General features: G+C 73.2%; 47 protein-coding genes and 2 tRNA genes (1 of these 49 cut by a window edge). 23 read left to right on the top strand and 26 right to left on the bottom strand.

Annotation, left to right across the window (positions count from 1 at the left end; genetic code table 11):
• Positions 1–243 precede the first annotated feature (243 nt).
• Complete coding sequence (locus tag ACZ4UX_RS24610; protein ID WP_465708248.1) at positions 244–1104, top strand: SDR family oxidoreductase; 861 nt, start codon at positions 244–246, stop codon at positions 1102–1104.
• 152 nt (positions 1105–1256) lie between these two features.
• The gene (gene rarD / locus ACZ4UX_RS24605) at positions 1257–2330 is read left to right on the top strand and encodes an EamA family transporter RarD (protein WP_465708247.1); all 1074 of its coding nucleotides are present in this window, start codon (positions 1257–1259) and stop codon (positions 2328–2330) included.
• Between the two features lie 47 nt (positions 2331–2377).
• On the opposite strand, the gene ACZ4UX_RS24600 is transcribed toward rarD, so the two are convergent.
• From ACZ4UX_RS24600 to ACZ4UX_RS24590, 3 genes are read right to left on the bottom strand one after another with little or no spacing between them, the layout of a single operon-like run.
• Positions 2378–3328: an ABC transporter permease gene (locus ACZ4UX_RS24600; RefSeq protein WP_465708246.1), complete on the bottom strand. Its 951-nt coding sequence runs from the start codon at positions 3326–3328 to the stop codon at positions 2378–2380.
• Positions 3315–4451 carry an ABC transporter ATP-binding protein gene (locus ACZ4UX_RS24595; RefSeq protein WP_465708245.1) on the bottom strand — a complete coding sequence of 379 codons (1137 nt, stop codon included), beginning with the start codon at positions 4449–4451 and terminating at the stop codon, positions 3315–3317. Before ACZ4UX_RS24595 ends, ACZ4UX_RS24600 begins: the two co-directional genes overlap by 14 nt.
• Positions 4451–5695: a LolA family protein gene (locus ACZ4UX_RS24590; protein WP_465708244.1), complete on the bottom strand. Its 1245-nt coding sequence runs from the start codon at positions 5693–5695 to the stop codon at positions 4451–4453. The genes ACZ4UX_RS24595 and ACZ4UX_RS24590 overlap by 1 nt, the downstream gene beginning before the upstream one ends.
• A gap of 179 nt (positions 5696–5874) precedes the next feature.
• Between ACZ4UX_RS24590 and ACZ4UX_RS24585 the strand changes: the two genes are divergently transcribed.
• Both ACZ4UX_RS24585 and ACZ4UX_RS24580 read left to right on the top strand, forming a co-directional pair.
• Positions 5875–8481 carry a bifunctional FO biosynthesis protein CofGH gene (locus ACZ4UX_RS24585; RefSeq protein ID WP_465708243.1) on the top strand — a complete coding sequence of 869 codons (2607 nt, stop codon included), beginning with the start codon at positions 5875–5877 and terminating at the stop codon, positions 8479–8481.
• A gap of 276 nt (positions 8482–8757) precedes the next feature.
• On the top strand, positions 8758–9873 hold the full coding sequence (locus ACZ4UX_RS24580) for an ADP-ribosylglycohydrolase family protein (RefSeq protein WP_329489264.1): 1116 nt from the start codon (positions 8758–8760) through the stop codon (positions 9871–9873).
• A gap of 156 nt (positions 9874–10029) precedes the next feature.
• On the opposite strand, the gene ACZ4UX_RS24575 is transcribed toward ACZ4UX_RS24580, so the two are convergent.
• The 3 genes from ACZ4UX_RS24575 to ACZ4UX_RS24565 form a co-directional block, all read right to left on the bottom strand.
• Complete coding sequence (locus ACZ4UX_RS24575) at positions 10030–10239, bottom strand: DUF397 domain-containing protein (protein ID WP_329489265.1); 210 nt, start codon at positions 10237–10239, stop codon at positions 10030–10032.
• Positions 10236–11099, bottom strand: coding sequence for a helix-turn-helix domain-containing protein (locus tag ACZ4UX_RS24570; protein ID WP_329489266.1), 864 nt, complete (start codon positions 11097–11099; stop codon positions 10236–10238). Before ACZ4UX_RS24570 ends, ACZ4UX_RS24575 begins: the two co-directional genes overlap by 4 nt.
• 464 nt (positions 11100–11563) lie before the next feature.
• On the bottom strand, positions 11564–12319 hold the full coding sequence (locus tag ACZ4UX_RS24565) for a GOLPH3/VPS74 family protein (RefSeq protein WP_329489267.1): 756 nt from the start codon (positions 12317–12319) through the stop codon (positions 11564–11566).
• Positions 12320–12992: 673 nt separating this feature from the next.
• Between ACZ4UX_RS24565 and ACZ4UX_RS24560 the strand changes: the two genes are divergently transcribed.
• A complete protein-coding gene (locus ACZ4UX_RS24560) occupies positions 12993–14990 on the top strand; it encodes a D-alanyl-D-alanine carboxypeptidase (RefSeq protein WP_465708242.1) in 1998 nt (665 codons plus the stop codon).
• 80 nt (positions 14991–15070) lie between these two features.
• Here the strand turns inward: ACZ4UX_RS24560 and ACZ4UX_RS24555 are convergent, their stop codons facing one another.
• Both ACZ4UX_RS24555 and ACZ4UX_RS24550 read right to left on the bottom strand, forming a co-directional pair.
• The gene (locus ACZ4UX_RS24555) at positions 15071–16039 is read right to left on the bottom strand and encodes a YhjD/YihY/BrkB family envelope integrity protein (protein WP_465708241.1); all 969 of its coding nucleotides are present in this window, start codon (positions 16037–16039) and stop codon (positions 15071–15073) included.
• Positions 16040–16198: 159 nt separating this feature from the next.
• Positions 16199–17740 carry a glycosyltransferase family 39 protein gene (locus ACZ4UX_RS24550; RefSeq protein WP_465708240.1) on the bottom strand — a complete coding sequence of 514 codons (1542 nt, stop codon included), beginning with the start codon at positions 17738–17740 and terminating at the stop codon, positions 16199–16201.
• Positions 17741–18052: 312 nt separating this feature from the next.
• Here ACZ4UX_RS24550 and ACZ4UX_RS24545 point away from each other — a divergent pair.
• Positions 18053–18125: transfer RNA gene (locus ACZ4UX_RS24545), tRNA-Arg, on the top strand.
• A gap of 76 nt (positions 18126–18201) precedes the next feature.
• Here ACZ4UX_RS24545 and ACZ4UX_RS24540 read toward each other — a convergent pair.
• The 5 genes from ACZ4UX_RS24540 to ACZ4UX_RS24520 form a co-directional block, all read right to left on the bottom strand.
• On the bottom strand, positions 18202–19368 hold the full coding sequence (locus ACZ4UX_RS24540; protein WP_465708239.1) for a tyrosine-type recombinase/integrase: 1167 nt from the start codon (positions 19366–19368) through the stop codon (positions 18202–18204).
• Positions 19368–19574 (bottom strand): excisionase family DNA-binding protein, encoded by a 207-nt coding sequence (locus tag ACZ4UX_RS24535; RefSeq protein ID WP_465708238.1) that lies wholly within the window; start codon positions 19572–19574, stop codon positions 19368–19370. The genes ACZ4UX_RS24540 and ACZ4UX_RS24535 overlap by 1 nt, the downstream gene beginning before the upstream one ends.
• On the bottom strand, positions 19559–20989 hold the full coding sequence (gene repSA / locus ACZ4UX_RS24530) for a replication initiator protein RepSA (RefSeq protein WP_465708237.1): 1431 nt from the start codon (positions 20987–20989) through the stop codon (positions 19559–19561). The genes ACZ4UX_RS24535 and repSA overlap by 16 nt, the downstream gene beginning before the upstream one ends.
• Positions 20986–21414: a hypothetical protein gene (locus tag ACZ4UX_RS24525; protein ID WP_465708236.1), complete on the bottom strand. Its 429-nt coding sequence runs from the start codon at positions 21412–21414 to the stop codon at positions 20986–20988. The genes repSA and ACZ4UX_RS24525 overlap by 4 nt, the downstream gene beginning before the upstream one ends.
• 323 nt (positions 21415–21737) lie before the next feature.
• Entirely contained in the window at positions 21738–22517 is a 780-nt protein-coding gene (locus ACZ4UX_RS24520; protein WP_465708235.1) for a GntR family transcriptional regulator, read from the bottom strand.
• 17 nt (positions 22518–22534) lie between these two features.
• Here ACZ4UX_RS24520 and ACZ4UX_RS24515 point away from each other — a divergent pair, with 17 nt between their 5' ends.
• Entirely contained in the window at positions 22535–23005 is a 471-nt protein-coding gene (locus tag ACZ4UX_RS24515) for an NUDIX hydrolase (RefSeq protein WP_465708234.1), read from the top strand.
• A gap of 458 nt (positions 23006–23463) precedes the next feature.
• Here the strand turns inward: ACZ4UX_RS24515 and ACZ4UX_RS24510 are convergent, their stop codons facing one another.
• The 3 genes from ACZ4UX_RS24510 to ACZ4UX_RS24500 form a co-directional block, all read right to left on the bottom strand.
• Entirely contained in the window at positions 23464–23997 is a 534-nt protein-coding gene (locus ACZ4UX_RS24510; RefSeq protein WP_465708233.1) for a hypothetical protein, read from the bottom strand.
• 455 nt (positions 23998–24452) lie between these two features.
• Positions 24453–25337, bottom strand: coding sequence for a carbon-nitrogen hydrolase family protein (locus tag ACZ4UX_RS24505; RefSeq protein WP_465708232.1), 885 nt, complete (start codon positions 25335–25337; stop codon positions 24453–24455).
• 54 nt (positions 25338–25391) lie between these two features.
• Positions 25392–26252, bottom strand: a complete 861-nt coding sequence (locus tag ACZ4UX_RS24500; RefSeq protein WP_465708231.1) for a phosphatase PAP2 family protein — start codon at positions 26250–26252, stop codon at positions 25392–25394.
• 557 nt (positions 26253–26809) lie between these two features.
• On the opposite strand from ACZ4UX_RS24500, the gene ACZ4UX_RS24495 reads away from it, so the two are divergent.
• Positions 26810–27781, top strand: coding sequence for a sigma-70 family RNA polymerase sigma factor (locus tag ACZ4UX_RS24495; RefSeq protein ID WP_329489273.1), 972 nt, complete (start codon positions 26810–26812; stop codon positions 27779–27781).
• A 124-nt stretch (positions 27782–27905) separates the two neighbouring features.
• A complete protein-coding gene (locus tag ACZ4UX_RS24490) occupies positions 27906–28175 on the top strand; it encodes a hypothetical protein (protein WP_465708230.1) in 270 nt (89 codons plus the stop codon).
• 10 nt (positions 28176–28185) lie between these two features.
• Here the strand turns inward: ACZ4UX_RS24490 and mscL are convergent, their stop codons facing one another.
• From mscL to ACZ4UX_RS24470, 4 genes are all read right to left on the bottom strand, one after another.
• Positions 28186–28605 carry a large conductance mechanosensitive channel protein MscL gene (gene mscL / locus ACZ4UX_RS24485; RefSeq protein WP_465708229.1) on the bottom strand — a complete coding sequence of 140 codons (420 nt, stop codon included), beginning with the start codon at positions 28603–28605 and terminating at the stop codon, positions 28186–28188.
• A 572-nt stretch (positions 28606–29177) separates the two neighbouring features.
• Positions 29178–29516, bottom strand: coding sequence for an FmdB family zinc ribbon protein (locus ACZ4UX_RS24480; protein ID WP_352290629.1), 339 nt, complete (start codon positions 29514–29516; stop codon positions 29178–29180).
• Positions 29517–29748: 232 nt separating this feature from the next.
• Positions 29749–31026 carry an MFS transporter gene (locus ACZ4UX_RS24475; protein ID WP_465708254.1) on the bottom strand — a complete coding sequence of 426 codons (1278 nt, stop codon included), beginning with the start codon at positions 31024–31026 and terminating at the stop codon, positions 29749–29751.
• A 436-nt stretch (positions 31027–31462) separates the two neighbouring features.
• Entirely contained in the window at positions 31463–32950 is a 1488-nt protein-coding gene (locus ACZ4UX_RS24470) for a potassium/proton antiporter (RefSeq protein ID WP_359836657.1), read from the bottom strand.
• A 304-nt stretch (positions 32951–33254) separates the two neighbouring features.
• Here ACZ4UX_RS24470 and ACZ4UX_RS24465 point away from each other — a divergent pair, with 304 nt between their 5' ends.
• Entirely contained in the window at positions 33255–35966 is a 2712-nt protein-coding gene (locus tag ACZ4UX_RS24465) for a penicillin acylase family protein (protein ID WP_465708228.1), read from the top strand.
• Positions 35967–36038: 72 nt separating this feature from the next.
• Here the strand turns inward: ACZ4UX_RS24465 and ACZ4UX_RS24460 are convergent, their stop codons facing one another.
• Complete coding sequence (locus ACZ4UX_RS24460; RefSeq protein ID WP_465708227.1) at positions 36039–36614, bottom strand: 5-formyltetrahydrofolate cyclo-ligase; 576 nt, start codon at positions 36612–36614, stop codon at positions 36039–36041.
• A gap of 60 nt (positions 36615–36674) precedes the next feature.
• On the opposite strand from ACZ4UX_RS24460, the gene ACZ4UX_RS24455 reads away from it, so the two are divergent.
• The 8 genes from ACZ4UX_RS24455 (at position 36675) to ACZ4UX_RS24420 (ending at position 43108) form a co-directional block, all read left to right on the top strand.
• Positions 36675–37544 carry a GGDEF domain-containing protein gene (locus ACZ4UX_RS24455; protein ID WP_396488747.1) on the top strand — a complete coding sequence of 290 codons (870 nt, stop codon included), beginning with the start codon at positions 36675–36677 and terminating at the stop codon, positions 37542–37544.
• Between the two features lie 51 nt (positions 37545–37595).
• Positions 37596–38516 (top strand): UTP--glucose-1-phosphate uridylyltransferase GalU, encoded by a 921-nt coding sequence (gene galU / locus ACZ4UX_RS24450; protein WP_329489280.1) that lies wholly within the window; start codon positions 37596–37598, stop codon positions 38514–38516.
• Positions 38517–38542: 26 nt separating this feature from the next.
• On the top strand, positions 38543–39889 hold the full coding sequence (gene glp / locus ACZ4UX_RS24445) for a molybdotransferase-like divisome protein Glp (RefSeq protein WP_465708226.1): 1347 nt from the start codon (positions 38543–38545) through the stop codon (positions 39887–39889).
• Between the two features lie 173 nt (positions 39890–40062).
• Positions 40063–40503, top strand: a complete 441-nt coding sequence (gene moaC / locus ACZ4UX_RS24440; RefSeq protein ID WP_380382281.1) for a cyclic pyranopterin monophosphate synthase MoaC — start codon at positions 40063–40065, stop codon at positions 40501–40503.
• Between the two features lie 41 nt (positions 40504–40544).
• A complete protein-coding gene (locus ACZ4UX_RS24435) occupies positions 40545–41048 on the top strand; it encodes a MogA/MoaB family molybdenum cofactor biosynthesis protein (protein WP_465708253.1) in 504 nt (167 codons plus the stop codon).
• Complete coding sequence (locus ACZ4UX_RS24430) at positions 41045–41671, top strand: GNAT family N-acetyltransferase (RefSeq protein WP_329492222.1); 627 nt, start codon at positions 41045–41047, stop codon at positions 41669–41671. Before ACZ4UX_RS24435 ends, ACZ4UX_RS24430 begins: the two co-directional genes overlap by 4 nt.
• Before the next feature lie 150 nt (positions 41672–41821).
• The gene (gene sepX, locus ACZ4UX_RS24425; RefSeq protein WP_465708225.1) at positions 41822–42943 is read left to right on the top strand and encodes a divisome protein SepX/GlpR; all 1122 of its coding nucleotides are present in this window, start codon (positions 41822–41824) and stop codon (positions 42941–42943) included.
• Positions 42944–43034: 91 nt separating this feature from the next.
• Positions 43035–43108 (top strand) — tRNA-Ala (locus ACZ4UX_RS24420).
• Between the two features lie 120 nt (positions 43109–43228).
• Here ACZ4UX_RS24420 and ACZ4UX_RS24415 read toward each other — a convergent pair.
• The 3 genes from ACZ4UX_RS24415 to ACZ4UX_RS24405 all read right to left on the bottom strand — a co-directional run bounded on the left by ACZ4UX_RS24415 (position 43229) and on the right by ACZ4UX_RS24405 (position 45973).
• A complete protein-coding gene (locus ACZ4UX_RS24415; RefSeq protein ID WP_465708224.1) occupies positions 43229–43678 on the bottom strand; it encodes a universal stress protein in 450 nt (149 codons plus the stop codon).
• Between the two features lie 94 nt (positions 43679–43772).
• Positions 43773–44651, bottom strand: a complete 879-nt coding sequence (locus tag ACZ4UX_RS24410) for a peptidase (protein ID WP_465708223.1) — start codon at positions 44649–44651, stop codon at positions 43773–43775.
• Positions 44652–44653: 2 nt separating this feature from the next.
• The gene (locus ACZ4UX_RS24405; RefSeq protein ID WP_329489286.1) at positions 44654–45973 is read right to left on the bottom strand and encodes a VWA domain-containing protein; all 1320 of its coding nucleotides are present in this window, start codon (positions 45971–45973) and stop codon (positions 44654–44656) included.
• A 337-nt stretch (positions 45974–46310) separates the two neighbouring features.
• Here ACZ4UX_RS24405 and ACZ4UX_RS24400 point away from each other — a divergent pair, with 337 nt between their 5' ends.
• The 5 genes from ACZ4UX_RS24400 (at position 46311) to ACZ4UX_RS24380 (ending at position 53111) form a co-directional block, all read left to right on the top strand.
• Positions 46311–46835 (top strand): DUF1269 domain-containing protein, encoded by a 525-nt coding sequence (locus ACZ4UX_RS24400; RefSeq protein WP_352290640.1) that lies wholly within the window; start codon positions 46311–46313, stop codon positions 46833–46835.
• A 133-nt stretch (positions 46836–46968) separates the two neighbouring features.
• The gene (locus tag ACZ4UX_RS24395) at positions 46969–48300 is read left to right on the top strand and encodes an FtsW/RodA/SpoVE family cell cycle protein (RefSeq protein WP_329489288.1); all 1332 of its coding nucleotides are present in this window, start codon (positions 46969–46971) and stop codon (positions 48298–48300) included.
• On the top strand, positions 48300–49808 hold the full coding sequence (locus ACZ4UX_RS24390; RefSeq protein WP_465708222.1) for a penicillin-binding transpeptidase domain-containing protein: 1509 nt from the start codon (positions 48300–48302) through the stop codon (positions 49806–49808). The genes ACZ4UX_RS24395 and ACZ4UX_RS24390 overlap by 1 nt, the downstream gene beginning before the upstream one ends.
• 267 nt (positions 49809–50075) lie before the next feature.
• Positions 50076–51569, top strand: a complete 1494-nt coding sequence (locus tag ACZ4UX_RS24385; RefSeq protein ID WP_465708221.1) for an amino acid permease — start codon at positions 50076–50078, stop codon at positions 51567–51569.
• A gap of 132 nt (positions 51570–51701) precedes the next feature.
• A complete protein-coding gene (locus ACZ4UX_RS24380; protein WP_465708220.1) occupies positions 51702–53111 on the top strand; it encodes a glycosyltransferase 87 family protein in 1410 nt (469 codons plus the stop codon).
• Positions 53112–53135: 24 nt separating this feature from the next.
• Here ACZ4UX_RS24380 and ACZ4UX_RS24375 read toward each other — a convergent pair whose 3' ends face one another.
• Together ACZ4UX_RS24375 and ACZ4UX_RS24370 are read right to left on the bottom strand one after the other, a co-directional pair.
• Positions 53136–54902 carry a penicillin-binding transpeptidase domain-containing protein gene (locus tag ACZ4UX_RS24375; protein ID WP_465708219.1) on the bottom strand — a complete coding sequence of 589 codons (1767 nt, stop codon included), beginning with the start codon at positions 54900–54902 and terminating at the stop codon, positions 53136–53138.
• Positions 54903–55073: 171 nt separating this feature from the next.
• A protein-coding gene (locus ACZ4UX_RS24370; RefSeq protein ID WP_465708218.1) for a dolichyl-phosphate-mannose--protein mannosyltransferase crosses the window boundary here: on the bottom strand, positions 55074–56486 show its 3' portion. It continues 408 nt past the right edge of the window; the window shows 1413 of its 1821 coding nt (coding positions 409–1821); its start codon lies beyond the right edge, outside the window — the gene reads right to left on this strand; the stop codon is at positions 55074–55076.

Raw genomic sequence — 56486 nt, 5'->3', positions numbered from 1 at the left:
GGCCGTGCCGTCGAGGGGGTGGCGGCGTCGGAAGCGGCGGGGGCAGCAGGGGCGGCGCCCTGGGTCATTACCTGCATGTCATTACCTGCATGTCAGTACCCTACTTTGAAGTGCGTACTTTCGAGAAGTAAGTGCCCCTCCTAGGGTGAGTGTCGAGGCCGAGATGAATCGGCCGTCCGACCGCGAGTTCAACGGGCAACGGCCCGAACCGAACCGACCTGACCCGACCCAGGGAGCAGCAACATGTACGTCGTCACCGGTGCCACCGGACAGCTCGGCCGGCTGGTCGTCGAGGGCCTGCTGGCCGAGGTCCCCGCCGGCGAGGTGGCGGTGGTCGTCCGCTCCGCCGAGAAGGCCGCCGACCTCGCCGCCCGCGGCGTGACCGTCCGGGCGGCCGACTACGACCGTCCGGAGAGCCTGGCGGGCTGCTTCGCGGCCGGTGACCGGGTGCTGTTCATCTCGGGCAGCGAGGTCGGCCGCCGCATCCCGCAGCACACCGCCGTGATCGAGGCGGCGCGCGCCGCCGGCGTCGCGCTGCTCGCGTACACCAGTGCGCCCGGCGTGGCCACCTTCGGGCTGGCGGACGAGCACAAGGCCACCGAGGCGGCGATCCGGGAGTCCGGGCTGCCCTTCTCGTTCCTCCGCAACGGCTGGTACACCGAGAACTACCTGGGTGACGCCGCCGGCACGGTGGCGCGCGGCGTGGTGATCGGCAGCGCCGGGCAGGGCCGGGTGGCCACCGCCCCGCGTGCGGACTACGCCGCCGCGGCGGTCGCGGTGCTGCTCGGCGAGGGGGACGAGGGCGGTCACTCGGACACCGTGTACGAGCTCAGCGGTGACGTCGCATGGAGCCTGCCGGAGCTGGCCGCCGAGCTGGCGCGGGTCTCGGGGCGGCCCGTCGAGCACCGCGAGGTGACCCCGGCCGAGCACCGCGCGGTCCTGGTCGGCGCGGGCCTGCCGGAGGGTTTCGCCGACGTCCTGGTGGACGTGGACGCCGGTATCGCGCGCGGCGAACTGGCCGGCACCCCGGGTGACCTGGCCCGGCTGATCGGCCGTCCGACCGTCCCGCTGGCGGAGAGCGTGCGCACGGCGCTGGGCGCCTGACGCACCGGACGCCGCCCGGGTCGACCGCGAAACCGCAGGTCGGTCGGGCGCCGTCTCATGTCATGAGCAAAATGCGAATACGGAGATGACAGCCGGCCCCCGCGCCCGCTACCGTCGGCACGACATTGGTGCGCGCGGAGGGCAGGCCGTCGATGGCGGAGACAACCCAGCAGGAGGCCGGCCGGGGCCTTTGGTACGGCCTGGCGGCGTACGGGATGTGGGGGCTCTTCCCGTTGTTCTGGCCGCTGCTGGAGCCGGCCGCCGCCGACGACATCCTCGCCAACCGGATGGTCTGGTCACTGGTCGCCGTCGTCGTACTGCTGCTCGCCCAGCGGCACTGGGGCTGGATACGCCCGCTGCTGCGCCAGCCCCGCCGGCTCGCCATGCTGGGCGGGGCCGCCGCCGTGATCTCGGTCAACTGGGGCGTCTACATCTGGGGGGTCAACGCCGGTCACGTCGTCGAGACCAGCCTCGGCTACTTCATCAACCCGCTGGTCACCATCGCCTTCGGCGTGGTGGTGCTCAAGGAGCGGCTGCGGCCCGCGCAGTGGGCGGCCGTCGGCATCGGCGCCCTCGCCGTAGCGGTACTGACCGTCGGCTACGGACGGCTGCCCTGGATCGCGCTGACCCTGGCCTTCTCCTTCGGGACGTACGGGCTGCTCAAGAAGACGGTCGGGCTGAGCGGGCTGGAGAGCCTGGCCGCCGAGAGCGCCTTCATGTTCCCGTTCGCCCTCGGGTACCTGGTCTACCTGGGACTCGTCGGCCGTGGCACCTTCGGGCACACCGTGGCGGGGTCGTTCGGCTGGGGGCACTCCGGGCTGCTGATGCTCAGCGGGGTGATCACCGCGATCCCGCTGCTCTGCTTCGGCGCGGCGGCGGTTCGGGTGCCGCTCACGGTGCTCGGGCTGCTGCAGTACCTGGCGCCGCTGTTCCAGTTCCTGATCGGTGTCACGGTGTTCCACGAGTCCATGCCGCCCGCCCGCTGGGCCGGCTTCTCGCTGGTCTGGGCCGCGCTGGCGCTGCTGACCTGGGACGCGCTGCGCCGGGTGCGGAGCGATCGGGCGGAGCGGGCCGCCGCCCTGGCCCGGTCGGCCGCCGCCGTCCCGGCCGACGCCCTGGGCCCGGCCGACGCCCCGGCCACCACGTCCAGCCCGGCCGACGCCCCGACCGCCCCGGCCACCGCACCCACCCCGCCCCTCGACGCGGCCTCGGCGCCCACCCGCTGACGGGCGCGCGCAGGGCCGGCGGGGCGGCCCCGGCCCCCGCCGGCCCGCTACGCGGTGATGTCCCGGCTGGTGAAGCGCGACCACGCGGCCGAGCCGAAGACGGCGACGTACGCGGCCTGCAGCCCGAGGTTCTCCAGCACGCCGTCCCAGTACATGGGTTCGCGCAGCAGGTCCCCGAAGCTCAGCCAGTGGTGGGTGAAGAGGAACGGCTGGATCGCGTGCAGCTGGGGGAAGCTGTCGAGGATCTGGACGGTGATCACCAGGCTGACGGTGGCGGCCATCGCCGCGATGCCGCTGCCGGTGAGCGTCGAGATGAAGAGCCCGATCGCGACCAGTCCGGACAGCGAGGCGGCCACGACCAGCGCCACCAGCACCGCCCGCAGCAGCGCCGGGCCGAGGCCGATGGTCTCCCCGGAAATCAGCGTGACCTCCCCGAGCGGGAACAGCGCGGCGCCGGTGGCGAGCGCCGCCAGTGCGACCGTCGCCGTCGCCGCCAGGCAGAACGCCAGACCGGCCGTGAACTTGGCGGCCAGCAGCCTGGTCCGCCCGGCCGGCGCGACCAGCAGGTAGCGCAGGGTGCCGCCGGCCGCCTCGCCGGCCACCGAGTCGCCGGCGACCACCCCGACCGTCATCGGCAGGAAGATCGGCAGGGCCACCGCGAGCGAGGTGAAGACCAGGAAGAGGCCGTTCTGCGTCACCTGCGCGATGAAGGCCGGGCCCCCGCCGCCCTGCGACCCGTCGGTCTCGATCCTGACCACCACACCGATCAGGACCGGCAGCACCGCGAGGATCCCCAGCAGCACGATCGTCCGCATCCGGCGGAAGGTCAGCAGCAACTCGCTGCGGAACAGCGCCAGGAACCCGGCCGTCGTCTGCGCCCGGCGCCCGGTCACCCGGGGAACACCCGACAGGCCCGGCACACCCACGGCACCCGGCGCACCCACCGCACCCGCTGTCCCCACCGTCTCCGGTACGGCCGGAGCCTCAGCCCGCGACATCGAAGCCCTCCCCGGTCAGCGCCACGAAGGCGTCTTCCAACGTGCCCCGCTCCACTCCGAAGCCCCGCACCCGTACCCCGGCCGCGACCAGCGCCGCGCAGAGCTCCGGCAGGCCGTCCTCGGCGAGCGCGTCCGGCGCCCCCTCGACCCGGTCCTCGCCCGGCAGCACGTCGCGGACCCCGTGCGCCGCCAGCACCCCGGCGGCCAGCGCCACGTCGGGCGTGCGGACCACTAACCGGCCCTGGGCCCGGGCGGCCAGCTCGGCCACGGTGCCCTGCACCAGCAGCCGGCCGCGTGACATCACCGCGGCGTGCGTGCAGACCTGCTCGATCTCGTCCAGCAGGTGGGAGGAGAGGAAGACCGTCGTTCCCTCGGCCGCGACCTCCCGGATCAGTGCCCGGATCTCCCGCATGCCCTGCGGGTCGAGGCCGTTGGTCGGCTCGTCCAGCACCAGCAGCTCGCGCGGCTGGAGCAGCGCCGAGGCCAGGCCGAGCCGCTGCTTCATGCCGAGCGAGTACGCCCGCGCCTTCTTCCCGGCCGCGGCGGTCAGCCCCACCCGGTCCAGCGCTTCGGTGACCCGCTGCCGGCGGGTGCGCGGGTCGGCGGTCGGATCGGCCGCGTCGAACCGGGCCAGGTTGTCCCGGCCGGAGAGGAAGCCGTACAGCGCCGGGCCCTCGATCAGCGCGCCGACCCGCGGCAGCACCGCGGTGACGGACTGCGGCATCGACGCGCCGAGCACGGTGGCCGCCCCCGAGGTGGGCGCGATCAGGCCCATCAGCATCCGGATGGTGGTGGTCTTGCCGGAGCCGTTGGGCCCGAGGAAGCCGAAGACCGAACCGCGGGGGACGGTCAGGTCCAGCCCGTCCACGGCGAGCTGCCCGCCCCGGAAGCGCTTGGTCAGCCCCCGGGTGCTGATCACGGCGTCGGACGGGCACCAGGACGGAGCGGCGGACCCGGACGGATCGGCTGACCCGGAGGGAGCGGCGGACCCGGACCGGCCCGCGCCGGTGGCGGGAGCAGTGGACGGGGCGACGGCGGGTACGGCCACGGGGGCCGGGCGCACCTCGGCGCCCCGGCCCCCGGCCGGCTCCGTAACGTCCCCCGTTACAGGAGCCCGGGTCATTACTTCACCCCGGCAGCACTCTGCAGCACCGGCAGCGTCACCGCACCGGCGAACACCCGGCCGTCATCCGTGACCAGTACGTTCAGCACCTTGGTGCTGATCAGGCTGCCACCCTGGACGGGCTTGCCGAGCGACTTGACCAGGCCCTGCACGCTCTGGCCCGCGCCCGGCGCCCGGCCCTCGCCCCCGTGCCGGCCCTGCTTGCCGGACTCCGCCGGTGCCGGGGCGGCGTCGCCGCCGGGCAGCCGGGTGCTCAGCACCGTCGTCCAGCCCTCGCCGACGACGTTCAGGCCGTCGGCGCCCGCCTGCCCCGGCGCGCCGCCGGGCGCCTGCCGGCCCTCGCCGCCGGCCTCCGCCCGCTGCTCCGTCACCTTGGCGCCCTTGGGGGCCGAGAACTCGAAGGACTTGGCGGCCGGCCTGGCGAAGGAGACGTCCTTGAAGTGGACGTCCAGCACGGCGGAGCCGTCCGTCCCCTTGACCACCACCGCGAGCGGCACGCCGTTGTCGGCGGCCACCGCGATCCGCACCTCGCCGATGGTGGAGCCGGACTGGGTGGGCTTCACGCTGAGCTGGTACGCCTTCTGCCCGGCGACGTTCGCCGTGCCGTCGACGGTGACGGCGGTGGTGCCCGCGCCCGCCGCGAGGAACTCCTTGGCCGCCTCGGCCGGCGTGGTCGGCACCCCGGTGAGCGGCGCCCCGCCCCGGTGGCCCTCGGGCCGGGCGCCCTGCGGGGCCGTCAGGTGCACGGCCTCGTTGGTGGAGCTGTCCCAGGCCCAGACCTGGTCGCCGTTGTGCACCAGCTCGTACTCGGAGAGGTTCTCGATCAGGCCGACGCGCTGGCGGTCCGGACCGTCGACCGCGACCCGCAGGGTGTGGTCCCCGCCGAGCAGGCCGGCCAGCTTGGCCTCCGGCGCGGCCGAGGAGCCCTGGCCGGCGCCGCTGGAGCCGAGTCCGCCGCCCGCGGCCGAGAACAGCTGGCTGGGCACCCCGAGGTCCGCGGAGACCGAGACCGTCCCCGAGAGCGTCTGGGTCTGCGAGCCGAGCGCCTTCGCCACCACCTGCTCCGCCGTCAGCGCGGGCAGGTTCGGCGGGGCGTCGTCCGCCAGCGCGGGCACCAGCCCGATGCCCGCGGCGATCGTGCCCGCCACCGCCAGCGGCACCGCCACCCGCACCGCGGTGCGCCGGCCCGAGCGGTACGGCACGCCGCCGCCCGGGTGTCGTTCAGTCGTCGTGTCGTCCGTCATAGCGTCCAACCCCTCCGTAACCGTGACCGACTGCCTGTCCGCTCCATTACACGGCCCCGGGGCGCCCGAGTCATCGCTCTGCAGGGCCAGATCGGGGTCGGTCTCCCGGCGCAGACGACCCTGACAGGCCCTCAGGGTCACCTCCTCCGGAGGTACCGGAACTGGCGTAGGGTCGCGCCATGGACGCAACCTTCACCCCGACTGCGAACGCGATGCGGCGCGCCCTGCGCCGTGCCCGGGACGGTGTCGCGCTGGACGCGGCAGAGGCTGCGGTGCTGCTCCGGGCCAGAGGCGCGGACCTGACGGACCTCTGCGCGAGTGCGGCCCGGGTGCGCGACGCGGGCCTCGCGACGGCGGGCCGGCCCGGCGTCATCACCTACTCCAAGAGCGTGTTCATCCCGCTCACCCGGCTCTGCCGCGACAAGTGCCACTACTGCACCTTCGCCACCGTCCCCGGCAAGCTGCGCCGGGCCGCGCAGGGCATGGCGCGGGAGCTCCCCGGGCGCAGCCACGGGATGTTCATGTCGCCCGACGAGGTGCTGGAGGTGGCCCGGCGCGGGGCCGAACTGGGGTGCAAGGAAGCGCTGATCACCCTCGGGGACAAGCCCGAGGACCGCTGGCCCGAGGCCCGCGAGTGGCTGGACGCGCACGGCTACGACGACACCATCGCCTACGTCAGGGCGATGTCCATCCGCATCCTGGAGGAGACCGGCCTGCTGCCGCACCTCAATCCCGGGGTGCTGAGCTGGACGGACTTCCAGCGGCTCAAGCCGGTCTCGGCCTCCATGGGCATGATGCTGGAGACCACCGCGACCCGGCTCTGGAGCGAGCCCGGCGGCCCGCACTACGGCTCGCCGGACAAGGAGCCGGCCGTCCGGCTCCGGGTCCTGGAGGACGCCGGACGCAGCTCGGTGCCGTTCACCAGCGGGCTGCTGATCGGCATCGGCGAGACGTACGAGGAGCGCGCGGAGTCGCTCTTCGCGCTGCGCCGGGTCTCCCGGGCCTATCACGGCATCCAGGAGCTGATCCTGCAGAACTTCCGCGCCAAGCCGGACACGGCGATGCGCGGCATGCCCGACGCCGAGCTGGACGAGCTGGTCGCCACCGTCGCGGTGGCCCGGCACATCATGGGCCCGGCGGCCTGCCTCCAGGCGCCGCCGAACCTGGTGGACGGCGAGTACGAGCGGCTCATCGGCGCGGGGATCGACGACTGGGGCGGCGTCTCGCCGCTGACGCCCGACCACGTGAACCCCGAGCGCCCCTGGCCGCAGATCGACCGGCTGGCGGAGCGTTCGGCGGCGGCCGGCTTCGAGCTGCGCGAGCGGCTCGCCGTCTATCCCGAGTACGTCCGGCACGGCGAGCCGTGGCTGGATCCGCGGGTGCTGCCGCACGTCCGGGCGCTGTCCGACCCGGAGACCGGGCTGGCCCGCCCGGACGCCGTGGTCCAGGGCCTCCCCTGGCAGGAGCCGGAGGACCTGCCCGCCTCGTACGGGCGGACGGACCTGCACGCCACCATCGACACCGAGGGCCGCACCGGTGACCGCCGGGCCGACTTCGAGGACGTGTACGGGGACTGGCAGGTGCTGCGCGAGCAGGTGCTCGCCAAGGGCGCCCCGGAGCGCCTCGCCGGCGATCTGCGCGGGGCGCTGGCGACGGCCGCCGACGACCCGGCCCGGCTGACGGACGACCAGGCGCTGGCGCTGTTCCACGCGGACGGCCCGGCCCTGGACGCGCTCTGCCGGATCGCCGACGACGTGCGCCGCGCCGCGGTCGGCGAGGACGTCACCTACTGCGTCACCCGGAACATCAACTTCACCAACGTCTGCTACACCGGCTGCCGGTTCTGCGCCTTCGCCCAGCGCCGCACTGACGCGGACGCCTACACCCTCTCCCTGGAGCAGGTGGCCGACCGGGCCGCGCAGGCCTGGGAGGTCGGCGCCACCGAGGTCTGCATGCAGGGCGGCATCCACCCCGACCTGCCCGGGACGGCCTACTTCGACATCGCGCGCGCGGTGAAGGAGCGGGTGCCCGGCATCCACGTGCACGCCTTCTCGCCGATGGAGGTGGTCAACGGCGCGACCCGGACGGGCCTCTCGATCCGGGACTGGCTCCAGGAGGCGAAGGCGGCGGGGCTGGACAGCATCCCGGGCACGGCCGCCGAGATCCTGGACGACGACGTCCGCTGGGTGCTGACCAAGGGCAAGCTGCCCGCCGCGACCTGGGTGGAGGTCGTCACCACCGCGCACGAGCTGGGCATCCGCTCCTCGTCCACGATGATGTACGGGCACGTGGACAACCCGGGCCACTGGCTGGGCCACCTGCGGCTGCTGGCGGAGATCCAGCAGCGCACCGGCGGGTTCACCGAGTTCGTGACGCTGCCGTTCATCCACACCAACGCCCCGGTCTACCTGGCAGGCATCGCCCGGCCCGGGCCGACCGCGCGGGACAACCGGGCGGTGGTCGCGATGGCGCGGCTGCTCCTGCACCCGCACATCCCCAACATCCAGACCAGCTGGGTGAAGCTGGGGGCCGAGGGCGCGGCGGAGATGCTCCGCTCGGGCGCCAACGACCTGGGCGGCACGCTGATGGAGGAGACCATCTCGCGGATGGCCGGGTCGGCGTACGGCAGTTACAAGTCGGTCCGGGACCTGCGGGCGATCGCCGAGGCGGCGGGGCGCCCGCACCGGCAGCGCACCACCACCTACGGCGAGGTGCCCGCCGAGCGGCTGGCCGCGGCCCTGGCCTCGGACGGCCACCTGCCCGAGCTGCTGCCGGTCCTGGACTGACTTCCCCACCCAGTACCGGTGACGGCCTGCCGGGCTCCCCTGCCCGGCGGACCGCCGGCGGCACAGCCTGCCGGCCCGCAGACGGGCACGGCCCGGCACGGCAGGGAGCCCGGGGTGGCCGGCCGCGGCCTGCGCGTGGCGGGTCGGCACCCTCGTGTCGACGTGTGGTGTTCGAGGAATCGCTCGACTTGTTCGGTCATTCGAATACAGTGCGAGGGCGCGCGGCCGGCCGAGCGTCGCGCTCCCCGGTTCCCGGACGAAAGGCGCTCCGTCGTGATGCCACTGTGGTCACGAGCCCAGCAGCAGGACTTCCGCAGCCGGGTGCGGGGCTGTCTGCTCGGCGGGGCGATCGGTGACGCGCTCGGCGCGGGCGTCGAGTTCGAGTCGCTGGAGAAGATCCGAGCCGCGCACGGCCCGCTCGGCGTGACCGGCTACATACCCGCCTACGGCCGGCTCGGGGCGGTCACCGACGACACCCAGATGGTGCTCTTCACCGTGGACGGGCTGATCCGTGCCCACATCCGGCGGGACACCGGCAGCTGGCACCCGCCCACCGACCTCCACCTCGCCTATCTGCGCTGGGCCGCCACCCAGCGGGACTGGGGCCCGGACGAGCGCCGCACCGACCTCGGCTGGCTCGGCCGCGAGGAGTGGCTGTATGCCCAGCGCGCCCCCGGCCAGGCCTGCCTGTCCGGCCTCTCCGGCCCGGACGCGGACCGCCTCGGCACCGTGGAGGTGCCCAAGAACCCGCACTCCAAGGGTTGCGGCACGGTGATGCGGGCGGCGCCGTTCGGGCTGCTCACCACCTGGGAGCCGGGTCTGGTGTTCCAGCTGGCCGTGGAGTGCTCGGTGCTGACGCACGGCCACCCCACCGGCTACCTCTCCGCCGGCGCCCTGGCGGTGATCGTCCAGACGGTGGCCCGCGGCGGCACCCTGGAGGAGGGCGTCCACCTGGCGCTCGCCCTGCTCTCCGAGCGGCCGGCGCACGAGGAGACCACGGCGGCGCTGCGGGCGGCGCTGGACGCGGTACGGGCCGGCGAGCCGTCGGCGGAACGGGTCGAGGCGCTGGGCGAGGGCTGGGTCGCCGAGGAGGCGCTGGCGATCGGGGTGTACTGCGCGCTGGTCGCCCACGACGTGCGTTCGGGCCTGCTGCTGGCGGTGAACCACTCGGGGGACAGCGACTCCACCGGCGCCATCTGCGGCAACCTGCTCGGGGTGCTGCACGGGGACAGCGCCCTGCCGCCCGGCCTGGTGGCCGCGCTGGAGGGGCGCGGCGCCCTGCTCGAACTGGCCGACGACTTCGTCCTGGAGCTGATGCACGGGCCGGAGCTGCACGGCCTGGACACCCCGGAGGGCGCCGCCTGGGCGGACCGCTACCCGGTGCTGCGCTGACGTTCCACCCGGCCCGGTAGGCCCGGTAGGCCCGGCGGGCCTACCGGGCCGATCCGCCGACGCGCGGCCGCGTAGGTGCCGGTAGCGGCGCCCGCGGCCCCGGGGGAGGGCGGCGGACACCGCTACGGGCGACTGCGCCGAGAACGGCGCGGTGGCTCAGAAGCCGCCGAACACCCCTGCTCCGGCATCGACGGCGAACGCCTTCCAGGCCTCGGCCGAGAAGTTCAGCTGAGGACCCTGGGGATCCTTGGAGTCCCGCACCGCGACGGCGCCCGCAGCCGGCGTGGCGATCTCCACACAGGCGCCGTTGCCGCCGCTGTGGGTGCTCTTCCGCCAGGTCGTCCCGTTCTCGAAGGTGGTGCTCATGCGTGGTATCCCTCTTCAATCGTGGCTATCAGTGACCGGCTCTCGACCACTCCGAGCGCCGCTGCCCGCAGGTGGTCGTAGAGACTGGTATAGCGGCGCACGTCGGCTTCCTTCTCCAGGTAGAGATCGCTCGTCACCCCTTCGAAGTAGACAACCGTGGAATCGGCTGACTCGGGGAACTCCAGCAGGGAGAATGTCCCGGTCATGCCGGGGTGGGCGCCGTGCGAGAACGGGATCACCTGGATCGTGATGTTCGGGCGCTGGCTCAGCTCCAGCATGTGCTTCAGCTGATCGGCCATCACCGCCCGGTTGCCCACTTCGCGGCGCAGCACCGCCTCGTCTATGACGGTCCAGAGGCTGCCCAGCGGGTTCTCGCCGTGGACGCGGTCCTGGCGCTTCATCCGGACCTGCACCCGCCGCTGGACGGAGAGCGCGTCGGTGTCCGGCTGGGTGCCCTCCACGACGGCCTGGGCGTACTGCTCGGTCTGCAGCAGCCCGGGGACGAACGAGGACTCGTAGGCGCGGATCGACGAGGCCTCGGCCTCCAGGCCGATGTACACGCTGTACGGGGTCGGCATGTCGTTGAAGTCGTGCCACCAGCCGCGCTGGCGGGACTCCCGCGCCATCTCCATCAGACTGGCCCGCATGGCCTCGTCGGTCACGTTGTAGACGTCGCAGAGGTCGCGCACGTCGCGCTGGCTGATGCTGCGGCGTCCGTTCTCCAGTCGGCTGATCTTCGACTGGGAGACCATCAGCCGGCCGGCCACCTCCTCCGCCGTCATGGCCAGGCCCTCCCGCAGCTTGCGGAGTTCGGAGCCCAGGCGCCTGCGGCGCACGGTGGGGTTGATGTTCGCGGACACGTCGACCTCCGGCCGGACCTCTGGTGATCGTTGGAACGGCAGTCCTCGGAACACAGTGGAAATTGGGACCAACCCCCCTGACTTGGAGCAGCATGACACCTTGGATCAGGTCGGCGCCGGGGAATCGCAGGAGCGCAGTAGAACACATCATCGGAAAAGCGCTTTGGCGAGACGGCGGGCCTCCCCGCGTGGTAAGGCGACGGTGCGGCTCGATCCGGTAGTGCTGCGGTGGCGGTGCGATGGGTCGTACGGGCCCGGCGGGCGCCCGTACACGTGCCGGTGGCACGTGCTCGGGCAAGCGGGACGGGGCTCCGCACGGCTGCCCGGCCCGCCCGCGGGGTACGGCGGAGGGGCGGCCGCCCGGCGACTTCCGTCGCGGGCGACCGCCCCTGCTTCCTGCCGGCTGTTCACCGCCGGGTGGCGGCGTGAGCTGTGCGGCGTGCGCCGCGCGTGGTGGGTCCGGGTCAGCGGACGCCGACGCGGGGCGGTGCGACCCGGCCACCGGTCCCGCCGCGGCTCGCCGCCGCACGCGGTCCCGGTCGGTCCGCGCCGACCGGAGCGCCGCCACCACCTTGGGATGAACGGTTCTGCTGCGACGGCAGACCGTTCTGCACGTCCATCACCGCGTGCGCGACCATCCCGCCCAGTGGGTCGTAACGGATCAGGTCGCGAAGCCGTGACCGTGAGGACCGGCCCTCGTTGCCCGGGTACAGGTGCTTGCCCAGGCCCACCGAGTGGGCCAGCGCGGCCAGCGCGGCCGTCCGCGGGTCCGGCGGCACGCCGGTGCGGATCGCGGTGTCCAGCCGCTGCTTGATCGCGGCGTTGGTGCAGTCGTCCGACGCCTGGTAGCGCGTCGTCGGCAGCACGCCGCACATCTGGCCCGGCACGGCCGTGACCATGCCGCACCGCTCCAGGTGCGCCAGATAGGTCTGCCTGAGCCCCAGTCTGGGCCCACCGATCCAGTGGGCCGCGCGAACCGGGCTGCCGCGTCGGCGCAGCAGTTCCAGTGCGTGGTCCAGGGTCGGGTCGCCTGTCGGCCGTGGCAGTACCACGGCGATCCGATCGCCCTCCGGGACGATCCGTCCGGCCAGGGACAGCTCGACGAGCTGGGCCCCGGCGAGTCCGAGGTCGAGGGTCTGCGGCTGCGCAGTGGTACCCGTGGTCGGGTCCAAAGCGAGCAGCAAGAGTTCCTCGGGAACAGTTCTGCGGCTCTTGCCCATCCAAGCCTCCCCGCGTGGATGAATGACAGCGTGACGCCTCTCACACGGGCTTGTCGAGTACGCCTCCGAATCGTGACCTTGCGGCCGCGGCGGGGAACCGGCGGAGGCGGGCCCGGCGTCTGACCGGTGGAGGGACCGCGGTGCGGCCGTGCGGCGGCAATACGCGCCGGTCGGGCGGGGTGTGGGCGGCCGGAACGGTCGCCGGTGGCGGAGACTGTACAGGTACACGGGGCGGGGCGTCGGCTTCCCGAAATCGGGTCTGCCGGTGCCCCGCCGGGCGTTGAGGAGGCTGGGTTACGTGGGCGAGTCCCCCGACAGGGTGCTGCGGGACGGCGAGCGGAGGCGGGAGCGGGACGAGGCGCGGAGCGGTTCCGGGGCCGGTGCCGACGCGACGGCGGCGGCCGTGGAACCGGCCGGGCGCGAGGACGCCGACGCTGCCGGGGCGGACGCCGGGGCGGGTGCGCGGGCGGGCGCCGGGGTTGGTGCCGAGGCCGCTTCGGACGAGCCAGGGAGCCCCGCGGCGGCTTCGGAGGCCGGCGCCGACGATGCCTCGGACGCGGGGTCGGAGGCCGCCTCCGCCGCCACCGGGGAGCCCGCCGCCGATGGCGCGGGCGCGCCCAGGACGGGGTCGACCGTCCAGCTCCGTGTCCGGGATACGGACTCCAGGACCACCATGCTCCGCCTTCCCGTGGACAACGCGACCACCGCGCTCCGCCTCCCCGCGGACAGCGCGACGACCTCGTTGCGGCTGCCCGCGGACAACGCGACCACCGCGTTGCGGCTGCCCGAGGAGCTCCGTTCCCCAGCCGACGGCGGTGTCGGCCGGGGCGCTCCGCCGGCCGAGCCGCCGGCCGACGCCCCCGCCGGGAAGCCCGGGCGCCCGACCGGGCCGGACCCGCGTCTCGCCATGCGGACGGACTCGGCGGTCCCCGGAAAGCCTCCGGCCGAGCCCGCTAAGCCCTCGGCCGAGCCTGCCGAACCTGCCGAACCCGCCGAACCTGCCGAACCCGCCGAGCCTGCCGAACCCGCCGAACCCGCCGAACCCGCCGAACCCGCCGACGAGCCGAAGGGCGCCGCCGGGCCGGAGACCCCCGCGCGGCCCGCGCCGCCCGCCGACCGGGCCGGGCAGGCCGAGAAGCTGGAGAAGCCCCGCGCCCCGCGGGCACCCGCTGCGGGCACCGTGCCCGAGCCGGTCCCCGAGCCGCACCCGGCCCCCAGGCCCGTCCCCGAGCCGGAGCCGGCACCCGAGCCGGAGCCCGTCCCGGCCCCGAAGCCGGCGCCCACCCCGGCCCCCGAGCCGCTCCCCACCCCCGACCCCCGGCCGCTGCCGCCCCCGCCGCCGCTGCCGAAGCCCGCGCCGCTGCCCGCCCCCGAGCCCGCGCCCGCGCCGGCCCCGGAGACGACGGCCGAGGCGATGCAGGTGCTGGCGACGCTCAACGCGCGCCCCGTCTCGCCGTTTCGCCGCGCACTCAAGCGGATCACCATCTGGACGGTCTTCCTGGCCGTCGTGCTCGGCGCGGTGGCGGTCGCGCAGCTGCTCCGCCCGCTGCCGGACGCCAAGGTGAAGCAGACCGCCGCGGGCAGCTACAGCTTCGGCGGCGACCCGCTCGACCTGGCCTGGCCGGCCAAGGGCCAGTCGGCCGCCCAGGTCGTCGGCGTCGGCAGCCTCGGCAGCTCCGGCCCGGAGACGCCGGCCTCGATCGCCAGTGTCACCAAGGTCATGAACGCCTACCTGATCCTCCAGTCGCACCCGCTCAAGAAGGGGGAGAGCGGCCCGAAGATCACCGTCGACAAGCAGGCCGCCCAGGAGTCCGGCAACGTCGACGAGTCCAGGGTCACCCTCACCGAGGGCCAGCAGCTCACCCAGTACCAGGCACTGGAGCTGCTGATGCTGCCGTCGGCCAACAACGTGGCCCGGCTGCTGGCCCGCTGGGACTCCGGCTCGGAGGAGGCGTTCGTCAAGAAGATGAACGACACCGCCGCCAGGTTCGGCATGGCCGCCACCACCTACACCGACCCGGCGGGCTTCAGCCCGGACACCAAGAGCACCGCCAAGGACCAGCTGAAGCTGGCCGAGCAGGTGATGCAGGACGCGATCTTCCGGCAGATCGTCTCGACGCCGGAGACCAACTTCAACAATCAGAAGATCTCCAACACCAACACCCTGATCTCCCCGAAGAACGGCATCATCGGCGTCAAGACCGGCTCCAGCACCCCGGCCGGCGGCTGCCTGATGTGGGCCGCCTACAAGGAGGTCGGCGGGGTGCAGCGGCTCATCCTCGGGGTCACCCTGGGCCAGCCGGCGACCACCGCCGAGCCGAGCATCCTCAAGATCGTCCAGAACGTCAGCGCCCTGCAGATCCAGGCGGCCCAGAACGGGCTGACCGGCCAGACCCTCGCCAAGCAGGGCGACGTCGTCGGCCGGGTCGACGACGGGCTCGGCGGCACGGTCCCGGTCGTCGCCGCCAAGGACCTCACCGCGGCCGGCTTCCCCGGCATCAGCGGCACCCTCACCCTGGACCCGGCCAAGCTCGGCCACACGGCCAAGGCCGGTGCCCAGGTCGGCGTGCTGAGCGTGGGGGCGGGCGACGGCAAGGTGGAGGTCCCGGTCGTGCTCCAGACGGACCTGGCCCCGCCGTCCATCCTGTCCCGGCTGACCCGCCTGCTCTGACCTCGGCCGTCCGGCCCGCCCGCGGGCCTCGCACACCCCTCGGCGGGGGAACCGGCCACCGGTTCCCCCGCCGAGGCGCGTCAGCCGCCCCGGGGCCCGTCCGCGCCGTCGGGGTCCGGTCCGCCCGCGTCCCCCGCCGCCTCGCCCGCCTCCTCCGCGGTGAGCGGGGCGCCGCCCCAGACGCCCGGCTCGGACCGGGTGCCCAGCCAGTGCGCGACCGACTCCTCCTCCGACACCACCCGGCCCAGCGCGATCGCCAGCGTCAGCCCGGCGAACATCACGATCAGCCAGGAGAGGCCGGTGAACACCACCCCGTACGGCCCGAACTGTGTCACGCTGTGCGCCATCGCCCGCGGCAGGTAGACCCGGGAGGCGATCCCCAGGCCCACCACCACCGCCCCGCAGAGCAGCGCTCCCGGCAGCAGCGGCAGCCAGCGCACCCGGCCGACCAGCAGCAGGTGCTGGGTCCACCACCAGATCGCCGTCCCGCCGACGAAGGTCAGCGGAATCCCCAGCCAGGCACCCAGGCCGAAGCCGTCCCGCAGCGGCGTCTGGAACATCAGGCAGACCAGCCACACCAGCAGCCAGACCAGCCAGCGCCAGGCCACCACCCGCGAACCCGCCCTCGGCAGCTCCCAGCAGCGCTCGCAGACGCGTTGCATCGCCCGGCTCAGCGCCGTCGCCGACGCCAGGGTCACCAGGGCGCCGAACACGCCGATCGTGGTCTCCTGGTCATGGCTGCTCTGCAGCATCTGCTGCACCGACTGCTGCGCCGCACCCTCCAGGCCCAGCTCCTTGCGGAGCGAGCGCATCACGTTCTCGCGGACCGCGGCCGGGGTGAACACGGCCACCACGAAGAGCGCGGGCAGGGCGCTGAGGAAGGCCTGGGCGGCCAGCCGGGTCGCGCAGTCGAGGAGGTTCACCCGCAGCAGGTGGCCGAGCGCCCGGCCCACCAGCGGCACCTGCTCGGGCAGCTCGCGAGCGCGCCGGGCCAGCTTCGCCGACCGCTTCTTCAGCCGGGTCACCCGCCCGGCCGGGTGCTCGCTCACAGGTGTCCTCCCGGGCAGTCCCGACCGTCGAGGGGCGGGCGGCCGGAGGCCGGAGGCGCCCCGGTCACCGTGCTCCATGGTCACCCGGTCGCCGGACGGCCGCATCCGGGCGGACCGCCGTCACGCGGGCGCCGGACCGGGCGGACCCGGCAGCCGGGCTCAGCCGGTGGTGGAGTCCAGCAGCGCGAGCGTCACCCCGCCGAGCGGCGTCACCCGGTCGGGCGGGCCGTACCTGGCCCGGAGGGCCCGCGCCTGCTCCGCGGGCATCGCGGTCAGCGGATCGGCGGTGTCCCCGAGGACGAGCAGCCAGGTCCGCTGTCCCTGCCCCAGGCACGCGTCCACCTGGGGGCAGGTGGTCGGGAAGAGGTCCTCGGCCTGGAGGGCGCTGCGTTCGACGAAGACCGGGAACGGCCGCACGTCGCTCGGCAGGTAGTAGGAGACACCCGGCCCGACCATCGCCCAGCCCTGGTCGCCGAGCGGAGCCGCCAGCCCGTCGCCGGGCCGGTACCCGGCCCCGATCAGCTCGGCGGCCGCCCGGTACGGCTCACGGGAGAAGGAGTGCGAGCCCGCGGAGCGCACCGAGGACTGCTTGGGCAGCGCCACCAGGGCGGGGACCGCGATCAGCCCGACGGCCAGCAGCGCGCCCGCGGCCCGGACCTGCCCCGGCGTCCGGCTGCGTCGCGCGGCCGCCGCCACCGTCGTGTAGACCGCCTGCACCCCGCCGCCGGCCAGCGCCGCCCAGGCCGGCACCGTGAAGAGCAGGTAGCGGTCGACGAAGTACGAGGTGCTGCCGCGCGACACCAGCCAGACGCCGAGCACCGGCAGCACCGCGAGCAGCAGCAGCAGGAGCGCGGGCAGGCGCCGCCCGGGCAGGACCAGGGCCAGCAGGGCCAGCAGGGCGAAGACGTGGAACACCCCGGGCGAGCCGAACAGCGGCTCACCGAAGTGCCGCAGCTGGTAGAAGGTCGGCTTGCCGATCCAGCCCAGCTGGCGCCCGGACTGCCGACTGCCCAGCAGCACCACCGGCAGCACCGGCAGGGCCGCGACCAACACGGCGAGTGGGTACTGCCAGAGCACCCGCCGCTCGGTGGCCGGGCGGGTCCGCCACAGGTGCAGCGCCACCACGGCCAGCTGGCCGGCCAGCGTCGCGAAGGAGATCAGGTGCCCGGCACCGGCCGCCGCCATCGCCACGCAGTACGGCGCCCACCGCCGCAGCGACGGGCGCTCCAGCGCGCGCAGCAGGAACCAGGTGGCCGCGGCGACCGCACAGGTCACCAGGGCGTACGAGCGGGCCTCCTGCGCGTACCGCGAGATCAGCGGCACCACGGAGAACAGCAGCCCGCCGCCGATCGCCGCCACCCGGCCGCCGAACAACCGCTGGGCGGTCAGCGCCACGAACGCGGCGGCGCCGGCCATCGCCAGCACGGAGGGCAGCCGCAGCGCGATCGCGGAGTCGCCGAACACCGACGTCCAGCCGTGCATCAGCAGGTAGTACGCGCCGTTGCTGGCGTCGATGTGCTGGAGCAGTCCGAGCAGATCACCGAGCGAGCGGGTCGCCACCGTCCAGGTCGCCACCTCGTCCCGCCACAGCTCGGGCGTCCCGAGCCGGTAGGCGCCGACGCAGAGCATCGCCAGTGCCGGCCAGAGCCACACCTGGCCCAGTACGCGGAGGGCCGGGTGCCGTCTGCCGGCTGATGTCATGGTGAAGCGCCTCGTCCTTGCGGTGATGCGTTGCTGCAGGCGTGCCAGGGCCGGCGGGGGCACCGACGCCCCGCACCGGAACACCGGTTCGCTCCAGGCTACTGGAGCAGGATGTGACGCCCCGTCGCCGGGCACCATCGGCACCCTCCCCATGATCCCATCTTCCCGCACACGATTCGCACGCGGACTCCCCTCACCGCACACCCCGCCACCTCCGCCCGGCCGACGGCCCGACCCGGCGTGGCCACCCCCCGATCCGCTAGGCTGTCAGCGGTCGTCGCGCCACACGCGCGCCCGACCGCGAACGACCCCGCCTCAGTAGCTCAGGGGATAGAGCACGGCTCTCCTAAAGCCGGTGTCGCAGGTTCGAATCCTGCCTGGGGCACAGCAGCGCAGACGCGCAGAGGCCCAGATCAGAGGGAGCGATCCCTCAGGTCTGGGCCTCAGTTGATCCGGGGCGGTCAGTCGTCCTGTGCCACGTCCGTGCCAGATTGCTCCGGCGGGTCCTGCTTCTCCAGCTCCTTTTGGACCATCTCGCCCATCCTGTCGGCGATGGCCCGGTCACGGTCGCTGGTCATGTGCTGGTAGATCAGCGCGGCCCGCGCCGTGCTGTGGCCCATACGAGTCATGAGCTCCTTGGTGCTCGCGCCGCTCTGGGACGCGAGGGTGTTTCCGGTATGGCGCAGATCATGGAAGTGCACGTCGCCGGAGACCCCCGCCCTCGTCTTTGCCGCGATCCAGTCGTCTCGGAAGTTGCTCCGGCGCAGTCGGCCACCGCGTGGCCCGATGAACAGGTGGCCGTTTGGTCCTTGGCCCGCGTAGTGCTCCAGGTGGTTCCGGAGGGTGTCCACGATCGAGGCAGGGAAGGCCACCGGGCGGAACCCGGCGCGGCTCTTCGGTGCCTTGTCGTAGAGCTTCCCGCTGTACAGCTCGGCCTGGTTCCGGCGGACCCGGAGGAGCCGGGCGTCCAGATCGACGTCCCGCCGGCGGAGGGCGGCCAGCTCGCCAAACCGCAGCGTGGTGAACGCGGTGACCAGGACCAGCGCACGCCACCGGGGTGAGATGGCGGCGGCCACGGCGAACACCTCGGCGACGGACAGGACCGGCCGCTCGGGCACGTCGTAGGTGTCGGCGCCCTTGATCCGGCACGGGTTGCGCTTGATCAGTTCGTCGTCCAGGGCAGTGTTCATGATGGCCCGCAGCATCTGGTACGCCTTGACCACGGTCGGTTCGCCAACTCCGGACTCCAGCAATCGAGTTCGCCAGGTTCGCACTCGTGCCGGGTTGATCTGTGCGACGAACCTCGGCCCTAGGGTCGGCAGGATGTGAAGCCGGAGCGCCGTCTCGTACCGCTCCCGGGTGGTCTCCTCCAGCTTGCGCTCCTTGAGCCAGCGGGTGGCGTACTCGCCGAAGTTGACCTTCCCGGCGTCCGGATCGACCCACTTGTCGCGCGTGATATCCGCCTCGATCAAGGACAGTGCCACCTCGGCGTCCGTCTTGGTCGGGTACGTCTCCTCAGCGGCCCGGAGTTGGCCTGTCAACGGGTCGCGATAGCGGACCTGCCAGCGTCCGGAGGGAAGCTGGCGGACCGAGCCGAAGCGCCGGCGGTTGCCCTTGCCGTTCGCCATCAGGCCACCGCCCGGAGACGACGGGACGGGGTGACCGGCCGGACGGTGTTCGTGGCCACGTAATCGGCGAGGGCCATCTCCGGGATGCGGACGTGGCGGCCGACCTTGACGAAGGCGATCCGGCGTTCCTCGATCAGGCGGCGCGGGAACCGGTCGGTGGTGCCGAGCCGTTCCGCCACCTCCCCCACGCTCAGCAAGCGGTCCATGCGTGTTCCCCCTCTTCTCGCGCGAGCTGTGCGCGCATCTCCTGTCGGTCGGTGGTGTGTCGTGCGTGCAGGTCCCGGGCGATGGTGGCCGCGAGCATCGATTCGCCCGGGGAGTTCCCGGCGCCGGCGAAGGCCCAGTGGGCGACGACCAGGGTTTCGGCGTCGGGGAGGCCGTCCAGGTCGGGCAGGCCGTTGGCGAGGAGCCGCTCCCGCAGGTCGGACCGGGCCTGTTCGGCGCGGTAGTCGGCGCGGACCTGGCGGAGGGCGCCGAGGGTGGTCGAGTACTTGGGGGACTTGGAGGAGAAGTGGCCGCGGAAGCCGAGCATGTGTGACCAGTGCGCGAGCAGGCGGCCGGGATAGGCCTTGTCGAGGTCCCAGCAGGTTTCGATCAGCCGCCGGGTATGGGCGGGCAGGTCGTGCCGGTCGAGTTCGTGGCGCTCCAGGATGCGGCGGTCCACGGTCTCGGTGGTCTCCGCCGACTTGGTGGCGTACTTGGCGACGTAGGAGGCGACGGCCCGTTCGCTGATCTCTCCGGAGGCGAAGGCGCCGATCGGGCGGACGTCCACCTGTTCGCCCCACTGGAGGACCGGGGCCGGGTGGTTGCCAGCGGCGACCACGGGGACTGCGGCGCGGCGGGCGGCGGCGCGGATCGCGGCGTCCAGGAGCGCGAGGGTGGCCCACGGGGGCGGGGGCGTGTCGGGTCCGTCGGGTCCGTCGATGCGGATGACGGCGTGGAAGTGGACGGCGCCGCGTCGCTGGTACTCGGCGACCTTGCCGAAGGAGATCCGAGCTTGCTCCTTGAACTCGTACTGGTAGAGGCCGGCCATCTTGGCCATGGTGCGGAACAGGTAGATGGTGAAGCGGCGCCACAGGTCGGGGGCGTGGTTGTTCCACAGCACGGCATGCGTGTAGTCGTACCGGTCCGGATCCAGCGGGGTGCCGAGGACGGTGGCGCCGGCGGGGTGGGCGTGGCCGCAGCGGCACGGGCCGGAGTCGGGGCGGTTGTGGACCGGGCCGAAGCTGGGGGCGGTGAGGGTGGCGAAGACGCGGGGGTGGGAGCGGACCGTGTCCGGGATCCCCTTCGAGTCGTCGCCGGCGAGTCCGGCGCGGATCAGGTGGAAGGTGTCCGCGGAGTAGGTGCGGGCGCAGGAGGGGCAGCGGGAGGCCCGCCGGTTTCCGCACGCCACTTTGAGACGTCCACCGGGTTCGTGGTCGGTGGAGTAGCGGTTCCAGACGGCACCGGTCGGGGCGTGGACCAGGGTCCGGAAGCCCTTGAGGTGGATCGGGTTGGCGCAGCCGCCGGTGCGGCGTAACTGGTCGGCCAGGCGGGGGAGGTCTCCCTGGGAGGCGAGCCGGGCCAGGTCCGCGACCGCGAGCCGGGACGCCTCACCGGGGAGAGCGGGGGCGTGGGTCACGCGGCCACCGCCAGCGCGGGCATGGCGCCCGGGGTGTGCTCGGTGCAGGAGCGGAAGAACGGGCCGTCGTCGGTGAACTCGGCCAGCGGGAGCGGCACCCAGCCGGTGTGACCGTCGTTCTCGTTCCAGACGTCGACGTGGCACGGGCAGGCGCCGTAGCGGCCGTAGAGGTGGGTGCTGATGCAGTCGCACGGGACGAGGGCACCGGCGGTCCCGGATAGGGCGCCGTCCGAGTCCACGACCCGCAGGGTTCCCAAGCAGGCCGGGCACGCGTCGGCGGCTGGCACGGGGGCGTCATGGAGCGAGCAGGACACGAAGTCGCCCAGCGCAGCCCGGTACTTCGCGGGGACCAGGGCGCGGCCGGTCCCGGCACACGCGCAGTAGGCGAGCGCCATGGCGAGACCGGCGGGGAGGGCAGCAGGCATGATGGAAGCTCCCTTGGAAGAGGGGCGAAGGGGACGGCGCGTCGGCTTGGCGGTTGAGCGCGCCGTCCCCGCTTGCGTTGCTGGCGGCGTGTTCGGCGACCCCTACGAGATGGGCCACCAGGGGATCGAGCGGGCGGCGTGTCCGGCGGTCCCACCCCGCTTCTGGGATGACGAACCACCGGGGATCGGGCAGGTCAACTACATGGGCCTGACCTTGTGCACTCATGTACATGAGTGACGGTTAGAAGAGTGCCCTAGTCCTGTACATGAGTCAACCCGCCGCGAGAAGAATCTTGCGACGGGTCGGGTGAGTTGATTGCGCGTCAGTCCCGTGCGGCAAATCGGTAGTCCAGGACGAACTGATCGGCGGCCATCACGGTGTCGCAGACCTCGACTACGCGACCGTCGTCCGTCATGGCATCCCGGACGAGATGGATCACGGGGGCTCCCGGGCTGAGAGCCAGGGCTGCAGTCTCAGGCTTGGTCGCCAGGCGGGCACGTACGGTCTCGGTGAACTCGGTGAGCATGTGCCCGTGCTCTTCCAGGCGGGCGTAGATACCGCCGCCACCGGGGTTCTCCGCGAACATCTCAGGGATGTCCCGCACGACATCCCACGGCAGGTAGGAGGTCGCCTCTTCTGTGGGGATGCCGTCTCGGAAGTAGCGCCGCTTTCGGGCGAGAACCTTTGCGCCGGCAGGCACGCTGAGCCGTTCGGCGATCTCGGCGGGAGCGTCGGTTGGCCCCACGAAGAGGACTGTTACGGAGGGAGTACCGCCGGACTGCTCAGTCTCAGCGAGGTAGGCAGCCTTACCTGCCTTGCGGTGCTCCCGGCGGAACCGGTCCGAGGACTTGCGCTGCACTGGCGGTCGGGAACGCACGAAGGAGCCGCGCCCGTGGTGCGTCTCGATGAGCTGGGCCGTCCGCAGCTCGGCAATAGCCTTCCGAACCGTCCCCGAGGCCACACCGTAACGCTCCATCAGCTCAGCCTCGCTGGGGACCGCCGCGCCGGCTGCAAGAGTCCCTGACTTGATCTGCGCTGCCAGGTCGTCCGCGATCTGGAGGTACTTCGCCTTGGCCGTTGAGGCCACCTCATTGCTCGCCATGGTCCTTCTTGTCTCCTATGCTCCTGTACATGAGTAGCAGCCCCCCACTTCAACCGTCAACGCCTCTCCACTCCGTGTCCGTGGCCGGCGCTGTGGTGCGCGAGGACGGGCGAGTCCTGGTCATCCAGCGGGCCGACAACGGTACCTGGGAGCCTCCGGGCGGGGTGCTCGAACTCGGTGAGACCGTCGAGGACGGCGTTCGGCGTGAGGTCTTCGAGGAGACCGGGCTCGTCGTGCGGCCGGAGCGGCTCACGGGCGTCTACAAGAACATGAGCCGCGGCATTGTGGCGCTGGTCTTCCGATGCCGGGTCGAGAGCGGCCGAGAGCGGGCCACGGACGAGGCAACGGCCGTTCGCTGGTTCACCCCGCAAGAGGTCCAGGAGGGCATGGGCGAGGTCTTCGCCGTGCGCATCCTTGACGCTCTGAGCAGCCCCGAGAACCTTGCCCCGCACATCCGGGCCCACGACGGCCGGAGTCTGACCGGGTAGGGCCGAGCACGAGCACCATGCCACCTGCCATCGGCGAGTCGGAGAGGGGGAGAGGGTTGGGGGAGAGGGGGGTGAGGTGGGGGTGGGTGTTATGAGTTTCGCTACTGAGTCAAGGGCGCGCACAGCGCGCCAGCGCGCGGCCCTGCCGCTCGCCGTCGCTCCTGTCTGCGCCCCGCTTCGGCGGCGGCCGGCCGCGCACGTCGAGCGTGCGGCCGGGAGGGATGCCGAGGTTAGAGCCCGCCGGGGCTGGGGGCGGGCGGCTCCACGGTTTTACCCACCTCCCAGGCCCGGGACCCGAGTCGAGCAAGAACGGGGGGCCACTCGGCCAAATTGCGGTCAGGCCCAAAGAGCTCTGACCGAGTCGCAACAGCTTACGGCCCCCCGCTCATGCTCGACCCCAAACCAGGCAGGACACCGGCCAAAACCGCTCCACCGCCCTATCTGCGACTTCACCCTGCTCAGGACGGGCGATCATTGCCGCGCAACGCATCTCCCGCAGCATTGGCCATTGTGCCCATTGATCCCATTCGCTGTTGACCTGCCTCAATCAACGACGGGAGGAGTTCTGTATTGCGGCGGGCAGCGCGGACGGCCTTTAGCTCGGCTTCGAGATCGGTACGCACCTTCAGGGCCGCCTGTCGCACCTCCTCCGGACCTTCGATGATCACTAGTGCATGAGATGGAACGATCTCGACAAGCGAGTCAGCAGCGGCTCCATACCGGGTCCTGAACTCGTCGTCGGTGAGATCTCGCGCCTTCACCTGGCGGATCGTAGCTACAGCTCTGTTAGCTGCTACCAGGAAACTTGCGTACGCGTCTCGGCGGGCCGCGCGCAGTTCGGCTGACCACCTCTCGCTACGCTCTTCGCGAGCCAGACTGAGTTGGTGGTCGAGCTGGCGGCGTACGTTGCTGGCAGCGATCCAAGCGGTTAGCCCCGAGCCAAGTAATGCCGCCGAGGCGGCAGTGATTGCAACGGCAATGGTTGAACTCATGGCTTGATTTCAGCAAAGACGGACTCGACATGCGAGTTGTAGTGGTGGTCTGCCCGTGCCACGGGCGTGCCAGGTTGGGCGGGGAGCTGCGGGGAACCGCGGGTAGCGGCGGGAGAGAGAGCGCCAACCGCCCAGTACGGTAACGGCGCAGGTCAGCCCGAGGATCCCACACCCGTTCTCCTAAAGCCGGTGTCGCAGGTTCGAATCCTGCCTGGGGCACAGCGCGCTACGCAGTGAAGGCCCAGATCCGGGGATTCCCCCGGACCTGGGCCTTCGTCGTTCCCGCCCGCCGTCCCGCCCGTGTCCCGCTTGTGCCGCGTCCGTGCCGCGTTCACGGCCGTGGGGCCGCGTGCCCGGCGGGCCCATGGTGGGCACGGCGACCGGCGCCCCGGGGTGGCGGAGCCGGCCGGGCGCGTTCGGGGCTGCCGGCGTGTGACGGGGCGTCGGGGGCGGGCTCAGCCGAGACCGAGGGCGCGCCGGTCGCGCGGGGTGGTGCGGGGCTGGGAGGCGAGGTCGGCGAGGAGGCTCTCGGCCTCCCGGGTGGTGCGCAGGACCTCCGGGTCGAGGTCGGCGACGACCAGCTCGCGGCGGTCCGGGCCGGCCTCGGCGAGGAGGCGGCCGTCGGGGGACCAGACGGCGCTGGCACCGCAGGTGTGCCAGCCGCCGGTGGTGCCGATGTGGTTGGCCAGCACGGTGTAGAGGATGTTGTCGAGCGCGCGGGCCGGGAACCAGGTCCGGGACTCGTGGTGGCCGTGGCCCACGCTGAACAGCGCGCCGACCAGGTAGGCGTGGCAGCCGTCGAGGGCGGCGGCGCGGGCGTGCTCGGGGAAGCCGGAGTCGTAGCAGATGCCCAGGCCGAGCCGCCAGCCGTCGAGTTGGAGGGTGCAACCCGTCGTCCCGGGGCGGTAGGTGTCCCGTTCGGTCTTGAAGAGGTACTGCTTGTCGTACCGGGCGGCGATCGCACCGTCGGGGCCGAAGACCAGGGCGGAGATGCGCAGTTCGCCGTCGACGTCCCGGACGGCCGCGCCGACCACGGCGGCGGTGCCGGTCTCCCGGCAGGCGTCGGCGATCGGTGCGAGCCGGGGATCGCCGGGCTGGACGCTGTACTTGAGGGGGTCGGTCCGGATCAGCTCGGGCTCGTAGCCGGACAGGAACTTCTCGGCGAAGAGCACCAGGCGGACGCCGTCCGAGGCGGCCTCGCGGATCAGGTCGGCGACGGTCGCGACGTTGGCGGGGATGTCGCCCGCCACCGCCTGGGCCTGCGCGGCGGCGATCCGCAGCGGCCGGTCGGGGAAGTCGGGGGCGGGAGCGGGTCGGTCGGGCGTCGAGGGAAGCGGCATGAAGGCCAGGCTAGGCGGGCCCGGCGGACCGGCCCGAGGCTGGGGGGACGCGCGCTAGGGCTTGACCGCGCCGTCCGGTCGCTCGCCGGCCCGCTCGCCGGCCTCCTCGAAGGCCGGATCGAAGGCCGGATCGAAGGCCGGATCAAAAGCCGGGTCGTAGGGCGCGGGGGCGGTCTGGGAAACGAGGACGCGCTGGACCCTCGGCCTGGTCCGCCAGTTGACCCGCCGGACGTCCCGGGCCAGCGCGCCGGGCCGGCAGAGCTCGACGGCCACGGTGACCGCGCCCAGGACGATCCCGGCGGCCAGCCAGCCGCCCAGCACGTCGCTCGGCCAGTGGACGGCGAGGGCGACCCTCGTCCAGCCGATCGTCAGCACGGTCAGCGCGGCGATCGAACAGGCGGTGATCCGCCCGCCGCGCGAGGACCGGTGCCAGACCAGCCCGACCAGGACGGCGCAGGTGATCACGGAGGCCATCGCATGCCCGGACGGGAGGGCCGGGCCGCCGGCGTGGGCGACCGGGTCGGGGAAGTGCGGCCGCAGGCGGTCGAGGCAGAGCTTCAGGACCCACAGGAAGCCCCAGCCGACCAGCGCCTGGGCCGCCGCCCAGCAGGCCAGCACCCGGGCCCCGATCAGCCAGAGCCAGAGCGTGGCGGCGCCGAGCAGCGTACGCATGGTGATCGTGCCGCCGATGTCGGTGAGCATCTGCACCGAGGCGACCCAGACTCTTCGGCCCTGGGCGTAGCGGTGCATGTCGTCCACCCAGCCCTGGTCCAGGCGGGCGAGGGGGGACCAGCCGGTCTGCACCAGGGTGGCCAGGGCCGCGAACAGCGCGGTACAGCCCGCCGCGAGCGCCAGGTGCCGGAGCAGGTGGCGATTACGCGGGGTGAGGAGAGGCGAGCTGTTGGTCAGGTGCATGGCTGACACCTTCCCAGTGCGTTGTGCTGATCGGACGCCTGCGCGATAGCGATTTGGCATCTTTTGTGCGGAGGATCTGCGTGCGCCGGGGTGCGGGCGCGGGGCGGCTCCGGGGTGCGGAACCGGTGGCAGCGGCGGCTCCGGCGGGGCCGGGCGGGAACGCGCGCGGCTGCCCGCGGGTTCTCCGGAGTGAAGGGTCCGCAAAGGAGTGCGTCGACGGCCCCGGCATGGGCGGCCGCGCAGCGGCAAGGCGCCGGAGGGCCGCACCTGCGGTCCCGACCCGCGGTCCCGCCGACCGCATTCGGTGGACCGCGCCGTGTGGACCGCGCCGTGTGGTCCGCCCGGTCGGCACCTGTGGTGCCGGCCCGGTCACGCTCCGTCCAGGGGCGCGGTGAAAACCGGCAGCATACTGCATTGGCGGAAGAATCTGAGCGACTTGGGAATGTTGTCCGGAATCTGTTCGTTGGATCGTTACGTGTGAGCCCCGCGGGGCCCGCATTCTTGCCCTCTTGGGGGCAGGCAGGCAGACCTCGGCAATTCCAGCAAAGGGAGCAAGCATGGCCACCCGTGCCGTCGTTCGCGACAGGGCCGACCGGACTCGCGCGGCCCGCCCGACCAACCTTGAGGCCGACCGTGACCTGGTCGGTATGTATCTCGACGAGATCGCCAGGACGCCCCTGCTCGATGCCGCCGAGGAGGTCGAGCTCTCGCTGCGGATCGAGGCCGGTGTGTACGCCCAGCACCTGCTGGAGGAGGCGGAGCTCCCCAAGGGTGTGAAGCGTGAGGAGCTGGAGGCGATAGCCGAGGACGCCGAGCGCGCCAAGGACGTCTTCATCCGCTCCAACCTCCGGCTGGTCGTCGCCGTCGCGCGGCGTTACCCGCGCAGCGGCCTCCCGTTGCTCGACCTCATCCAGGAGGGCAACGCCGGCCTGGTGCGGGCGGTGGAGAAGTTCGACTACGCCAAGGGTTTCAAGTTCTCCACCTATGCCACCTGGTGGATCCGGCAGGCGATCACCCGCTCCATCGCCGACCAGTCGCGCACCATCCGGCTGCCCGTCCACCTGGTCGAGGAGCTGGGCCGGATCCGGCGCGTCCAGCGGGAGAAGTCCAAGGAGCTGGGCCGTGAGCCGGAGCCGGCCGAGATCGCGGCCGAGCTGGACACCACCGAGGCGCGGATCAAGGACGTCCTGGACTGGGCGCGTGACCCGGTGAGCCTCAACATGTCCGTCGACGACGAGGGCGAGACCCAGTTCGGCGACCTGGTCGAGGACACCGGGGCGACGTCCCCGGAGGACGCCGTGATGGTCATGCTCCGCCGCGAGGAGCTGGACGGTCTGATCGGGCGCCTGGACGACCGGACGGCCTCGATCATCCGGTCGCGCTACGGGATGGAGGACGGCCGTGAGCGGACGCTCACCGAGGTGGGCAAGCAGCACGGGCTGACGCGGGAGCGGATCCGCCAGATCGAGAAGCACGCGCTGGCCGAGCTGAAGCGGATCGCCGACCACGCGGGCTTCGAAGCCGCCTGACGGCCTCCCCGCCGCCACCTCGCCGTCGGACCGGGGCCCCGGGTGCGGAATCGCTCCGCACCGGGGCCCTCTCGCGTCCTCGGCGGCGGTCGGCGCGGGCACGGGGAGCTTCTAGGCTGGAGGAGTGGACGACGTGCGAGACGGAGGCGGGCCGGTGACCGAGCGGGAGCCCAGGCAGGACGACGGGGTCGGGGCGGACGCCGCGGCGGCCGTGAAGGCGTCCGAGGACCCCAAGGCCGCGACGAAGGCCCGGCTGGTCTTCCGGGACCCGCTGGACCAGCAGTCCAGTGATGACACCGACGCCGGCTGGGGCGGGCGCCCGGGAGCGGGGGAGAGTGGTGGACGGGGACTGGACTGGTACCTGAGCCAGCGCCCGCCGCACCACGGCGACTGACGGCGCGTGCTCAGCGCTGCTGCGTGACCAGCGCGTCGCGGATCTCGGTCAGCAGCAGGACCTCCTTGGCCTCGGCCTCCGCCTGGACCTCGGCGAGGCTCTTGCGCCGGGCGGCGAACCTGGTCATCGGCAGGATCAGGCAGAAGTAGACGACGGCCGCGGTGATGACGAACTGCAGGAGGGCGCTCAGCACCGAGCCCCACAGGATGAGGATCCCGGACGTGACCTCGCCGGTCGCGCTCAGCTCGCAGGGGCCCTTGAGGCAGGAACTGTAGGCGTCCAGGTCCTTGGCTCCGAAGGCGCCGACGATCGGGTTGATCACGCCCTTGACGAAGGCGTTGATGATGTTGGTGAACGCCGCGCCGATGACGACGGCGACGGCGAGCTCGACGACATTTCCGCGCAGCAGGAATTCCTTGAAGCCTTTCATGCCGCGTGAACGACGAAGTCGTTGTCCGGTCACGGGTGATCTTCGATGGGCCCCGATGGACAACCCGATCGGCCGACCGACGCGGCGCCCGGCGGGGAGAGACCCGCCCGCGCGGGCCCGACGGCCAGCGCGGCCGACAGGGCGACCAGCAGCAGGGCGGGCACCCCGAACCGGTGCCGGGCGGCCCGGCGGAGCCGGTGGAGGCGGCCACCGCCACGCCGGATCGGCGCGAAGGGCGGCACCTCCCGCCGGGGCGGAACGGCCGGGGCGGGGAGCGGCGGGAACCGCGAGGGGAGGCTCGTGGTCGACATGGGCACCACCGGTGGTCGCAGGGCGCCGGCCCGGGGTGCGGGCCGGCTCTTCCGACGCACACTCTGGGCGGCCCAGGGGGCGGGTGGAAGCCCTGTCCCCAGGCCTGTGGACAACTCGGCCCTGTGGACAACTCCGTACACCCGAACGGGGTAGTGGGCCCATCGGGGGTTGACCGCGAGCGGCCTGCCCCCCGCCCGGGCACGCGAAAGGCCCGCGGGCCGCGCGATGGCGCGGGCCCACGGGCCTTGCGAAGTCTGGTCTCAGCCGGCCGGCTTCGCCGCCGGAGCCGAGCTCGCGGCAGCGGTCGAGCCGCCCGAGGACGACGAGGACGAGGTCGAAGCAGCCGACGACGAGCCGGACGAGGACGAACCCGACGAGGTCGAGTTCGACGACGAGCCGGTGCCCACCGAGCTGGTGGACGAGGATCGGCTGTCGGTCCGGTAGAAGCCGGAGCCCTTGAAGACCACACCCACGGCCGAGAAGACCTTGCGGAGCCGTCCCTGGCAGTCGGGGCACGTGGTCAGCGCCTCGTCGGTGAACTTCTGCACCGCCTCCAGGCCGTTGCCGCACTCGGTGCACTGGTACTGGTACGTGGGCACTTGTCTTCCTCCTGGCACTCTCGCCTGATGAGTGCTAACGATGGTCAATGATGCGGCATTCCGCTGGATCAGTCCAGCGACTCGAATGTGAGATGAGCCGGGGGCGCGCCGAAGCACCCGTTCCCGCGCCCGCCGGAAGCCGGCCGCCGAGGGCCACCCCGGGTCGGCTCGACCGACCGGCCGGACGCGTCCGGCCCGGCCCGGCCCGACCCGACGCCCCCAGCCCCGCCGCTCAGCCCTTCGCCGCCCCGACCAGCTGCGGAGCCGAGCCCCGCTCGTTCGCGCCCGCGACCACCGTGCTCGCCGAGCCCGGCGCGATCAGCAGGTGCCGCAGCGCGACCAGCGCGACCAGGCCGAGCCCGGCACCGGCCATCGGCACCAGGAACCCGGCCGACGGCCCGTGTCCGTCGATCAGCCGTCCGGCGACCGTGGACCCGGCCGCCAGGCCCAGCCCGATCGCACCGGTCAGCCAGGTGAAGGCCTCGGTCTTGGCGCCGTCCGCGACCAACGTCTCGACCAGGGTGTACCCGGTGATCAGCGTCGGTGCGATGGCCAGGCCGCAGACCAGCCCGGCGACGGACAGCGCGACCAGGTTGGGCATCGCCCAGAGCGTCGAGCAGCCCACGACCAGCAGCGCGTAGCTGGCCAGCATCCGGTGCCGGGCGGCCCGGCGCCAGGCGACCATGCCGTACAGCACGCCGGCCAGCATCGAGCCGCCGGCGAAGATCCCGTACACGGTGCCGTTGGCGCCGGGCTGGCCGACCGACTCGGTGAACGCGGTGACCGACACCTGCATGGCGCCGAAGACGGTGCCGACGCCCAGGAACGCGCCGGCCAGCAGCCGGACGCCGGGGGAGGAGAGCGCGGAGACCCGGCGGACGCCGGGCTGGTGCGGGTGCCGGGCCGGCGCGGTGCGCCGCTGGGCGGCGAAGGCCAGTCCGCCGACCACGGTCAGCGCGGCCTCGGCGATCAGCCCGGCGGCGGGCGTGACCGAGGTGGCGATGGCGCCGGCGAGCACCGGGCCGATCACGAAGGTGAACTCGTCCGTCACGGACTCGAAGGCGAAGGCGGTGTTGAGCTTGGCGGCCGACAGCGCGGACGCCGAGCGCCCGCCGGCCGCACCCTCGGCGGAGAGCTTGGCGACCCAGCGGGACCGGACCATCGCGCCGACCTGCGGCACGCTGGCGCCGGCCGGGGCGGCGGCGAGGAAGAGGGTCCAGACCGGGGCGTGGCCCAGGGCCAGCGCGATCAGCGCGCCGACCGAGACCGCGTGCACGATCACGGTCGGGACGAGCACGGCGGCCTGGCCGAAGCGGTCGGCCAGCCGGCCGGTCTGCGGGCCGATGAAGGCCTGGGCGACGGCGGAGACCGCCGCGACGCTGCCGGCCGTGCCGTAGGAGCCGTGGGTGTCCAGCACCAGCAGGACGATGCCCAGGCTGAGCATCGCGTACGGGAGCCGCGCGGCGAAGGCGGGGGCCAGGAACGTCCAGGCCCCGGGGGTGCGCAGCAGTGCGCCGTACCCGACGCGGGCGGGTGCGCCCTGGTCGGTGGGGGCCCCGGTGCCCGGCGGGGTGTCCGGGAGCGTGTCGGTGGCCAGGGCGGCGTGGGTGTCCGCGGTGTTCTCGACCGTTCGGCGGGCCGTCACGGTCGTCCTTCCTGCTGCCTGGTAGCGCGGAAGGGGCATGGGGTGGCCCCGACGGCGCCGAGAGTCGTCCTCTCGCGCGTCGACCGGGGTAGTTACCGGGCCCGCCCGGCGTGGTTGCCGGGATCCGGGCCGCGGCCGCCGAGCGGTCGCGCCAACTCTGCTTCAGGCAGATGCTGGGGTGTTTCGATCGTTCTGCATATACGCGCGTAGATGACGCGCTGTTCCCACCATACAGAGGACATCCAGATCTGTCCCGTCCATCGGAGGTGAGCGCTGGACGAAGCCCCCGTGGTCATCGCGGTCACCGCCGCCCGTACAGCCACCCCGCGAGCTTGCCGCCCTTGTCCACGGCCCGCAGCCGCCGCTCGGCGGCCTCGCTCACCTCGTCGGTGGTCACGACCAGCAGTTCGTCGCCGCCGCGCAGCACGGTGGCCTTGTCCGGGACGAAGCTGCTGCCCTCCCGGACCACCAGGGTCACCGCCGCGCCGGCCGGCAGCCGTAGCTCGCCGATCTCCACGCCGGACATCCTGGAACTCGGCGACAGCGCCACCGACAGCAGGTGTCCGTGCAGCTTCTCCAGGGGCGCGGACTCGATGCCGAGGTCCTGCCCCATCGAGCCCTCGGAGATCTTCAGCCACTTGGCGACCCAGGGCAGGGTCGGGCCCTGGAGCAGGGTGAAGACCACGACCAGGATGAAGACGATGTTGAAGACGTCGTGGGCCATCGGCGTGCCGGCCACCATCGGGATGGTCGCCAGCACGATGGGCACCGCCCCGCGCAGCCCGGCCCAGCTGAGCAGCGCCTGCTCGCGGCCGGGCAGCTTGAAGGGCGTCAGCGTGATCACCACCGACAGCGGCCTGGCCAGGAAGACCAGCACGGCGCCGATCACCAGCGCGGGCACCACGGCCGAGCCCATGGTCTCGGGGGTGCAGAGCAGGCCGAGCAGCACGAACATGCCGATCTGCCCGATCCAGGCCAGTCCGTCGGCGAAGCCGCGGACGGCGGGCCCGTGCGGCAGTTTGGCGTTCCCCAGGATGACCGCGCTGATGTAGACGGCGAGGAAGCCGGAGCCGTGCAGCAGCGCGCCGCCGGCGTAGGCGAGCACGGTGAGCGCCAGGACGGCGATCGGGTAGAGGCCGGAGGACGGCAGGGCGACGTGCTTGATCCCGAAGGCGCCCAGCTTGCCGACCGTGAGGCCGACCGCGGCCCCGATGGCCAGCTCGGCGACGATCGTGCCGATCAGGACGTACCACGAGTCGAGTTCACCGGTGGTGGCGAAGGCGACGACGAGGATCACCACGGGGGCGTCGTTGAAGCCCGACTCGGCCTCCAGGAGCCCGGTCAGCCGGTGCGGCAGCGGGACCATCCGCAGCACGGAGAAGACGGCGGCCGCGTCGGTCGAGGAGACGATCGCGCCGAGCAGCATGGACGTCCGCCAGTCCAGGCCGACCAGCCAGTGCGCGCCGGCCGCGGTCACGAAGACGCTGATCCCGACGCCGACCGTGGCGAGCACGGTGGCGGCCGGCATCACGGGTCTGACCTCGCGCCAGCTCGTCTTGAGACCGCCCTCGGCCAGGATGACGACCAGTGCGGCGTAGCCGATCACCTGGGTCAGCGCGGCGTTGTTGAAGGCGAAGCCCAGGCCGTTCTGGCCGAGGGCGACGCCGATGCCGAGGTAGATCAGCAGGCTGGGCAGCCCCGACCGGGTCGAGATGCGCACGGCGACCACCGCGACCAGCAGGATCACGGAGAATTCGAGGAGCAGCTGGTTCAGGTGGTCGACATTCACGCAGGGGCACCTCGGGCAGGCTGGGGGCGGGCGGGGTGTCTGGTGGCGGTGAGGCCGGGGGGAGCCGACCGGCCGGGGGCGATTGCTCCGCTAGCGGATCGTTACTCAGTCTAACATTTTGCCATATCTTTAGCTTCACCGTTCACACGGGTCCCTTCCCGCCCTCCGCTGACCTCGTCCGATCCCACCGTGAGCGTCCCCCGTGCACGCCCGCCAGTGGACTCGGCCTAATGTGGTCCCCTGTCATGGCCGTGTGCCCTGGACATGCCCGCCCGTCCCCCAGTCGAGGACCGCAAGGACCCAGATGCCCCGCTCGAAGAAGTTCCGGCGCGCCCGTCTGATCGTGATCGTGCTGGTCGTGCTGCTGGTGGCCGGCGCCGGCTACGGCGGCTACCGGGGGGTGGCCGCGGTACGCGCGTCCTTCCCGGAGGTCGACGGCAGCGTCAAGGTGGCGGGCCTGAGCGCGCCGGTCGACGTGAAGCGGGATGCCAACGGCATCCCCCAGCTCTACGCCGACACCCCGGAGGACCTCTTCCGCGCCCAGGGCTACGTGCAGGCGCAGGACCGGTTCTGGGAGATGGACGTCCGACGGCACATCACCGCGGGCCGGCTCTCCGAGATGTTCGGCGACAGCCAGGTCGAGACCGACTCCTTCATCCGCACCATGGGTTGGCGCGACGTGGCGCAGAAGGAGATCGACTCCCAGCTGTCGCCCGAGACCAGGAAGAACCTCCAGGCGTACGCGGACGGCGTCAACGCCTGGCTCGGCGAGCACCCCGGCGGCGCGAGCGCCTCGCTGGAGTACAGCCTGCTCGGCGTGGTGAACGGCGACTACAAGCCGGAGCAGTGGGCCCCGGTCGACTCGGTCTCCTGGCTGAAGGCGATGGCCTGGAACCTCTCGGGGAACCTCCAGGAGGAGATCGACCGCTCGCTGCTCGCCCAGGACTTCAGCCCGGAGAAGATCGCCGAGCTGTACCCGGAGTACCCGTACGCGCGCAACGGCACCATCGTGAAGACCGGCACCGTCTCGGGCGACGCGTACCGCCCGGCGGACGGGGCCGCCCAGTCCGGCCCCACCGCGGGCACCGCGCAGGGCGCGGCCGCGACCAAGGCGATGTTCAAGGACGTCACCGACCGGATCGACGCGATGCCGCAGCTGCTCGGCCGGCAGGGCCAGGGCATCGGGTCCAACTCCTGGGTGGTCGCCGGCTCGCACACCACCACCGGCAAGCCGCTGCTGGCCAACGACCCGCACCTCGGCCCCGGCCTGCCGTCGGTCTGGTACCAGATGGGCCTGCACTGCCGCACCGCCTCGCCCGCCTGCCAGTACGACGTCTCCGGCTTCACCTTCGCCGGTATGCCGGGCGTGGTGATCGGCCACAACAAGGACATCGCCTGGGGCTTCACCAACCTCGGCGCCGACGTCACCGACCTCTTCCTGGAGAAGGTCACCGGCCCGGAGACCTACCTGGTGGACGGCAAGGAGGTGAAGTTCACGCTGCGCAAGGAGACCATCAAGGTGGCCGGCGGCGAGGACCGCACCATCACCGTCCGCACCACCCAGACCGGCGCCCCGCTGATCTCCGACCAGAGCACCGAGCAGCAGAACGTCGGCAAGTACGCGCCGAACGGCGCCTCCGCCCCGGACCGCTCGACCAGCGGCTACGGCGTGGCCCTGCAGTGGACGGCGCTGGAGCCGGGCAAGACCATGGACGCCGTCTTCGCGCTGGACCGCGCCAAGGGCTGGGACGACTTCCGGGCCGCCGCGAAGGACTTCGCCGTCCCCGCGCAGAACCTGATCTACGCCGACGCCGAGAACATCGGCTACCAGGCCCCGGGCAACATCCCGGTCCGCGGCAAGGGCGACGGCGGCTACCCGGCGCCGGGCTGGGACTCCTCGTACCAGTGGAAGGGCGCTGTCCCGTTCACCGCCCTGCCCTACAGCCGCAACCCGGCCGCCGGCTACATCGTCACCGCCAACCAGGCCGTGGTCGACCCCTCGTACAAGTACCTGCTGACCAAGGACTGGGAGTACGGCACCCGGGCCAAGGAGATCACCGACCAGATCGAGGCCAAGCTCAGGAACAACGGCAAGATCTCGCCGGACGACATGCAGGAGATGCAGCTCGACAACACCAGCATCCTGGCCAGGACGCTGGTCCCGATGCTGCTGAAGGTGCAGATCGACGACCCGTACGTGCGCGAGGCGCAGGACCTGCTGAAGGACTGGAACTTCCACCAGGACGCCGACTCGGCCGCCGCCGCCTACTACAACGGCGTCTGGCGCCAGCTGCTCAGCCTCTCCTTCGGCCAGAAGTTCCCGGCCGACCTGCGCGCCGAGGACAACTGCCTGCTGGTCCGCCGGCAGACCGACCCGACCAAGCCCGACAGCCGCACCCAGATCGTCACCGAGTGCGGCACCCGTGACCCGGGCAAGGCCCAGCCGGACGGCGGCGACCGCTGGACCGAGGTGGTGCGCCAGCAGCTGGCGAAGCCCGACAGCAGCTGGTGGACGTACATCGACTCGGACCACCACGAGCAGAAGGGCCTCGACAACCTGCTCGCCGAGGCGATGAAGAATGCCCGTCAGGACCTCACGGCGCTGCTCAGCAAGGACGTCTCCACCTGGAGCTGGGGCCGTCTGCACACCCTGACGCTGCGCGAACAGACTCTGGGCAGCGACGACTCCTCGATCGCCTCCGGCTTCGTCCAGCGACTGCTCAACCGCGGCCCGTACCGCCTCTCCGGCGGCTCCGGCGCGGTCGACGCGGCGGGCTGGAACGCGGCGGCGGGCTACCAGGTGGACTGGATCCCGTCGATGCGGATGGTCGTCGACCTGAGCGACTTCGACGCCTCGCGCTGGGTGAACGTGGGCGGCGCCTCCGGGCACGCCTTCCACGACAACTACAACGACCAGACCGACCTCTGGCTCAAGGGCAAGCTGCTGACCTGGGCCTATTCACCCGACGCGGTCGAGAAGTCGGCCAAGCACAAGTTGGTGCTGACCACCGGCTGAGCCTGCCCGCACGGCACGGCGGCCCCGCCCCTCGGACCCCGAGGCGCGGGGCCGCCGTCGTCACCGCGGGCGTCACCCCAGCCGGTGCGGCCCGGACGGGGTGAGGGCGAGGTCCACCGGCAGGTCGTGCGGCTCGGCCGGCACGCTCGCCAGCAGCTCGTGCTCGTAGAGCAGCACCGCCAGCAGCGGGCGCGCCCCGGCCCGCCCGAGCCGGGCCAGCACCCGGTCGTACGAGCCGCCGCCGCGGCCCAGCCGCAGCCCCCGCCGGTCCACCGCCAGGCCGGGCAGCAGCACCAGCGACGCCGTGGTCACGGCCTCCGGTCCGAGCCGGCCGCCGACCGGCTCCAGCAGCCCGCGCCCGGCCGGCGCCAGCGCCTGCGGCCCCTCGTACTCGGCCCAGTCCAGGTCGTTGTCGGCCAGCAGCACCGGCAGCAGCACCCGGACCCCGCGCGCCAGCAGCGCGTCCAGCAGCCGCCGGGTGCCCGGCTCGCTGCCGACCGACACGTACGCGGCCACCGTGGCGCCCGGCTCGGCCAGCGCGCCGGCGTGCCCGGCCAGGGCGAGCGCCGCCCGCTCCCGCTCCACCGCCACCAGCGCCCGCCGTTCGGCCAGCAGCCGTGTCCTCAGCGCGCTCTTCTCGTTGTGCATGGGATCCTCCACAGCTCTGTGCCCGTGACGTCCAGAGCCTGACACGCGGAAGGCGCCCCGATGTCGACCCCGCTGCTGCTCCAGGCCCTGGCCGCGCTGAGCGCCCCGGCGCTGGCCGGCGCCGCCGTGTTCGGCCTGCGGCTGCGCCGGGCCGACGGCGCCGCCGCCGACCGCGAGGCCCGGCTGCGCGAGCGGGTCGCCGAGCTGGAGGCCCGCTGCGCCGAGCTGGAGCGCACCGCCTCCTGCGACCCGCTCACGGGGGTCTGGAACTACCGCCACCTGCAGCTCACCCTGGACCGGGAGATCGAGCGCGCCCGCCGGGCCGAGCAGGCCGACCAGCAGGACGGCCCGCACCCGCTGGCCGTCCTGCTGCTGGACATCGCGGGCTTCGACCGGGTGATCGCCGAACACGGCCGGGCCCGGGCCGACGCGATACTGCGCGACCTCGCCCAGCGGCTCGGCATGGAGATCCGCCGCTCCGACACCCTCGGCCGGTACAGCGGCGAGGTCTTCCTGATCGTGCTGCCGGACACCGGCGCCGCGGGCGCGGCGCACGTCGCCGAACGGCTGGTCTGGTCGGTCCGCCGCCACCTGCTGCTGGACTGGTCCTCCGGCCCGCGCGAGGGCCGCCGCCAGCAGGGCAACGGGCTCACCGCCGCGGTCGGCGTGGCCGTGCTGCCCGAGGACGGTACGCATGCCGCCGTCCTGCTCCGGGCCGCCGACCGGGCCCTGGCCGAGGCCCGCGACGCCGGCGGGGACTGCTGGCGCGAAGCCGCCTCCTCCCGGCCACTCAGCGGCTCCGCTGCCGAGCGTGACCGTTCGGAAAACCCGGGTAGTCTGTCGCCCTGTGCCGGAGAGGACCCCCTCACCTCACCCGGCGCTTCCCCTTTGCCTGCCACCTTGGCCGGGCCCAGCGACGTGCTGTCATAGCCGGTCAACCGCGCTCGGCCGGGCGTAAACATGCCTTAGTAAGGTAAATGCATGACGACGATCAGCTCCCGAATTCCGGTAACCAAGGCCGTGGTCCCCGCGGCCGGACTGGGTACGCGCTTCCTCCCGGCCACCAAGGCCACTCCGAAGGAGATGCTGCCCGTCGTCGACAAGCCGGCGATCCAGTACGTCGTCGAGGAGGCGGCCTCCGCCGGGCTGTCCGACATACTGATGGTCACCGGCCGTAACAAGCGGGCGCTGGAGGACCACTTCGACCGCGCCTACGAGCTGGAGGAGCTGCTCGCCCGCAAGGGCGACCAGGACCGGCTGCGCCGGGTGCGCGAGTCCGTCGACCTGGCCAACATGCACTACGTCCGCCAGGGCGACCCGAAGGGTCTCGGCCACGCCGTCTCGGTCGCCGAGCAGCACGTCGCCGGCCAGCCCTTCGCCGTTCTGCTCGGCGACGACCTGATCGACCCGCGCGACCCGCTGCTCGCCCGCATGATCGAGGTCCAGCAGGAGCTCGGCGGCTCGGTCGTCGCCCTCATGGAGGTCGACCCCTCGCAGATCCACCTGTACGGCTGCGCGGCCGTCAAGGCCAACGGCTTCGGCGAGGACGTCTTCCAGGTGACCGATCTGGTCGAGAAGCCCGAGACCGCCGACGCGCCGTCGAACTACGCCGTCATCGGCCGCTACGTGCTCGACCCCTCGGTCTTCGACGTGCTGCGCGAGACCCCGCCCGGCCGCGGCGGCGAGATCCAGCTCACCGACGCCCTGCGCGAGCTGACCACCCGCGACGCCGAGAGCGGCGGCCAGGTGCACGGCGTCCTCTTCAAGGGCCGCCGCTACGACACCGGTGACCGCGCGGACTACCTGCGCGCTATCGTCCGTCTGGCCTCCGAGCGCGAGGACCTGGGCCCGGAGTTCCGCTCCTGGCTCCGTGAGTTCGTCGCCTCCGAGCTGCAGGACTGACACGCCGACAGAGAGCGAGAGCGCCGATGACCGGGTCCACGGAGAACAGCCCCACCCCCGCCGCAGCCTGTTGCGACGGATCCGCGGACCCGGCACCGGCCGCCCGGCCGGCCCGGCTCTGGACCGTCGACGAGCACCTCGCCGACGTGCTGGCCGCGGTCGGCCCGCTGCCCGCGATCGAGCTCCAGCTGCTCGACGCCCAGGGCTGCCGGCTCGACGAGGACGTGCTCGCCGGCGGTGACCTGCCGCCCTTCGACAACAGCTCGATGGACGGCTACGCCCTGCGCACCGCCGACACCGCCGGAGCCACCGCCGAGTACCCCTCGGTGCTCTCGGTGGTCGGCGACATCGCCGCCGGCGCCGCCGAACTGCCCAGGGTCGGCCCCGGCCAGGCCGCCCGGATCATGACCGGCGCCCCCGTCCCGCCCGGTGCCCAGGCGGTCGCCCCGGTCGAGTGGACCGACGGCGGCAGCGGCACCGGCCGGGCCGCCGACGCGATGGGCGCCCCGGTCGAGGACGAGGAGGTCCGGGTGCTGCGCCCGGTCTCCGAGGGCGCCCACATCCGCCGCCGCGGCAGCGACGTCACCGCCGGTGACCGGGTCCTGGAAGCCGGTACCCGGCTCGGCCCCACCCAGATCGGCCTGCTCGCCGCGATCGGCCGGGGCACCGTCCGGGTCCGCCCCCGCCCGCGCGTGGTGGTGCTCTCCACCGGCAGCGAGCTGGTCCAGCCCGGCGAGCCGGTCGGCCCCGGGCAGATCGCCGACTCCAACAGCTTCACCCTCACCGCCGCCGCCCTGGACGCCGGCGCCATCGCCTACCGCGTCGGCGGGGTGCCGGACGACGCGGACCGGCTGCGCGCCGTCCTGGAGGACCAGCTCGGCCGGGCCGACCTGATCGTCACCAGCGGCGGCGTCAGCGTCGGTGCGTACGACGTGGTCAAGGAGGTCTTCGAGTCCTACGGCGGGGTCGACTTCCGCCGGTTGCGGATGCAGCCCGGCAAGCCGCAGGGCTTCGGCCGGATCGGCGACGGCGCCGGCGTCCCGCTGCTGGCCCTGCCCGGCAACCCGGTCAGCGCCTACATCTCCTTCGAGCTCTTCGTCCGCCCGGTGATCCGCACCATGCTCGGCGCCGCCGACGTCCACCGCCCGGTGGTCCGGGCGGTCTGCCCGGTCGCGCTGCGCTCGCCCGCCGGGCGGCGGCAGTTCCTGCGCGGCCGGTACGCGGCGGCCGACGGCGTGGTGGAGCCGGTCGGCGGCGCGGGCTCGCACCTGGTCGGCGCGCTGGCCAGGGCGGACTGCCTGATCACGGTGCCCGAGGAGGTCACCGAGCTCGCCGCCGGCAGCGAGGTGGACGTCGTCCTGCTCGGCGGCTGAGCGGTCCCGGCGACCGGGCCGTCCCGTCCGCTGACACGGCCCGTCCCACGCCCCGGCCGGAGCGAGGAGTACGGTAGCGCGGTATTCGATCTGCGCGCCCCCTGGAGCCACCCGTGACCGCCTCACCCCCCGGCGACCGCCTCACCCATGTCGACGACCAGGGCGCGGCCCGGATGGTCGACGTCTCCGAGAAGGCCACCACCGCGCGCACCGCGGTCGCGGCCGGCCGGGTCAGGGTCGCCCCCCGCGTGGTCGAGCTGCTGCGCGGCGAGGGCGTGCCCAAGGGTGACGCCCTCGCGGTCGCCCGGATCGCCGGGATCATGGGCGCCAAGAAGACACCGGAGCTGATCCCGCTCTGCCACCCGATCGCGGTCTCCGGGGTGAAGGTCGAGCTCTCCGTCACCGACGACGCGGTCGAGATCACGGCCACCGTGAAGACCGCCGACCGGACCGGCGTCGAGATGGAGGCGCTCACCGCCGTCGCGGTGGCCGGGCTCACCGTGATCGACATGGTCAAGGCCGTCGACAAGGGCGCCGCCATCGAGTCCGTCCGGGTGCTCAGCAAGACCGGCGGCAAGAGCGGCGACTGGTTCGCCGCGGGGAGCCCGGAATGACCGCGCCGGACGCGGGGGCGCCGGTCACGGGGGCGCCGGCGATGAGGGCGCTGGCCGTCACCGTCTCCAACCGCGCCTCGGCCGGCGTCTACGCGGACCGCGGCGGCCCGCTGCTGGTGGCCGGCCTGGTCGCGATGGGCTTCACCGCCGACGGCCCCCGGGTGGTGCCGGACGGCGAGCCGGTCGAGGCGGCCCTGCGGGAGGCCGTCGCGGCCGGGTACGACGTGGTGCTCACCACCGGCGGCACCGGCATCTCCCCGATGGACCTCACCCCCGAGATGACCGCGCGGGTGATCGACCGGCAGATCCCCGGCATCCCCGAGGCCATCAGGGCGTACGGCCGCGAGAAGGTCCCGACCTCCGCGCTCTCCCGCGGGCTCGCGGGCCTCGCCGGACGTACCCTGATCGTCAACCTGCCGGGCTCGACCGGTGGCGTCAGGGACGGCCTGGCCGTCCTGGAGCCGCTGCTCGCGCACGCCGTCGACCAGCTCGGCGGCGGGGACCACCCCCGGCCCGACGCACCTGCTTCCGGGAGAGCGCACTGAACGCCGGCTGGCCGGTAGAACTCCACGAGGGGGACGTCGCGCTGCGCCCGATCCGGGGCCGGGACCAGCGGGAGTGGCAGGAGGTCAGCCGCCGCAACCGGGACTGGCTGCGGCGCTGGGAGGCCACCGTGCCGCCCGGCCCGGCCGGCCGGGGCACCGGCCCGCGCCCGACCTACCGGCAGATGGTCCGCTTCCTGCGCGGTGAGGCCTCGGCCGGGCGGATGCTGCCCTTCGTGGTGCTCCACCAGGGCCGGCTGGTCGGCCAGCTGACCGTCGGCGGGATCACCTGGGGCTCGATGTGCTCGGCCAACGTCGGCTACTGGATCGACGAGGCGGTGGCCGGCCGGGGCATCATGCCGGCGGCCGTGGCGCTTTCGGTGGACCACTGTTTCACCACCCTGGGCCTGCACCGGATCGAGGTCTGCATCCGGCCGGAGAACGGACCGAGCCGCCGGGTGGTGGAAAAGCTCGGGTTCCGCTCGGAGGGAATGCGGCCGCGCTATCTGCACATCGACGGCGACTGGCGCGACCACCTGGTGTACGCGCTCACCGCCGAGGAGGTTCCCGAGGGGATGCTGGAACGCTGGCGGACGCTCAGTTCGGCGCGGCGCCCGCGTAATTGAATATATGTTCGAACCAAATATCGATATGGCATCGGCGTGGCGACGGACGGGCACAAATACCGGCAAAATAGTCGGAGAATCAGCTTGATCACACGACACGCCGCGCCAAATTGCTGCCGTGCCTTCCCCGGCGCCCGTACGGTGTGAAACGTGAGCAGTAGCGGCCTTATCTACGCCGTCATCGTAGGGGCCTGGGCCGCCTATCTGGTGCCGATGTGGCTCCGCAGGCAGGACGAGCTCAACGAGGCGCGCCCGACGGAACGCTTCAGCACCGCCATCCGCCTGCTGGCCGGGCGTTCGGCGCTGGAGCGGCGGGCGGCCCGGGCCCTGGGCGACGAACCGCGTGACGACGAGCAGAGCGACGACGGCCCTCCCGTACGGGACGAGGCCGCCCCGGGCGACCCCGGCGCCGGTCCCGACGGCGATCCCGGTGCCGACCGCGAGGGCGATCCGGGTGCCGACCGCGACGGCGATCCGGGTGCCGACCGCGACGGCGGGACCGCGCCGGAGCCGGAGCGGCCGGCGGTCCGCGCCCCCGAGCGCCCAACCGGTGCGCGCGGCGGGATCGAGCCCCGGGCGCGGCTGCTGGCCCGGCGCCGCCGGATGGTCACCGTCCTCTTCCTGGCCTTCGCCCTCGGCGCGGTCGTCGCGGCGGTGTCCGGCCTCGCCTTCCTGTGGGTCCCGGCCGTGCCGGCGACCCTGCTGACCCTCTACATCGGCCACCTGCGCAAGCTGGAGCGGCTGCGGTACGAGGTGAAGATCGACCGGGTCCGGGCCGCCCAGGCCGCCGAGCGGCTGCGCAAGCGCGAACAGCAGCGTGCCGAGGCCGGTCCGGCCGAGGAGGCGCCGGAGCGGGCCCCCGAGGCCGCGGAGCCGGCCGGGCGCGGCCGCTCGCACCTGCGACTCGCCACCGACCGCGACCAGGCCCCGGAGCCGGCGGGTCCGGCGTCCGCCTCGGCACTGGCGGAGGCGACCGAGCACGAGGAGTGGGTCGACGGCATGCGCGAGCGCGGCGCGGCCGGTCCGGACTCCTGGGAGCCCGTCCCCGTCCCGCTGCCGACCTACGTCACGGCTCCGGTGGCGCCCCGGGTCAGCCGGGGCCTCGACCTGTCGGCCCCCGGCACCTGGACGGCCGGCCGTCCGGCGGAGGCCCGGACCGGAGAGGTCCGTACCGGGGAGGTCCGGGCGACCGAGGCGCGCAACACCCCGCTCTTCGACCAGTACGCCGAGCCCGCCGCCACCGAACCCCGCCGGCGCGCCGCCAACGAGTGACCGCCCGGGGGTGCTCCGGCACCCCCGGCCGTCCGGTCCTCCGGGGGTGGTCACGAGCCCCCTCCGAAAGGTGCTAAAGTTTCTTCTCGTTGGGGCTGTGGCGCAGTCCGGTAGCGCACCTCGTTCGCATCGAGGGGGTCAGGGGTTCGAATCCCCTCAGCTCCACCCAACAGGAAGTCCCGCCCGATCGAGAGATCGGGCGGGACTTCTGCGTTGTGCCGGAAGGCGCGGCGGACGGGCGGTCAGCGGGTCGTCACGGGCCGGGAGTTGGGCCTGTGACGATGATCACCTGACCACCACGACGGTGCACGGGGCGTGGTGCACGCAGTACTGGGTGACGGTGCCGAGGGCGGCGCCGGGTGGCGCGGCGCGGCCACGGCTGCCGAGGACGAGCACGGCGGCGCCCTCGGCGGCGCCGGTCAGCGCCGGACCGGGCGCGCCGGCCTTGAGGTGGCGCCGGACGGCGGAGGGCCCGGCCGAGGGTCCGGCGGAGGACAGTGCGGCGGCCAGGGTCTCGTCGAGGATCCGCGCGGCGTGCCGCTCGGGGCCGAAGCCGTCCAGGGCGGGCGGAACGAGGCCGTGCTCGCCCAGCAGGCAGGGGAACTCCCAGACGGTCACCGCCTCCAGCGGGCCGCCGGTGACGGCGGCGAGCCGGGCGGCCCAGCGGACGGCGGCGAGGGAGAGCGGGGAGCCGTCCACACCGACCACGATCCTGCCGTCCGGCTGCCGGGTCATCTTTCGAGCGTAGAGCGGTGCCGCCGGACCGGCGAGACGGCCGAGGGCCGGCCGGAGAGACTCCGGCCGGCCCTCGGGAGGGTGTCGGGTGCCGTCAGGGCTGGCCCGAGCCCGCGTACGGGCCCGGCTGCGGGGCACCGGCCTGCGGCGGCACGGAGCCGTAGCGGGCCGGCCGGCGGCCGTGCGGGTGGCGGGTGAGGGTGTAGCCGGCGACCCCGGCGAGGGCCGCCAGCACGCCGCCGGCCAGGGTCCAGAACCACCGGCTGTTCCAGCCGGAGAACCAGCCGGTGTACCAGTGGTCCTCGGCCTCCTCGGGGGCGGCCGCCTTGGCGGTCGCGGCGCCGCCGCCGACCGGCGGGACCAGCGGGGCCTTCAGCTCCCCGCCCTCCGGCTGGGCGTTGTCGGCGTCGCCCTTGGCACCGACGTGCAGCTGGACGGAGGCGGCGAGGCCGAGGTCCGGCTGCGGGGCGTCGGCGAGCGAGAGCCGTACGTAGTAGGTGCCGGGCAGCGGGTCCCCGGACCAGGGCTCGGCCCAGGAGCGGACCTCGCGCAGCGTGCAGCTGAGCGCGAGCGAGGCGGCGGCCGGGTCGGCGGTGGCGTTCTGGGTGCCGGCGGTGCAGGACTGGCGGCGGCGCAGCCCGTCGAACACCTCGACGCTCCAGGTCTGCGGGCCGTGCCGGTCGGCGGAGGGGGCCAGGCCGACGGTCAGGCCGACCGTCGCGGTCTGGCCCTCGGAGGCGCCGAACGCCCAGTACAGGTAGTCGCCGGTGGAGGCGGCGACGTTGGCGTCCTGGCCGGGGGCCAGGTTGATGGCGGTCAGGAAGGACGTTCCGGCCTTGGTGGCCGGGGCGGGCGTCCCGCTCGCGCCGGCGGAGGGGGACGGCGAGGCGGCGGAGGCCGCGGGGGCCGCCAGCACCAGGGCGGGGAGCAGGGCGAGCGCGGCGAGCGCGGCGCGGGTCGTCGAGGTACGCATGGTCAGTTCTCCCGCCAGACAGCGATCCGCCAGCGTGCGATCCAGCCGAACAGCAGGCCGGTCAGCAGGCCGGCCAGGGTGAGCACCAGCAGCAGGATCCAGCCGCGGCCGAGACCCATCGCCGGGCCGTCCGGGGCGGGCGAGGCGGCGGACAGGTCGACCGTCAGCTCCAGCGGCAGGCCGGGGTCGGCCTGGACGCCGGGCAGGGCGGCCAGCGAGTTGCTGACGACCAGGCAGACGGTGGTCTCCGGCTTGCCGCTCGGCGAGGCGGACGGCGTCGCCGAGGCGTAGCCCTTGGAGTCGTCGGTGGACCAGCGCAGACCGGTGGAGATCACGTCGGTCCGGCCGCTGCCGGCGTCGGTGCCGCGGACCAGCTCCTGGCCGGTGGCGCTGGTGGCCTGGAGCAGGACGCCGTAGTCACGGGCGACACCGCGGTCCAGCGCGACGCTGACCGAGGCGCGCAGCTCCTGCCCGGCCTTGACCGGGACGCGGTAGACCCGGTGCTCGGAGAACTTCTCCCGGTCGCTGTAGACACCGGGGGTGAGGACGGGCGCGCTCTCGCACTTGTCGGTGCCCGCCGTCTTGACCGGTGCCACCGTGTAGGTGTCGTTGGAGCGGTCCACCAGCTGCTTCACCTTGTCGGTGAGCTGCTCCTGGGTGCGGACGTCGGTGTAGGTGCCGCCGGTCGCGTTGGCGATGCAGAGCAGCTGCTGGCGGGTCTTGTCGTCGTGCGCCAGGCCGAGGGTGTCGATCACCAGGTGGATGCCCTGGGCGGCGAGTTCACGGGCCACGTCGCACGGGTCCGGCGGGGCGCAGGAGTCCTCGCCGTCGGTGATCAGCACCACCCGGCGGGTGGTCTCGCCCTTGCCCAGGTCCTGCGCGGCACCGCGCAGGGCCAGGCCGATCGGGGTCCAGCCGGTCGGGCGCAGGGTGGCGACCGCGGTCTTGGCCTCGACCTTGTTGGTCTTGCCGACCGGGAAGAGCTGCTTGGTGTCCAGGCAGCCCTGGGCCTTGTCGGCCTCGCCGGGGACGTTGGCGCCCAGCGTGCGGATGCCGAAGTCGGTCTCCGGGGGCAGGGCGTCGATCACCTCGTTCAGGGATTGCTGGGCCACCGCGATGCGGCTCTTGCCCTGGATGTCGGTGGCTCGCATCGAGCCGCTGACGTCCAGGACGAGGTCGACCCGGGGGGCTTCCTTGCCGGCGTTGCCGGCTGATGGTTCGTCGGCATGGGCGGGCAGGCCGCTGAGCAGCGCGCCGCCTGTTATCGCCAGGGCGGCCAGCAGGCTGCCGAGCCTGGCCTTCGGGCGTCGTCCGGTAGTCACCCGCCCGATCCTAGGGATCATCAGTTCGCCATGGCCAACGCGGTCCGGTGCACGGGTCGCCGGACTCCGGCGCGAACTCCCGGGCGCCGGTGGGACATCGGCCGCCGGTTGCCCAGGCGTGCGCCGCCCGGGTCGGGGCGGGCGCCGGTCGGACGGCCGGCGGCGGGTGCGGTGGCGGGGCCGGGCGGCAGTGCGGGTGACGGCGGGCCGGTTCGACGAGGCGGGACACACCGGCCGCAAGAGCCCATATCTGCGGATAGCGCTCGTTAGGGTGACGAACCGGGGCACCGGCGCCCGCGCCCGGCCGGTACGTCCGACGGATTGGAAGGACCAGCGCATGAGCAATCTCTTCGCGATCGCCTACCCGGATCTGGCCACCGCCCAGGCGGTGCGCAACGAGGCGGTCGGACTGCAGACCCAGAAGCTGATCGACCTGGAGGACGCGGTCGTCGTGGAACGCCGCGAGGACGGCAGGATCAAGCTGCACCAGCAGGTCAGCACCACGGGTGCGGGCGCCGCCTCGGGAGCGCTCTGGGGCGGCGTCATCGGTCTGCTGTTCTTCATGCCGCTGCTCGGCGCGGCGGTGGGCGGCGCCGCCGGCGCGGCGGTCGGCGCCTCCACCGACATCGGGGTGGACGACGACTTCATGCGCGAGGTCGCCCAGCACCTCCAGCCGGGCACCGCCGCGGTGTTCCTGCTGGTCCGCCGGGCCACGGCCGACAAGGTCGTGCCGGCGCTGGCCCGCTACGGCGGCCGGATCATCCAGACCTCGCTCTCCGCCGGGGCCGAGGCCGAACTCAGGGCCACCGTCGAGGCGTCCCGGGTGCAGCCCGCCCCGGCCTCCGCCCCGGCCTCCGCCTGAGCCGCACCCGCCGGACCGGCCGGCCGGGCCGGGGCGGACGGGCCCGGCCGGCCGGCCGCCCCGGCCGTCGTTCCGTCAGCAGCACACCCGCGCAGCAGGACACCCAGGACGGTCCGTGGCGACACCCTCCGCCGTGACGAGAACCGCCGGCCGGCCCCGCCGGACGGTGCGGACCCGGCGCAACACCGAGCTCGCGCTGGTCCTGGCCGCCGTGCTGATCGCCGTCCTCGGCTACGCCGAGGTCGGGGTCAACATCGACGGCACGGTCCCCGCCGATGCGGCCGAGTACGGCGCCGCGCTCGGCGTGCTCGCGCTGCTGGCGCACGCCGTGGTGCGCTGGCGGGCGCGGTACGCCGATCCGCTGCCGCTGCCGATCGGCGTGCTGCTCAACGGGATCGGACTGGTCGTCATCTACCGGCTGGACCGGGCCACTCCCGGCGGCGGCGCGGCCCCCACCCAGCTGCTCTGGTCCACGCTCGGGGTGGCGCTGTTCATCGCGGTGGTGGTGCTGCTGCGCGACCACAAGCGGCTGCGGCGCTACGCGTACATCGGCGCCCTGGTGGCGCTGGTGCTGCTGGTGCTGCCGATCTTCTTCCCGCCGGTGTACGGCTCGCGGATCTGGATCACCGTCGGACCGCTCTCGTTCCAGCCGGGCGAGTTCGCCAAGATCCTGCTGGCGGTCTTCTTCGCCGCCTACCTGGCGGTCCACCGGGACGCGCTGGCGCTGACCGGCCGCCGGGTGCTCGGGTTCCAGTTGCCGCGCGGGCGGGTGCTCGGGCCGGTCCTGCTGATCTGGGCGGCCTTCGTGGGCGTCCTCGTCCTGGAGACCGACCTCGGCACCTCGCTGCTCTTCTTCGGCCTCTTCGTGGTCATGCTCTACGTGGCGACCGCGCGCAGCGGCTGGATCGCCATCGGGCTGTTCCTGGCCGCGGTGGCCGCGGTCGGGGTCGGCTGGCTCTCACCGCACGTGCACAGCCGGGTCAACGACTGGCTGGACCCGCTCGGCTCGATCGCCGAGGGCCGGGGCGCCAACCAGATCGCCCAGTCGCTGTTCGCCTTCGCCTGGGGCGGGGAGCTGGGCAGCGGCCTCGGCAACGGGCACTCCGTGCTGATCGGGTTCGCGGCCAAGTCCGACTTCATCCTCGCGACCATCGGCGAGGAGCTGGGGCTGACCGGGCTGATCGCGCTGTTCCTGCTGTACGCGCTGCTGGTCGCCCGGGGCTTTCGCACCGGCATCGCGCTGCGGGACCCGTTCGGCCGGCTGCTCGCGATCGGGCTGGCGTCGATCGTCGGCCTCCAGGTGTTCGTGGTGGCCGGCGGGGTGCTCGACCTCATCCCGCTGACCGGGATGACGCTCCCGTTCGTCGCCCAGGGAGGCTCCTCGGTGGTCACCAACTGGATCATCGTCGCGCTGCTGGTGCGGATGAGCGACATCGCCCGCCGCCCGTCCGCCGGGGAGGTCTGATGGCGCTCGGCCGCTCCCGCGGCGGCGGGCCGCAGGGCCGGCCGGGGATCTCCGTCACCGGCCGCCGCGCGGGCACCTTCTGCCTGCTGCTGACCGTGGCGCTGTGCGTCCAGGCCACCCGGGTCCAGGTGTTCCGGGCCGACGAACTGGACCACAACCCGGCCAACCAGCGGCTCACCATCGAGCGGTACTCCCAGCCGCGCGGCAACCTGCTGGTCGGCGCCGACAGCGTCACCGGCTCCGAACCCACCGGCGGCCGGTACGACTACAAGCGCACCTACACCGACGGCCCGCTGTACGCCGCCGTCACCGGGTACTCCTCGCAGGCCTACGGGAACACCCAGTTGGAGGGGACGGAGGACGACCTGCTCTCCGGGACGGACAGCCGGCTGGCGAGCTGGGCGGTCTGGGACGCCGTCGCCCGCAAGCAGAACCCCGGCGGGGACGTCTACACGACCATCGACCGGGCCGCCCAGCAGGCCGCGATGCGCGGACTCGGCGGGCAGCAGGGCGCGGTCGCCGCGATCGAGCCCGCCACCGGCCGGATCCTGGCACTGGCCAGCACCCCCTCGTACGACCCGGGCAGCTTCGCGGGCTCCTCCGCGGCCGACCAGGAGGCCTGGAACCGGCTGCAGGCCGACGCCGACCAGCCGATGCTCAACCGGGCGCTGCGCCAGACCTACCCGCCCGGCTCGACCTTCAAGGTGGTCACCGCGGCGGCCGCGCTGCAGCACGGCGTCGTCACGGACCCGGACGCGCCGACCGGCGCGCCCTACCCGTACGTCCTGCCGGGGACCACCACGCCGCTGGTCAACGACACCCCGGCGTGCGACGAGCCGGGGCAGTCGCTGGACACCGCGATGGTCCACAGCTGCAACAGCGTGCTGGGCTACCTCGGGGTGCAGGTCGGGCTGGACCGGATGGTGGAGACGGCCGCGAACTTCGGCTTCAACGACCCGAGGCTGGACGTCCCGGTCCGGCCGGCCCGCTCCAACTTCGACACCCGGATGAACGAGTCCCAGCTGGCGCTCTCCTCGATCGGCCAGTTCGACACCGCGGCCACCCCGCTGGTGATGGCGATGGTCGCGGCCGGGGTCGCCAACAACGGCGCCGTGATGCGTCCACAGCTTGTGGACAAGCTGACCAAGCAGGACGGCACCACCGTGCAGCTGATGCGTCCGGCCGCGTACCGGCAGGCGATGAGCCCGGCGGTGGCCGGGCAGGTGCAGCGGCTGATGACCGACGTGGTGGAGAACGGCACCGGGCGCAACGCGCGGATCGGCGGGGCGGTGGTCGGGGGGAAGACCGGCACCGCCCAGCACGGGGTGGACAACTCCGGGACGCCCTACGCCTGGTTCATCGGGTGGGCCGAGCCGGCCGGCTCCGGCGCGGTGGCGCCGGTGGCGGTCGCGGTCGTGATCGCGGACAGCGACGCGACCGATGTCACCGGCGGCGCGCTGGCGGCACCGATCGCCCGGTCGGTGATGCAGGCCGTTCTCGGGCGGTGAGGGGCGGAACGGCCTGTACGCCGAGAGCAGGTCGCTGACCTGCGGCTTAGCGGCTCGGTCCAAGATCCGCCGTTTGCGAAGTGTCCGGTTTGTGCATGCCAGTGCGACGATTCGTACAATGCGCACCGCGCGACTGTTCGTTTGCGACACTGGTGCATTCGCGGGGTACTGTCCCATCTTTGTTCGGTTGGTCCCCGATGGCACCCCACGGCGCGTCGAGTGACCGGCCGCTCGGACACCCTCCCTCGCCCAGCAAGGATCCTCGTTTTGGCCAGCAACGCCCTCGGCGCGCGCCTGTTGCGGCGCAAGCCCGTCTCGACCCTGATCGCCGAGAGCGAGGGCCGCGACGGCCTTCCCGCCGGTGCGCCCGAGGAGGGCGGACGCTCCGGTATCCACCTGCGCCGCACGATCGGCCTCTGGCAGCTGTCCTCGATCGGGATCGGCGCCACCATCGGCACCGGCATCTTCTTCGTGCTCAGCACCGCCGTGCCGGCGGCCGGTCCGGCCGTGATCCTGTCCTTCGTGATCGCCGCGGTCACCGCCGGCCTCACCGCGCTCTGCTACGCCGAGATGGCCTCCGCGATCCCGGTCTCGGGCTCCTCGTACTCGTACGCCTACGCCACCCTCGGCGAGGGCGTCGCGTTCGCGGTCGGCATCTGCCTGCTGATGGAGTACGGCGTCTCGGCCTCCGCGATCGCGGTGAGCTGGGCCGAGTACCTCAACAAGTTCTTCGACCTGGCCTTCGGGTTCAGGATCCCCGAGGCGATCTCCGGGGCGCCCGACAGCACCCACTGGTTCAACCTGCCGGCCCTGCTGCTGGTCGCGATGGTCTGCACCCTGCTGATCCGCGGCGTCAGCGAGTCGGTGAAGGTCAACGCGGCCATGGTGGGCATCAAGATCCTCATCCTGCTGCTCTTCATCGGGGTCGGCCTGACCGGCTTCCACTCCGGCAACCTGACCCCGTTCATGCCGCTGGGCATCGGCGGCGTCCAGGTGGCGGCCTCCAGCATCTTCTTCTCGTTCATCGGCCTGGACGCCGTGTCCACCGCCGGTGAGGAGGTCAAGAACCCGCGTCGCACCCTGCCGATGGCGATCATCATCTCGCTGGTCGTGGTCACCCTGCTGTACATCCTGGTGGCGCTGGCCGGCATCGGCGCGCAGCCCTGGGAGAAGTTCGACGGCCAGGAGGCGGGCCTCGCCCAGATCCTCCAGGACATCACCGGCCAGAGCTGGCCCGCCATCGTCTTCGCGATCGGCGCGATCATCTCGATCTTCAGCATCACCCTCGTGGTGATCTACGGCCAGACCCGCATCCTGTACTCGATGGGCCGCGACGGCATGCTGCCCAAGCGCTTCGCCGAGCTCTCGCCGCGCACCGGCACCCCGGTCTGGAACACCATCGTGGTGGGCCTCGGCGTCGGCGCGCTGGCCGCCTTCATCCCGCTGAACGTCCTGGCCGACATCACCAGCCTGGGCACCCTGATCGCCTTCTCGGTGGTCTCGGTCGGCGTGATCATCCTGCGCCGCACCCAGCCCGACCTGCCGCGCGGCTTCAAGGTGCCCGGCTACCCGGTCGTCCCGCTGGTCAGCGTCGGCTTCTGCATCTACCTGATCACCGGCCTGCACGCCGACACGTTCCGGGCCGGAGCGATCGCCCTGACGCTCGCCGTGGTCGTCTACTTCGGCTACAGCATGAAGCACTCCAAGCTGGAGAAGGCCGCGCGGCCGACCGACGCCACGGCCGACAACCCGGCCGGCTGAGATTCGCGTACCGAGCACCCGCGGACGGGGCCGTCGAAGGGCGAATGCCACTCGACGGCCCCGTCCGTGCCACCGCAGACTCCCGGCCCGGAGATGGCGACACGGCGTGGCCCCCGCCCATAACCTTCCACCATGGTGAGCACCCGCACGCCCGGCTACTCCCGCCCGCGCGGCCGCTTCACCGGCCGTGGGGCCGCGCCGGCCCCGCCCGCAGAGGCCGGGCCGCCGACCCGACGAGACCGTCCGCGCGGTACGGCGGCGCCCCGGCCGTTCCCCCGTCAGCGTGGTGACCGGTCCACCGGCACCCCGCCCGATCGGCTGAACCCGACCCGGCTCGCCGCGCTGCGGCGCGTCCAACTGTTCGGCTGCCTGGTGGCGGCCGGCTGGGCGGCGGCCTTCCCGCTCGTGTCGGACCTGCCCAACCAGCGGCTCTGGGGGACCGTCGCGGCCCCCGCGTACGCCCTCGCCGGGCTGTTCTGCCTGGTCCTGCCGCGCCGGTGGGCGGCCCGTGCGGCCGCCGGGGTCGCCCTCCTGGGCGCCGTCCTGGTGCCGCTGGCGCTGCTGGCGCTGCAGGGGCGCCACCAGTCCGAGGTGATGGTGGTCGAGCGCTCGGCGCACCTGCTGCTCATCACCGGCAGCCCGTACCTGCCGCACCCGGTGGTGGTCACCGACTACAACCCCTACCTGCCGGCGATGACGCTGTTCGGGATGCCGCGTGCCCTGGTGGGCAGCGGCAATCCGGTGGCACAGGTGGTGGGGGACGCCCGGATCTGGTTCGCGCTGACCTTCCTGGCCTGCCTGCTGGCCAGCTGGCGGCTGCTGCGGCCGTCCCGGGACCGGGCCCCGCTGCTGCCGCTGGCGGTGCTCACCGCCTCGCCGCTGATCGCGCTGGCCCTGGCGGTCGGCGGGGTGGACCTGCCGCTGATCGGGGTCTGCTGCCTGGCCATGGCCCTCGCCGAACGGGACCGCACCATCGGCGCCGGGCTGGTCCTCGCGCTGGCCTGCACCCTGAAGTGGACGGCCTGGCCGGCGCTGCCGGTGGCCGTCCTGCTGCTGTGGCGGCTCTACGGGCGGCGCCCGGCGGCCCGGGCCGGACTGACCGCGCTCGGTACCGGCCTGCTGGTGATCCTGCCCTCGGTGCTGGTCCGGGCCGACGAGCTGCGCGAACAGGTGGTGCGGTTCCCCCTGGGGCTGACCGCGATCCAGACGCCGGCCGGCAGCCCGCTGCCCGGCAAGGTGCTGGCCGGGTTCGGCCCGACCGGGCACACCGTGTCGCTGGCGCTGATGACGGTGGGCGGGCTGGGGGTGGCGATCTGGCTGCTGGCCCGGCCGCCGGTCTCCGCGATCGCCGCCGCCGACCTGCTGGCGGCGGGGCTGGCGATCGCGTTCATGCTGGCGCCGGCCGGGCGCTTCGGCTACCTGGCGCTGCCGGCCGTCCTGGTGATCTGGCCCCGGCTGGCCGCCCGGCGGTGGAGCGGGAGCCCGCCGGTGCCGGCCGGCTGCCTGCTGACCAGGCCGGAGCCGGCGCTGCCCCGGGGCTGACCGCGGGGCGGCGCCGGCCGGGCGTCAGCGGTTGCCGGCCGCCTTGATGACGGCGGCGACGGCCGGGCCGGCCGCGTCGGCGCCGTGGCCACCGGCCTGGACCTCGGCGGCGACGGCGATGTTGCCCCGGTAGGCGGTGAACCAGCTGTTGGTGGTGTCCATCCCGGCGACCTCGGCCGAGCCGGTCTTGGCACCGGCGTTGTCCGAGATGCCGGCCATCGCGGCCTTGGCCGTGCCGTCCTTGGCGGTGGCGGCCATCATCGCCTTCAGCTTGGCGTCGGCGTCCGCGGAGAGGTTGCGGGCGGCCTTCTGCTGCGGCAGGTCGGCGACCAGGATCGGCTGCTTGAACTCACCGCTCTGCACCGTGGCGGTGATCGAGGCGATGGCCAGCGGGTTCATCTGGACCTTGCCCTGGCCGATCGACTGCATGGCCTGCTCGTCCTTGTTGGCGCCCGGGTCCGGCACCCGGCCGTCGACGTTGGGCAGGCCGGTCTTCCACTCCAGGCCGATGCCGAAGACGTCCTTCGCGGTGGCACCGAGGGTGGCCGGCTTGAGGCTGGCCAGGCCCTGGTCGATGAAGGCGGTGTTGCAGGAGATCATGAAGTCCTGCTGGAGCGTGTTGTTCGGGTAGGCGTCCGGGAACGAGTTCGGGATCGCCTTCGGGTTGCTGCTCTTCACCGGACAGGCGACCGGGGTGTCCGGGTTGACGCCGGCCTCCAGCAGGGCCGCCGAGGTGACGATCTTCATCGTCGAGCCCGGGGCCAGCAGGCCGACGAAGGCCCGGTTCTGGCCGGTGGCCGGCGCGTTGGCGAAGGCCAGCACCTGGCCGGTGCTCGGCTCGATGGCCACGATCGAGCCCTGCTTGCCGCCGAGGTCCGCCATCGCCTTCTCGGCGGCGGCCTGCACGGCGTTGTCGATGGTGACCTTGAACGGCTTGGCCGGCTTCGGCTCGACGATGGTGAACAGCTTGTCGGTGACGCCCTTGCCGGCCGCGTCGGTGATTACCACGCCGCTTCCGGCGTCGCTCTGGTCCTTGGTCGGGTCGGCCTGGAGGAGCTTGCGGGCGTTGTCCTGGAGGGTCGAGATCAGCGCCGGGGTGATCGAGGCGCCCTGCAGCGCCTTGCCGTTGCGGTCGACCACGTTGCCCGCGGGGGCGAAGACCGGCTGGGTGGCGATCACCTCGCCCGCGGTCAGGTGCGGGTGGATCACCGACGGGGCCCAGTGCACGGCCGGGGTGTTGTCGCTCATCTTCACGACGCCCAGGAAGCCGTTGTAGTCCCAGACCCGGTTGGTGCCCTCGAACTCGGCGCGGGCCTTGAAGCCCATCAGCACGCCGGAGGGGGCGGCGGAGGCGGAGGCCGACGGCGACTCGGTGCCCGCCGCGGTCGGCGCCGCGGAGCCGGTGGCGGCCGGGGGCTTGGCGCCCGGCGAGGGCGTGCCGGTCGCGGAGGCGAAGGCGGCCGGGGTGGCCGGGCCGGACGGCGCGAGGGTCAGCGCGCTGGGCTTGACCTGGTCCTTGAACGCGGTCAGCGCGGCGGTCGCGGCCGCCGGGTCGTCGGTCAGCCCGGCCGCCTTGGCGATGTCACCGGCGGCCCAGGCCTCCAGGAAGTCCTTGGCCCCGGCCGCGGCCTGCTCGGCGCTGGGAGGCTCGGCGACCACCGTGCGGGCCTTCTTGGCCTCGGCGGTGTCGGAGCCGCCCGACCCGACGAGACTGTAGGCCCCGTACCCGCCGCCCGCGAGCACGGCGACGGAAACGCCGGTGATGATGCCGATCTTGGCGCCTCTGCGCATGGTGCTGTTCCCCCAAGGGTCTGGCGACTGGCCGCAGCCGGAGATGGCCGGATACGCGTTCGGTGACCAGCCTAGGCAGCCGAACTCGGTGCGCCGACGAAACGCCCGGGTCTTGTGACGGATCTGGTACGTGTCGCGCACCACGTCGGCACGGTTCCCACCCCGGGACCGTCAGATCCAGGTGTTGAACCACATCCGCTTGCGCCAGTCGTCCATCGGGATCGTCTGCCCGGTGTACAGCGGGTAGAAGAAGAGGAAGTTCCAGACGATCAGCAGCACCAGCAGCCCGGCCGCCGCGGAACCGATGATCCGCCGGTCGCGGGACGCCCCGGCCGGCCCGATCAGGGCGCCGACCAGCATGGTCACGGCGAGCACCAGGAACGGCACGAAGGCCACCGCGTAGAACAGGAAGATGGTCCGCTGCTGGTAGGCGAACCAGGGCAGGTAGCCGGCGGCCAGGCCGCAGAGCACCGCGCCGGCCCGCCAGTCGCGCCGGGCGGCCCAGCGCCACAGGCAGTACACCAGCGCCACCGCGCCGGCCCACCAGAGCAGCGGGGTCCCGATGCCCAGCACCTCGCGGGCGCAGTCGCTCGCGGTGCAGCCGGCCTGGCCCTGCTTCGGGGACTCGTAGAAGAAGGAGACCGGTCGGCCGAGCACCAGCCAGCTCCACGGGTTGGACTGGTAGGTGTGCGGATCGCTCAGGTGGGTGTGGAAGTCGTACACCGTGGAGTGGTAGTGCCAGAGCGCCCGCAGGCCCTCCGGGATCCACGGGAACGCGGTGTCCCGGCCGACCGCCCAGTCCCGGCCGTAGCCGCCCCGGCCGGGCACGGTGCTGCTGGCGAACCAGCCCCACCAGGAGGTCACATAGACCACCGCGGAGACCACCACGATCGAGACGAAGGCCGGCACCACGTCCCGGACCAGCGTCCACAGGTACGGGCGGCCGGCGCCCGCCAGCCGGCGCGAACCGGCGTCCCAGAGCACGGTCAGCACACCGAAGGCGGCGGCCACGTACAGGCCGCTCCACTTGGTCGCGCAGGTCAGGCCGACGCAGGCGCCGGCCGCGATCCGGTACGGGCGCCAGCCGAGGTTCAGCCGCTGGGCCAGGGCGGAGTCCGCCACACCGCCCAGGCGCGCGACGATCCTCGCCCGGGTGCGGTCGCGGTCCAGCAGCAGGAAGCCGAACGCGGCGAGGATCCAGAACATCACCACCAGGTCCAGCAGCGCCGCCCGGCTGAGCACGAAGTGCAGGCCGTCCACGGCGAGCAGCAGACCGGCGACGCAGCCCAGCAGGGTCGAGCGGAACAGCCGGCGGGCGATCCGGGCCACCATCAGGATCGACAGCGTGCCGAGCAGCGCCACCGCGAACCGCCAGCCGAAGGGGTTCATCCCGAACAGCTGCTCGCCCGCGCCGATGATCCACTTGCCGACCGGCGGATGGACCACGTAGCTCGGGTCCGGCCGGTACGGCACCGCCGACCCCGCCATGATCTGCTCGTTGGCGCCGTCCGGCCAGCTGATCTCGTAGCCGCCGTGCCAGAGCGCGTACGCGTCCTTGGCGTAGTACGTCTCGTCGAAGATGAT

The sequence above is a fragment of the Kitasatospora sp. NPDC028961 genome (assembly GCF_055564815.1).
The sequence above is the reverse complement of the archived record's forward strand: the minus strand, read 5'-3'. Positions and strand labels throughout refer to the sequence as shown.

Coding starts and splice junctions, on each gene's coding strand:
- ACZ4UX_RS24610 (WP_465708248.1), top strand. CDS start 244: ATGTACGTCGTCACCGGTGCCACCGGACAGCTCGGCCGGCTGGTCGTC.
- rarD (WP_465708247.1), top strand. CDS start 1,257: ATGGCGGAGACAACCCAGCAGGAGGCCGGCCGGGGCCTTTGGTACGGC.
- ACZ4UX_RS24600 (WP_465708246.1), bottom strand. CDS start 3,328: ATGTCGCGGGCTGAGGCTCCGGCCGTACCGGAGACGGTGGGGACAGCG.
- ACZ4UX_RS24595 (WP_465708245.1), bottom strand. CDS start 4,451: ATGACCCGGGCTCCTGTAACGGGGGACGTTACGGAGCCGGCCGGGGGC.
- ACZ4UX_RS24590 (WP_465708244.1), bottom strand. CDS start 5,695: ATGACGGACGACACGACGACTGAACGACACCCGGGCGGCGGCGTGCCG.
- ACZ4UX_RS24585 (WP_465708243.1), top strand. CDS start 5,875: ATGGACGCAACCTTCACCCCGACTGCGAACGCGATGCGGCGCGCCCTG.
- ACZ4UX_RS24580 (WP_329489264.1), top strand. CDS start 8,758: ATGCCACTGTGGTCACGAGCCCAGCAGCAGGACTTCCGCAGCCGGGTG.
- ACZ4UX_RS24575 (WP_329489265.1), bottom strand. CDS start 10,239: ATGAGCACCACCTTCGAGAACGGGACGACCTGGCGGAAGAGCACCCAC.
- ACZ4UX_RS24565 (WP_329489267.1), bottom strand. CDS start 12,319: ATGGGCAAGAGCCGCAGAACTGTTCCCGAGGAACTCTTGCTGCTCGCT.
- ACZ4UX_RS24560 (WP_465708242.1), top strand. CDS start 12,993: ATGCTCCGCCTTCCCGTGGACAACGCGACCACCGCGCTCCGCCTCCCC.
- ACZ4UX_RS24550 (WP_465708240.1), bottom strand. CDS start 17,740: ATGACATCAGCCGGCAGACGGCACCCGGCCCTCCGCGTACTGGGCCAG.
- ACZ4UX_RS24540 (WP_465708239.1), bottom strand. CDS start 19,368: ATGGCGAACGGCAAGGGCAACCGCCGGCGCTTCGGCTCGGTCCGCCAG.
- ACZ4UX_RS24535 (WP_465708238.1), bottom strand. CDS start 19,574: ATGGACCGCTTGCTGAGCGTGGGGGAGGTGGCGGAACGGCTCGGCACC.
- ACZ4UX_RS24525 (WP_465708236.1), bottom strand. CDS start 21,414: ATGCCTGCTGCCCTCCCCGCCGGTCTCGCCATGGCGCTCGCCTACTGC.
- ACZ4UX_RS24520 (WP_465708235.1), bottom strand. CDS start 22,517: ATGGCGAGCAATGAGGTGGCCTCAACGGCCAAGGCGAAGTACCTCCAG.
- ACZ4UX_RS24515 (WP_465708234.1), top strand. CDS start 22,535: ATGCTCCTGTACATGAGTAGCAGCCCCCCACTTCAACCGTCAACGCCT.
- ACZ4UX_RS24510 (WP_465708233.1), bottom strand. CDS start 23,997: ATGAGTTCAACCATTGCCGTTGCAATCACTGCCGCCTCGGCGGCATTA.
- ACZ4UX_RS24505 (WP_465708232.1), bottom strand. CDS start 25,337: ATGCCGCTTCCCTCGACGCCCGACCGACCCGCTCCCGCCCCCGACTTC.
- ACZ4UX_RS24500 (WP_465708231.1), bottom strand. CDS start 26,252: ATGCACCTGACCAACAGCTCGCCTCTCCTCACCCCGCGTAATCGCCAC.
- ACZ4UX_RS24495 (WP_329489273.1), top strand. CDS start 26,810: ATGGCCACCCGTGCCGTCGTTCGCGACAGGGCCGACCGGACTCGCGCG.
- mscL (WP_465708229.1), bottom strand. CDS start 28,605: ATGAAAGGCTTCAAGGAATTCCTGCTGCGCGGAAATGTCGTCGAGCTC.
- ACZ4UX_RS24465 (WP_465708228.1), top strand. CDS start 33,255: ATGCCCCGCTCGAAGAAGTTCCGGCGCGCCCGTCTGATCGTGATCGTG.
- ACZ4UX_RS24460 (WP_465708227.1), bottom strand. CDS start 36,614: ATGCACAACGAGAAGAGCGCGCTGAGGACACGGCTGCTGGCCGAACGG.
- ACZ4UX_RS24455 (WP_396488747.1), top strand. CDS start 36,675: ATGTCGACCCCGCTGCTGCTCCAGGCCCTGGCCGCGCTGAGCGCCCCG.
- galU (WP_329489280.1), top strand. CDS start 37,596: ATGACGACGATCAGCTCCCGAATTCCGGTAACCAAGGCCGTGGTCCCC.
- glp (WP_465708226.1), top strand. CDS start 38,543: ATGACCGGGTCCACGGAGAACAGCCCCACCCCCGCCGCAGCCTGTTGC.
- moaC (WP_380382281.1), top strand. CDS start 40,063: ATGGTCGACGTCTCCGAGAAGGCCACCACCGCGCGCACCGCGGTCGCG.
- ACZ4UX_RS24435 (WP_465708253.1), top strand. CDS start 40,545: ATGAGGGCGCTGGCCGTCACCGTCTCCAACCGCGCCTCGGCCGGCGTC.
- ACZ4UX_RS24415 (WP_465708224.1), bottom strand. CDS start 43,678: ATGACCCGGCAGCCGGACGGCAGGATCGTGGTCGGTGTGGACGGCTCC.
- ACZ4UX_RS24410 (WP_465708223.1), bottom strand. CDS start 44,651: ATGCGTACCTCGACGACCCGCGCCGCGCTCGCCGCGCTCGCCCTGCTC.
- ACZ4UX_RS24400 (WP_352290640.1), top strand. CDS start 46,311: ATGAGCAATCTCTTCGCGATCGCCTACCCGGATCTGGCCACCGCCCAG.
- ACZ4UX_RS24390 (WP_465708222.1), top strand. CDS start 48,300: ATGGCGCTCGGCCGCTCCCGCGGCGGCGGGCCGCAGGGCCGGCCGGGG.
- ACZ4UX_RS24380 (WP_465708220.1), top strand. CDS start 51,702: ATGGTGAGCACCCGCACGCCCGGCTACTCCCGCCCGCGCGGCCGCTTC.
- ACZ4UX_RS24375 (WP_465708219.1), bottom strand. CDS start 54,902: ATGCGCAGAGGCGCCAAGATCGGCATCATCACCGGCGTTTCCGTCGCC.